The 57671-nt window shown below is 74.5% G+C and carries 41 protein-coding genes (2 of these 41 only partly in view); 25 read left to right on the top strand and 16 right to left on the bottom strand.

What is annotated here, in order from left to right; all coding sequences use genetic code 11:
• The 5 genes from WMF33_RS14560 to WMF33_RS14540 all read left to right on the top strand — a co-directional run.
• A protein-coding gene (locus tag WMF33_RS14560) for a hypothetical protein (RefSeq protein WP_437337697.1) crosses the window boundary here: on the top strand, positions 1–375 show its 3' portion. 693 nt of this gene lie to the left of the window's left edge; only the last 375 of its 1068 coding nucleotides appear in the window; its start codon lies off the left edge, out of view; its stop codon occupies positions 373–375.
• Positions 376–451: 76 nt separating this feature from the next.
• Positions 452–1840, top strand: coding sequence for an RNA polymerase sigma factor (locus WMF33_RS14555; protein WP_437337696.1), 1389 nt, complete (start codon positions 452–454; stop codon positions 1838–1840).
• Between the two features lie 389 nt (positions 1841–2229).
• Positions 2230–3081: an RNA polymerase sigma factor gene (locus WMF33_RS14550; RefSeq protein ID WP_437337695.1), complete on the top strand. Its 852-nt coding sequence runs from the start codon at positions 2230–2232 to the stop codon at positions 3079–3081.
• A 303-nt stretch (positions 3082–3384) separates the two neighbouring features.
• Entirely contained in the window at positions 3385–4452 is a 1068-nt protein-coding gene (locus WMF33_RS14545; RefSeq protein WP_437337694.1) for a 3-deoxy-7-phosphoheptulonate synthase, read from the top strand.
• Between the two features lie 134 nt (positions 4453–4586).
• Positions 4587–5996 carry a hemolysin family protein gene (locus WMF33_RS14540; RefSeq protein ID WP_437339483.1) on the top strand — a complete coding sequence of 470 codons (1410 nt, stop codon included), beginning with the start codon at positions 4587–4589 and terminating at the stop codon, positions 5994–5996.
• 61 nt (positions 5997–6057) lie between these two features.
• Here the strand turns inward: WMF33_RS14540 and WMF33_RS14535 are convergent, their stop codons facing one another.
• The gene (locus WMF33_RS14535) at positions 6058–7467 is read right to left on the bottom strand and encodes a POT family MFS transporter (protein WP_437337693.1); all 1410 of its coding nucleotides are present in this window, start codon (positions 7465–7467) and stop codon (positions 6058–6060) included.
• A gap of 435 nt (positions 7468–7902) precedes the next feature.
• Here WMF33_RS14535 and WMF33_RS14530 point away from each other — a divergent pair, with 435 nt between their 5' ends.
• From WMF33_RS14530 to WMF33_RS14520, 3 genes are all read left to right on the top strand, one after another.
• The gene (locus WMF33_RS14530) at positions 7903–9042 is read left to right on the top strand and encodes a site-2 protease family protein (protein ID WP_437337692.1); all 1140 of its coding nucleotides are present in this window, start codon (positions 7903–7905) and stop codon (positions 9040–9042) included.
• A gap of 181 nt (positions 9043–9223) precedes the next feature.
• Positions 9224–11011 carry an MXAN_6577-like cysteine-rich protein gene (locus tag WMF33_RS14525; protein WP_437337691.1) on the top strand — a complete coding sequence of 596 codons (1788 nt, stop codon included), beginning with the start codon at positions 9224–9226 and terminating at the stop codon, positions 11009–11011.
• A 50-nt stretch (positions 11012–11061) separates the two neighbouring features.
• Positions 11062–12018 (top strand): alpha/beta fold hydrolase, encoded by a 957-nt coding sequence (locus WMF33_RS14520; RefSeq protein ID WP_437337690.1) that lies wholly within the window; start codon positions 11062–11064, stop codon positions 12016–12018.
• A 46-nt stretch (positions 12019–12064) separates the two neighbouring features.
• On the opposite strand, the gene WMF33_RS14515 is transcribed toward WMF33_RS14520, so the two are convergent.
• A complete protein-coding gene (locus tag WMF33_RS14515) occupies positions 12065–12808 on the bottom strand; it encodes a YqjF family protein (protein ID WP_437337689.1) in 744 nt (247 codons plus the stop codon).
• 139 nt (positions 12809–12947) lie between these two features.
• Here WMF33_RS14515 and dhaK point away from each other — a divergent pair, with 139 nt between their 5' ends.
• Genes dhaK through ptsP form a run of 3 tightly spaced genes read left to right on the top strand, consistent with a single transcriptional unit; the run spans position 12948 to position 17038 of the window.
• Positions 12948–13949, top strand: a complete 1002-nt coding sequence (dhaK, locus tag WMF33_RS14510) for a dihydroxyacetone kinase subunit DhaK (protein ID WP_437337688.1) — start codon at positions 12948–12950, stop codon at positions 13947–13949.
• A gap of 3 nt (positions 13950–13952) precedes the next feature.
• Positions 13953–14603, top strand: a complete 651-nt coding sequence (gene dhaL / locus WMF33_RS14505) for a dihydroxyacetone kinase subunit DhaL (RefSeq protein WP_061622419.1) — start codon at positions 13953–13955, stop codon at positions 14601–14603.
• On the top strand, positions 14600–17038 hold the full coding sequence (ptsP, locus tag WMF33_RS14500) for a phosphoenolpyruvate--protein phosphotransferase (protein WP_437337687.1): 2439 nt from the start codon (positions 14600–14602) through the stop codon (positions 17036–17038). The genes dhaL and ptsP overlap by 4 nt, the downstream gene beginning before the upstream one ends.
• A gap of 426 nt (positions 17039–17464) precedes the next feature.
• Here ptsP and WMF33_RS14495 read toward each other — a convergent pair whose 3' ends face one another.
• The 3 genes from WMF33_RS14495 to wecB form a co-directional block, all read right to left on the bottom strand.
• Entirely contained in the window at positions 17465–19096 is a 1632-nt protein-coding gene (locus WMF33_RS14495; RefSeq protein ID WP_437337686.1) for a pentapeptide repeat-containing protein, read from the bottom strand.
• Between the two features lie 11 nt (positions 19097–19107).
• A complete protein-coding gene (locus tag WMF33_RS14490; RefSeq protein WP_061625124.1) occupies positions 19108–19650 on the bottom strand; it encodes a hypothetical protein in 543 nt (180 codons plus the stop codon).
• A gap of 378 nt (positions 19651–20028) precedes the next feature.
• A complete protein-coding gene (gene wecB, locus WMF33_RS14485; RefSeq protein ID WP_061625125.1) occupies positions 20029–21147 on the bottom strand; it encodes a non-hydrolyzing UDP-N-acetylglucosamine 2-epimerase in 1119 nt (372 codons plus the stop codon).
• 215 nt (positions 21148–21362) lie between these two features.
• Between wecB and WMF33_RS14480 the strand changes: the two genes are divergently transcribed.
• The 3 genes from WMF33_RS14480 to WMF33_RS14470 are packed head-to-tail and all read left to right on the top strand — an operon-like array spanning position 21363 to position 25572.
• Positions 21363–23165: a protein kinase domain-containing protein gene (locus tag WMF33_RS14480; protein WP_437337685.1), complete on the top strand. Its 1803-nt coding sequence runs from the start codon at positions 21363–21365 to the stop codon at positions 23163–23165.
• Entirely contained in the window at positions 23162–24196 is a 1035-nt protein-coding gene (locus WMF33_RS14475) for a hypothetical protein (RefSeq protein ID WP_437337684.1), read from the top strand. Before WMF33_RS14480 ends, WMF33_RS14475 begins: the two co-directional genes overlap by 4 nt.
• Complete coding sequence (locus WMF33_RS14470) at positions 24196–25572, top strand: hypothetical protein (RefSeq protein WP_437337683.1); 1377 nt, start codon at positions 24196–24198, stop codon at positions 25570–25572. Before WMF33_RS14475 ends, WMF33_RS14470 begins: the two co-directional genes overlap by 1 nt.
• 96 nt (positions 25573–25668) lie before the next feature.
• Here the strand turns inward: WMF33_RS14470 and WMF33_RS14465 are convergent, their stop codons facing one another.
• From WMF33_RS14465 to WMF33_RS14450, 4 genes are all read right to left on the bottom strand, one after another.
• Positions 25669–28515, bottom strand: coding sequence for a cation-translocating P-type ATPase (locus WMF33_RS14465; protein ID WP_437337682.1), 2847 nt, complete (start codon positions 28513–28515; stop codon positions 25669–25671).
• Positions 28516–28774: 259 nt separating this feature from the next.
• Positions 28775–29500, bottom strand: a complete 726-nt coding sequence (locus WMF33_RS14460; protein ID WP_437337681.1) for a class I SAM-dependent methyltransferase — start codon at positions 29498–29500, stop codon at positions 28775–28777.
• A gap of 44 nt (positions 29501–29544) precedes the next feature.
• The gene (locus WMF33_RS14455; protein ID WP_437337680.1) at positions 29545–30495 is read right to left on the bottom strand and encodes a glycosyltransferase family 2 protein; all 951 of its coding nucleotides are present in this window, start codon (positions 30493–30495) and stop codon (positions 29545–29547) included.
• Between the two features lie 139 nt (positions 30496–30634).
• Complete coding sequence (locus WMF33_RS14450; RefSeq protein WP_437337679.1) at positions 30635–31936, bottom strand: glycosyltransferase; 1302 nt, start codon at positions 31934–31936, stop codon at positions 30635–30637.
• 85 nt (positions 31937–32021) lie between these two features.
• Between WMF33_RS14450 and WMF33_RS14445 the strand changes: the two genes are divergently transcribed.
• Positions 32022–33638, top strand: a complete 1617-nt coding sequence (locus WMF33_RS14445) for an oligosaccharide flippase family protein (RefSeq protein ID WP_437337678.1) — start codon at positions 32022–32024, stop codon at positions 33636–33638.
• Positions 33639–34072: 434 nt separating this feature from the next.
• Positions 34073–35062 carry a DUF4123 domain-containing protein gene (locus tag WMF33_RS14440; RefSeq protein WP_437337677.1) on the top strand — a complete coding sequence of 330 codons (990 nt, stop codon included), beginning with the start codon at positions 34073–34075 and terminating at the stop codon, positions 35060–35062.
• Between the two features lie 22 nt (positions 35063–35084).
• Here the strand turns inward: WMF33_RS14440 and WMF33_RS14435 are convergent, their stop codons facing one another.
• The 3 genes from WMF33_RS14435 to xseA are packed head-to-tail and all read right to left on the bottom strand — an operon-like array spanning position 35085 to position 39956.
• Positions 35085–37259 carry an amylo-alpha-1,6-glucosidase gene (locus WMF33_RS14435; protein WP_437337676.1) on the bottom strand — a complete coding sequence of 725 codons (2175 nt, stop codon included), beginning with the start codon at positions 37257–37259 and terminating at the stop codon, positions 35085–35087.
• Complete coding sequence (locus tag WMF33_RS14430) at positions 37256–38242, bottom strand: shikimate dehydrogenase family protein (protein ID WP_437337675.1); 987 nt, start codon at positions 38240–38242, stop codon at positions 37256–37258. Before WMF33_RS14430 ends, WMF33_RS14435 begins: the two co-directional genes overlap by 4 nt.
• Positions 38229–39956 (bottom strand): exodeoxyribonuclease VII large subunit, encoded by a 1728-nt coding sequence (gene xseA, locus WMF33_RS14425; RefSeq protein WP_437337674.1) that lies wholly within the window; start codon positions 39954–39956, stop codon positions 38229–38231. Before xseA ends, WMF33_RS14430 begins: the two co-directional genes overlap by 14 nt.
• An 842-nt stretch (positions 39957–40798) precedes the next feature.
• Here xseA and WMF33_RS14420 point away from each other — a divergent pair.
• From WMF33_RS14420 to WMF33_RS14410, 3 genes are all read left to right on the top strand, one after another.
• A complete protein-coding gene (locus WMF33_RS14420) occupies positions 40799–41812 on the top strand; it encodes an IMP dehydrogenase (protein ID WP_437337673.1) in 1014 nt (337 codons plus the stop codon).
• A gap of 193 nt (positions 41813–42005) precedes the next feature.
• Positions 42006–42350 carry an SCP2 sterol-binding domain-containing protein gene (locus WMF33_RS14415; RefSeq protein ID WP_020734935.1) on the top strand — a complete coding sequence of 115 codons (345 nt, stop codon included), beginning with the start codon at positions 42006–42008 and terminating at the stop codon, positions 42348–42350.
• Between the two features lie 181 nt (positions 42351–42531).
• A complete protein-coding gene (locus WMF33_RS14410; RefSeq protein WP_437337672.1) occupies positions 42532–43734 on the top strand; it encodes a CaiB/BaiF CoA transferase family protein in 1203 nt (400 codons plus the stop codon).
• Positions 43735–43736: 2 nt separating this feature from the next.
• Here the strand turns inward: WMF33_RS14410 and WMF33_RS14405 are convergent, their stop codons facing one another.
• Complete coding sequence (locus WMF33_RS14405) at positions 43737–45296, bottom strand: hypothetical protein (RefSeq protein ID WP_437337671.1); 1560 nt, start codon at positions 45294–45296, stop codon at positions 43737–43739.
• 141 nt (positions 45297–45437) lie between these two features.
• Here WMF33_RS14405 and WMF33_RS14400 point away from each other — a divergent pair, with 141 nt between their 5' ends.
• Complete coding sequence (locus WMF33_RS14400; protein ID WP_437337670.1) at positions 45438–48290, top strand: protein kinase domain-containing protein; 2853 nt, start codon at positions 45438–45440, stop codon at positions 48288–48290.
• 70 nt (positions 48291–48360) lie between these two features.
• Positions 48361–49380 carry a hypothetical protein gene (locus tag WMF33_RS14395; protein ID WP_437337669.1) on the top strand — a complete coding sequence of 340 codons (1020 nt, stop codon included), beginning with the start codon at positions 48361–48363 and terminating at the stop codon, positions 49378–49380.
• An 8-nt stretch (positions 49381–49388) separates the two neighbouring features.
• Here WMF33_RS14395 and WMF33_RS14390 read toward each other — a convergent pair whose 3' ends face one another.
• Positions 49389–50204 carry a uracil phosphoribosyltransferase gene (locus WMF33_RS14390; RefSeq protein ID WP_061629544.1) on the bottom strand — a complete coding sequence of 272 codons (816 nt, stop codon included), beginning with the start codon at positions 50202–50204 and terminating at the stop codon, positions 49389–49391.
• Positions 50205–50443: 239 nt separating this feature from the next.
• Here WMF33_RS14390 and WMF33_RS14385 point away from each other — a divergent pair, with 239 nt between their 5' ends.
• Entirely contained in the window at positions 50444–50935 is a 492-nt protein-coding gene (locus WMF33_RS14385) for an SMI1/KNR4 family protein (RefSeq protein ID WP_437337668.1), read from the top strand.
• Between the two features lie 54 nt (positions 50936–50989).
• Positions 50990–52915 carry a protein kinase domain-containing protein gene (locus tag WMF33_RS14380; RefSeq protein ID WP_437337667.1) on the top strand — a complete coding sequence of 642 codons (1926 nt, stop codon included), beginning with the start codon at positions 50990–50992 and terminating at the stop codon, positions 52913–52915.
• 7 nt (positions 52916–52922) lie between these two features.
• Here the strand turns inward: WMF33_RS14380 and WMF33_RS14375 are convergent, their stop codons facing one another.
• Positions 52923–53915, bottom strand: a complete 993-nt coding sequence (locus tag WMF33_RS14375) for a hypothetical protein (protein ID WP_437337666.1) — start codon at positions 53913–53915, stop codon at positions 52923–52925.
• A gap of 198 nt (positions 53916–54113) precedes the next feature.
• On the opposite strand from WMF33_RS14375, the gene hisD reads away from it, so the two are divergent.
• A complete protein-coding gene (hisD, locus tag WMF33_RS14370) occupies positions 54114–55499 on the top strand; it encodes a histidinol dehydrogenase (protein WP_437337665.1) in 1386 nt (461 codons plus the stop codon).
• A gap of 231 nt (positions 55500–55730) precedes the next feature.
• Here hisD and WMF33_RS14365 read toward each other — a convergent pair whose 3' ends face one another.
• Positions 55731–56660, bottom strand: coding sequence for a DUF4388 domain-containing protein (locus WMF33_RS14365; protein WP_044985840.1), 930 nt, complete (start codon positions 56658–56660; stop codon positions 55731–55733).
• A gap of 375 nt (positions 56661–57035) precedes the next feature.
• On the opposite strand from WMF33_RS14365, the gene WMF33_RS14360 reads away from it, so the two are divergent.
• A protein-coding gene (locus WMF33_RS14360) for an L-erythro-3,5-diaminohexanoate dehydrogenase (RefSeq protein ID WP_437337664.1) crosses the window boundary here: on the top strand, positions 57036–57671 show its 5' portion. Its footprint extends 429 nt past the window's final position; only the first 636 of its 1065 coding nucleotides appear in the window; its start codon is at positions 57036–57038; the stop codon falls past the right edge of the window.

The following is a 57671-nucleotide window of genomic DNA, read 5'->3' as shown; positions in this document are numbered from 1 at the left end:
ACCTGGCTGGCGGCGGCGAGCGCGATCCCGTGCTCCCAGATCCGTCGCCTCTTCGCCTGTGCCTTCGTGTCGATCGGGGTCGTCGAGACATCCGGCTCCAACATCGAGCTCGTCGATACGCCGTCGCTCTGGCTCGCCACGGGGCCGCGCGCCGGCGTCGAGATGCCGTTCTCGGATCGGATCAGCGTGCAGCTCTATGGCGATCTCGTGCTCCGTCTCACGGAGTTCCGCATCGAGGGGCCGTCGGGTGTCCTCTGGGCCCCGCCCGCGTCCGGCGGGCTCGTCGGTTTCCGGGTGGATTTCCACCTGCATCCGCGGCGCGAGGCGCCCGCGCGGCGCGCTCCCGTGGCTCGGGGGGCGTGGGCGCCGCATTGACCAGCTTCGCGGCGGCGACGTCGCCGCGCTCCAGGGGGGAAAAGACATGGGGTCACCGTCACGCAAGAGCACGTCCGTGGAGCCTTCCCACGCCTTCATGGCGGCCATCGCCGGCGAGCACTTCTCGTTCATCGCCCGCTACCTCGCTCGCCTCGGGGTGCGCGCGCAGGACATCGAGGACGTCGCCCAGGAGGTGCTCGCCGGCGCCTACCGCGCGCTGCCGCGGTTCGATGCGAGCCGGGGCAGCGTGCGGTCGTGGCTCATGGGGATCGCGACCCACCAGGCGTCGAACCATTTCCGGCGGGCCCACCGCCGTCGCGAGCGGCTCCGGTCGCTCGACGATCTCGCGGAGCTGCCCGACGCCACGCCCGACTCCGAGCAGCGCGTCATCGCGCGGGACCGGCGCGGCGTGCTCGACCAGCTGCTCGCGGAGCTGCCGATGGAGCGCCGCTGCGTGTTCGTCGCCCACGAGCTCGAGGAGATCGACATGGCCGAGATCGCCCAGCAGCTCTCGATCCCCCTGAGCACCGCGTGGAGCCGGCACCGGCTCGCGTGGGTCGACATCGAGGCGGCGATGCGCCGCTGGCAGGCGCGGCAGCGCGGCCGCGCGCTCGCGTTCATCCCCGTCAGCGCCGGCGCGCTCGTCCAGGAGGCGCGCGCCGATCGCGAGATCGGGCGCTCGCTGCTCGCGCGGGTCGGCCGCGCGCTCTCGCCGCGGCGGCTCGCCGCCGCCTCGGCCTCGCGCTCCGCCGCGCTCCACGCCGTCGCGACCGCCGCGGCCCCGCTGGCCGCCGCCGCGGCGGTCGCGATCGCGATCGGCGCGCTGCGCGCGGACGCGTCGCTGGTCGCCGCCGATGCGCGCGCCTCGACCGCGCCGGCCGTGGCTGCCGTCGCCGCGCCAAAGGCGCAGGCCCCCACGCCGCAGGCCCATGCTGCGTCGCCGGCCCTGGCCGCCGTCGCGGCGCCACAGACGCAGGCTGCCGCGCCGCCGTCGCCCGCGGGCGCCGCGCCGCCGTCGCCCGCGGGCGCCGCGCCGCCGTCACCCGCGGGCGCCGCGCCGCCGCCGCACGCAGCTGCCGCGGCGGACGCTTCGCGGGATCGCGGAAGCGCGGTCGCCCCGGGCGCGGCCGCCGGGATCTCGCCAGCGGGCGGCGCGGCGCTCCCCGGCCGGAAGGCCGCGCTCCGTCCGGCCGCCGGCGCAGCCGCGCCCGCCGGCCGGCGTGCCGCCGCGTCGAACGACGAGGAGATCGCCGCCGAGCGCGCCCTCATCGACGGCGCGATCACGGCGCTCTCGAAGGGCCGCTACGCGGAGGCGAACAGCCGCCTCGCCGAGCACCGGCGGCGTTTCCCGGCGGGCCGCCTCACCGCCGAGAGGAACGCGGCGCTCCGCGCGCTCCGCGCCCGCGCGACAGCCGCTCCCCTCCCCTCTGCGCTCCACGCCGTTGGTCAGGCGAGCATGAATTGACCCGCCAAGCCACCAAGGACGCCGCGAGGGAAATCTCTGAATCCCCCCGTCCCCTCGGCGATTCCCCTCCACCGCATCACGCCGCCCCCTCTCTACCTCTCGACCCGCGCCGCCGAGCGGTGCTCTCCCGCACAGGAGACGGGCCCAGATCGGCGTTTTCGGCGCACAGGCGTGCTCCAGCACGCCGAGCACCGAAAACGCCGAGGTGGGCCCGTATCCGAAGCGGGAGAGCACCGCTCCCGTCCGTGGCGCTTTGGGGTGGGTCGCTCGGGGATCGCGCGCGCACAGAAGATCATTTTTGAGGGGCCATGGCTTTTTTGTGAGATGGGGGATCGGGTCCTCCTAACTAAGGGAGCATGGGACAACCGCACCGCACGCTCGCTCCATCGATGCCGCTGGATAGACAGCGCGCCTTTGTCCGGCTCTTTCGGGGGAAGACCTACGACTCCGTGTGGAACTGGCTGAAGCGGCTCGGGGTCCCACGCCGCGACCGGAGCGACATCCTTCAGGACGTCTTCCTCGCCGGATACCAGAGCTTCCCCACCTACGATCCGCTCCGCGCGCGGCCCGAGCGGTGGCTCAACCGGATCACGGTCCACGTGGCCGCGCACTACCGCGATCGGGCGCACCACCGGCGCGAGGAGCTCTCGTCTTGGCAGGCCCCGCGGCGCGTCGCCGACGAGCGCCCGAACGCCGAGGAGCAGATCGACGCGGAGCAGACGCGCTCGCTCATCCTGTCGCGGCTCGGGTCGCTGGTGACCGAGGAGCAGCGGATCCTCATCGAGCACGACATCGAGGGCCTGCCGATGGCGACGATCGCCGAGCAGCACGGGATCCCGCTGTCGACCGCGTACAAGTGGCGCACCCGCGCGATCGCCTCGCTGCGCGCGCTGATCGAGGAGCCCTGCGCCGAGCGCCAGCGAACGCGGCCACCGCAAACCGCGGGGGGCCACGCCGGGCGGCCTGCGCCGCGGCGGGCCGAAGCCGCGGGCGAACGGCAGCCCGCGCCGCGGCCCGCGAAGGCCGCGGGCGAACGGCCGCCAGCGCCGCGGCCGGCGGAGGCCGCGGGCGAGCGGCAGCCCGCGCCGCGGCCCGCAAAGGCCGCGCGACGGGCGCCGCCCGCGGCTTCCGCCCGCGCGAGCGCGAAGCGGCCGGCGGCGCCCTGCCGCACGCCCCCGAGCAGCGCCCCGCTCGCCCGCAGATCCGGCGCCGAGCAGGCTCACGCGCCCGCGGGCGCGTGAGCCGTGGAGACCGCCGGCCGCCCAGAGGTGCGCCCGCGCGAGCCCCCCGCCGTCCGCGACCGGGCGTTCCGGACGCCTGCGCCTCGACGGCGCGCGAGCACCAGCGAGGCAAATCTTCAGGCCGACCGGAATTATTCAAACCTGGCCAAACCTGGCTAGCCCTGGCCAGCCCTGGCCGGCGCCGCCCCGGACCGATCGGAACGGACCGGAAGGCGATCCGGAAGAAAAAATGCCTTCGTTTCACGCACGGGCAGTCGGGGCATATCGCAGCGCGCTGCGACGCGCTATGCTGGCATCCTCACGATGTACTACTCGACCGACGACCTTCGCATTGCAGGGCTCAGGCCCTTGATCCCCCCCGCGATCCTTATCGAAGAGATCCCCGTCAGCTCCGCCGCCTCGGAGACGGTGGCGTTCACGCGCCGGGCCGCCGAGCGCGTGGTCTCGGGCGACGACGACCGGATCATCGTGGTCGTGGGCCCCTGCTCCATCCACGACCCCAAGGCCGCGCTGGAGTACGCGGCGCGGCTCCGGGAGGCGCGCGACCGGCTGAGCGACGACCTGCTCGTGATCATGCGCGTGTACTTCGAGAAGCCGCGCACCACGGTCGGCTGGAAGGGGCTGATCAACGACCCCGACCTCGACGGGAGCTTCTCGATCAACAAGGGGCTCCGCGTCGCCCGCGGGCTGCTCCGCGACATCGCCGAGCTCGGCCTCGCGAGCGCGACCGAGTTTCTGGACACGATCTCGCCGCAGTTCATCGCAGATTTCATCTCCTGGGGCGCGATCGGCGCGCGCACGACCGAGAGCCAGATCCACCGCGAGCTCGCCTCGGGGCTCTCCTGTCCCGTCGGCTTCAAGAACAGCACCGAGGGCGACGTGCAGATCGCGGTCGACGCCGTGCGGGCCGCCCGCGAGGCGCACCATTTCCTGTCCGTCACCAAGCAGGGCATCTCGGCGATCGTGGCGACGCGCGGCAACTCGGCCTGCCACGTGATCCTGCGCGGCTCGCAGCGCGGGCCCAACTACGCGCCCGAGCACGTCCGCGAGGCGGCCGACCGCCTGACCAAGGCGGGCCTGCCGCGCCGCCTGATGGTCGACTGCAGCCACGGCAACAGCCAGAAGGACCCGGCGCGCCAGCGGATCGTGGCCGAGAGCCTGGCCGACCAGCTGCGCTCCGGCTCCCGCGACATCCTCGGTGTCATGATCGAGAGCCACCTCGTGGGCGGCCGGCAGGACCTCACGCCGGGCAAGCTCCCCATCTACGGCCAGAGCATCACCGACGCCTGCCTCGGCTGGAACGACACGGTGCCGGTCCTCGAGCTGCTCGCCCAGGCGGTGCGCGACCGGCGGGCCAGCAAGGCGGCCTGACCCCGCCGCCCGGCGCGGTGTGACCCCGCCGCCCAGCCCGCCACCCCGGCGCGCCAGCCCTTTCAGAAAATTCCATCACAGGCGCAACCACGGATCGCAGCGCGGGCGGCGACGATCGCTCGCCGGCCTTGTCCGTGCATGCTCCGCGTCGCTGCCGCGCCAGGGGCGACGCGCTATGTCCCCGGAGCGCCTCGGAGGAGACCATCATTTTATCGGAGATTCTCATCATCCTGGCGCTCGTGCTCGTGAACGGCATCTTCGCGGGCGCCGAGATCGCGGTCGTCACGGTCCGCAAGACGCGGCTCGACCAGCTCATTCAGTCGGGGAGCCGCCGGGCGCGCGCGGTGAAGCGCCTGCGGGGCAACCCGGAGCGCTTCCTCGCCACCGTGCAGATCGGCATCACCATCGTCGGCGCCACCGCGAGCGCCTTCGGCGGGTCGACCCTGGCGCAGGACCTCGCGCCCTTGCTCCGCGCCGTGCCGTGGATCGGGGACGCCGCGGACGAGCTCGCGCTCGCCGCGGTGGTCGCGCTCGTCTCGTTCCTCTCGCTCGTCCTCGGCGAGCTCGTCCCGAAGTCGCTCGCGCTCCGCTCCTCCGAGCGGTACGCGCTGCTCGTCGGCCCGCCGCTCCGCGGCCTGGCCTCGCTCGCCCGCCCGCTCGTCTGGCTGCTCACGGCGAGCTCGAACCTGGTGCTGAGGCTCTTCGGCGACCGCACGAACTTCGTCGAGGCGCGCATCTCGCCCGAGGAGATCCAGCAGATCGTCGACGACGCCGCCGAGGCGGGCTCGGTCGACCGGCGCGCCGGCGAGATCGCCTCCCGCGCCCTGGATTTCGCCGGGCTCACCGCGCTCCAGGTGATGCTCCCGCGCGTCCGCGTCGTGGCGGTCCCGCGCGAGGCGACCGCCGCGGAGGTCCAGCGCGCGGTGCTGGAGCACGGCCACACGCGGATGCCGGTCTACGAGGGGTCGAACGACAACGTGATCGGCTACGTCACGACGCCGGAGGTGCTCGCGCTCCTCTGGGGCGACGGGCCGTTCTCGCTGGAGAGCGTCCTGCGCCCGGCCTACTTCGTGGTCGCGTCGATGCCGGCCGTCGACCTCCTCGCCGAGATGAAGCGGCGGCGGCTCCAGCTCGCCATCGTCGTGGACGAGCAGGGCGGCATGATCGGCATCGTCACGATGGAGGACCTCGTCGAGGAGCTCGTCGGCGAGATCTTCGCCGAGAACGAGGCGCACGCGCTCCCCACCGAGGGGATCCGCCGCGAGCCGGACGGGTCGGCGCTCGTGCCCGGCGACATGCCGGTCCACGAGCTCAGCCGGCAGCTCGAGATCGAGCTGCCGGACGACGCGCGCTGGTCCACGGTCGCGGGCCTGTGCATGGGGCTCGCCCGGCGCATCCCCGCGCCCGGCGACGTCCTCAGGACCCCGGCCGGGGCGGAGCTCCACATCGTCGACGCGAGCCCTCGGCAGATCCGCACGGTGCGGGTGCGCGTCCCACCGGAGCCGGCCGAGCGCGAGGACGAGGAGCAGCGCGACGCGGGCTGAGCGCGCGGCGAGGGGCGAGCGCGCGCGGCGGGGGCCGAGCGCGCGGCGGGGGCCGCGCGCGTCACGCCGCCGGGACGGGCGGCGCGCCGGCGGGCCTCGGCTGGAAGTGGTCGACCACCACGTACCGCCGCGCGAGGAGGCCGAAGACGAGCGCGGCGAGCAGGATGAGCGCGGCGAAGAAGAGGTACTGCATCGCGCCCGAGAACACGTTGAGCGCCGCGACGCCGGCGGTGATCAGGTTGCCGACCGTCACCGTGAGGTTCCAGAAGCTCATGATGGTGCTCTTCATCTCGCGCGGCGCCTGGGAATAGGCGAACTCGAGGCCGGTGGTGGACACCAGCACCTCGGCGAGCGTGATGAGCAGGTAGGGCCCGGCCTGCCAGAGCACGCTGAGGCTGCCGCCCGAGCCCATCGCGAGCTCGATGGCGGCGACCGCGACGAACGAGACCCCGGCGATCGCCATGCCCGCCGTCATGCGGCCGAGCGCCGTCAGGCGGACCCCGCGCCGCTCGAGGGCGGGATAGAGGATCATCGTGTTGAAGGGGATGATCAGCATCACCATGAGCGGGTTCAGCGCCATGAGCTGCGATGGGGCGAGCTTGTGGCCGAGCACCTCGAGATCCATGCGGGTCGCCTGGACGATCCAGGTCGACCCCTTCTGGTCGAACAGCGCCCAGAACACCGGGATCGGCGCGAAGATCGTCATCACCCGCAAGACGGCCTTGGCGCCCTCGACGGCGCCCTCCGGGTGCCTCCCGCGCGCCGCGTCGAGGAAGTGCCCGCCCTCGGTGGCGCCGCGCGCGCCGCGCCCGCCCCGGACGGCATCCCAGAGGACGCGAAGGAAGGAGTGCGGGTTCTTGCCGGTCGGCGGCACATGCACGTACTTGTCGCGCCCCATCCAGAACACGACCGTCGCGATCAGCATGAGCGCGCCGGGGATCCCGAACGCCACCCTCGGCCCGAACCACTCGAGCGTCTTCGGGATCAGGGCCGATGCGAAGAAGGATCCGAAGTTGATGATCCAGTAGAAGAGCGCGAACACGTGCTTGACGAGGTGCTTGTTCTCCTCGGAGAACTGGTCGCCGACGTGCGCCGAGACACACGGCTTGATCCCGCCCGAGCCGAGGGCGATGAGCGCGAGCCCGGCGTAGAAGCCGCTCGGGCTGCTCTCGAAGATGGCGAGGCAGGCGTGCCCCGCGCAGTAGATGAGCGAGAGCCAGAGGATCGTCCGGTACTTCCCGAAGAAGCGATCGGACAGGAAGCCGCCGAGGAGCGGGAAGAAATAGCAGGCGCTCACGAACAGGTGGTAGTTGGCCTTGGCCACGTGCTCGTGGATCAGCATGTAGTTGATGAGGAAGAACGTCAGGATGTTCTTCATGCCGTAGAAGCTGAAGCGCTCGCACCCCTCGTTTCCGATGATGTATTTGATCTGCGGGGGGAATCGGTCGGTGCTCGAAGCGGTTTGCGTCATGGCAGGGCCCTCGCTCGCGCCTGCGCCGTCCTAGACCGCCTCCCGCGCCCGGGCAATCCGCGCGTCGCCCTCGCCTCCCCTCCTCCTCGCTCCTCGCTCCGCGCGCCGCGGCGCCCGCCGCCGGCGCCGCCGCCCCTCACCCGCCTCGGCCGGGCGCGCTCTGCCCCCTGTCCCCGCGCAAACACTCCGCCTCGAATGCCCGGTGCGAAATGCCCCGCTGCGGCGAGGCGCCGCGGGAGCGCGCCGCCCGCCCGGCCCGCCGCCGCCGCCGTGAAATCCGGTACGCGCATTGCTTTACAACCCCGAGGATCGTCGAGCAGGCATCGAGAGCTCTCATGACCAGGCCACCCGGCCGCACCGCCGGGCGCGCGCGGTCGTCGGCTTCTCCCGCGCCGTGACGCGCCGCTCGCGCGCATCCAGCAGGAGCCAGACACCATGAAATGGTCATTCAGGGTCGCCAGGATCGCCGGTATCGACGTCAACGTGCACGCGACCTTCGGGCTCATCGTCGCCCTCGGAGCGCTCCAGTGGAGCGGCCACCACGGCGCCCGGGGGGCGCTGTTCGGCGCCGCGCTGATGCTGGCGCTCTTCGCCTGCGTGGCCCTGCATGAGCTCGGTCACAGCCTGGTGGCCAGGCGCTTCGGGCTCACCGTGCGCGAGATCCTGCTCCTGCCCATCGGCGGCGTCGCGATGTTCGCGGGCCGCCCGCAGAAGCCGCTCCACGAGCTGCTCATCGCGCTCGCCGGCCCCGCCGTGAACGTGGTCCTCGCCGCCGTCCTCCTGGTCGTGACCGGCGCGCTCGGCTTGCTCTCGGAGCTCCCCTCGCTCGGGACGGGGGCGAGCCCGTCGCTGCCCACGGCGCTGCTCTGGCTCCTCGGCGCCAACGTGGCGCTCGCCGTCTTCAACATGATCCCGGCGCTGCCCCTCGACGGCGGGCGCGTGCTCCGGGCCGGCCTCTCGATGGCGATCGGCCCCGCGCGCGCGACCTCCGCGGCGGCCGCGATCGGGCAGGTCATCGCGGTGGCCCTGTTCGCCCTCGCCGTGCTCTCGGGCCACCTCGTGCTCGCCTTCATCTCGGTGCTCGTGTTCCTCGGCGCGACGCAGGAGCGGACCACGGAGCGCGCGCGGTCGATCCTCGGCGTCGTCCCCGTCGGCCGCGCCTACAACCGGCGCGCCATCGCGCTGTCGCCCTGCGATCGCGTGAGCGACGCCGCCGAGCACATCCTCACGACCTACCAGACCGACTTCGCGGTCCTGCTCGACGGGCAGCCGATCGGCGCCTTGACGCGGGGCGACGTGGTCCGCGCGCTCGCCGAGGGCGCGGGCGGCGCGTACGTCGCCGGGATCATGCGGCGCGACGTCCCCCGCGTGGACGCCGACCGCTCGCTCGACGACGTGATGCGGCTCATGTCCGAGAAGAGCGCCCCTGTGGCCGCGGTGTACGACGGTGAAAGGTACCTGGGCCTCATCAGCCAAGACGACATCGCCGAGGCGCTCGCGCTCCTGCAGTTCCTGCCGGCCTCGCGGCTCGGCGGCGCCCCGTCGCCGGCGGCGCCGCGCACGCAATGGACCTGACGACCTGACGCCGTGACGCAGGCCTCCAGACCGCAGCGGCGCCGACGCGGCGCGCGCCGGCACGATCTACGCGCAGGATCGGGCTGCAAGCATTGACAGCCCGGAAGGCCATCAGCGTATCCTCCCCGGTAGCTCTTCGTTACGACCCCCCGTCGCCGGCATCTCTGCCGAGGGAAGGCTCATGGAAAAGGTCAAATCGCGCTTCAGGCTTGCGCCGACGTACACCCTGCTCTGGCTCGCCGCGGCGGTGCTCGCCTCCGTGGCGTCGTGCTCGGATGGCGGTCCTACCACGAACGAGTGCATCGCTCCCGAGACGCAATGCGACGGCGTCTGCGTCGACACGAGCTCGAACTCCAGCCACTGCGGCGCGTGCGGCGCGACGTGCTCGAGCGGGCAGGTCTGCAGCGCGGGCGCTTGCGTGGCCGTGTGCGAGTCCGGGCAGACGCTGTGCGGCGACCGCTGCGTCGACGTCGACACCGACGAGGCGCACTGCGGCAGCTGTAACCACGCGTGCGAGGAGGGGCAGACCTGCCAGGGCGGCGACTGTCAGGGCGACTGCGCCGGGGGGCGCACCGAGTGCGGCGGCGCGTGCGTCGACACCGCGTCCGACCCGGCGAACTGCGGCGACTGCGGCGCCGCGTGCGAGGAGGGGCAGGTCTGCGAGGGCGGCGCCTGCCAGGAGGAAGGGTGCTCGAGCGGGCTCGCCGACTGCGGCGGCGCCTGCGTCAACCTCGCCAACAACGAGTCGCACTGCGGCAGCTGCGGGACCGAGTGCACCGACGGGCAGACGTGCGTGGCGGGCGAGTGCAGGGACGGCTGCGGCTCCGGGCTCACGGCGTGCGGCGAGGCCTGCGTCGACGTCCAGACCGACGCCGCGAACTGCGGCGGCTGCGGGACCGAGTGCAACGACGCGCAGGTCTGCCAGGCCGGCATGTGCGCGTGCACGGTGGGCCCGAACCAGGACCTCGGCAACGCCGTGCCGCAGACCGCGAGCGGCACGACGGTCGGCCTGCCGAACGCCTACGCCCCCACGTGCGTGTCCGCGAGCTCGAGCGAGCACATCTACGCGTTCACCGCGGCGACCGCGGGCGTCTACTCGTTCGACGCCAGCAGATCCGGGTACAACGTCGTCCTCGCCCTGCTCGACGCCACGGGCTGCGCCGAGATCGGCTGCGCCGCCGACTCGAGCGCGCCCCTCACGGCGGATCTGGCCACGGGCCAGACCGTCTACATCGTGGTCGACGGCGCGGACGGCGAGGCGGGCACGTTCGAGCTGGCGATCTCGCGGGCGAGCGAGCCGAGCTGCCCGGCGGGCGCGTTCACCGGCTTCGTGCCGCAGACGATCACCGGCAGCACGGTCGGCCGGCCCAGCAGCGTGCGGCCCACCGCGACGGAGGCCTGCCCCAGCGCCGCCAACGCCCCCGACGCGGGGTACTCGTTCACGGCGCAGGTCGCCGGCGACTACGTCTTCGATACGTACGGGTCCGCGTTCGACACGGTGGTCCACGTGCACGACGCCACGTGCCGGGGGACGCAGCTCGCGTGCAACGACGACACGCGGGTCGAGCAGTCGGAGGTCACCGTGACGCTCGCCGCGGGCCAGACGGTCGTGGTCGTGGTGGACGGGTCCCGCGACGCGAGCGACGGCGCGTTCAGCCTCACCGTCCGGCACGCCGTCCCGCCGCCGGTCTGCGACGACGCGGGCGTGTGCGGGGACGGCAGCTCGGGGTGCGTCCGGTGCGCGTTCGACGGCAACTGCCGCGACGAGCTCGCGGCCTGCAGCGAGCGCGATGCGTGCGTCAACTTCATCGACTGCTACGTCACGTGCGGACCGGACACCGACTGCAAGGAAGCCTGCGTCGCCCGCGATCCGGAGAGCGCCGCGATCTACAACGCGGCCATCCAGTGCGCCTACTGCGACGAGTGCGCGGACTCCTGCAGCGGCGCCTCCCCGGTCGTGTGCCGGTGAGCCGCGGCGCCAAATAGAACGAGCGCGGTGGCCGTGGTAGGAGCGCGTCGATGCGGCGCATCCTCCTCCACGGCCACTTCTGGACGATCGCTCCCTGGCTCAAGCATCAGCTCCGCGCGCCGTCGCTCCCCCCTTCCTCCCCGTTCTCGGTGAACGTCGATGAGTCGTCGGCCGGGCCCGTCCGGCTGCTCGGCCGGGTCCGCCACCGCGAAGGCGCGACGTCGATCCTCGTCGCGGTCCACGGCCTCGGCGGCACGCTGGAGAGCCACTACGTGGTCGAGGCCGCCGCGCAGGCCGAGCGCGCCGGGCTCTCGTGCTTGCGCGTCAACCTGCGCGGCGCCGGGGGCGACGGCGCCGATCTCTACCACGCTGGCCTGTTCTCCGATCTGCACGCCGCCATCGCCTCCCCCGAGCTCGACCGGTACGAGCGGGTGCTCGTCGTCGGCTACTCGCTCGGCGGGCACATCGCGCTCCGCTATGCCGCGTCCGGCGCGCTCGACCCGCGGGTCCGCGCCGTGGCCGCGATCTGCCCGCCGCTCGATCTCGAGCAGTCCGTCGCGGCGATCGATCAGCCGGAGCGCTGGGTGTACCGCTGGCACGTGCTGTCGGCGCTGAAGGAGATGTACAGCGCCGTGGCGTCCCGCCGCGCCATGCCCCTGCCCGTCCGGGAGGCGCTCGCGATCCGCACGATCCGCGAGTGGGACCGGCGCATCATGACGCCGCGGTTCGGTTATCCGAGCCCGGAGGCGTATTACTCGAGCGAGAGCGCCGCCCCGCGCCTCCGCGACCTCGCCGTTCCGTCGCTGATCGTCGCGACGGAGGCCGACCCCATGGTGCCGCTCGACACGGTGCGGCCGGCGCTCGAGGCCTACCCGCGCTCGCCGCTGCTCGACGTCCAGTGGCTCCGGTTCGGCGGGCACGTGGGCTTCCCGCAGACGCTGAGCCTCGGGTTCGGGGGCGCGCCGGGCCTCGAATCCGAGGTCATCCACTGGCTGCAGGGGCGCTGACGCGCCGGCGCGCGCGCCAGAGGCCGCGCCGCCGCGCGCGGCCGCTTCACGCCCGCGGCGCGGCGGGCTTCAGCGCGTAGACGTCGACGTCCACGCCCGGGCTGAAGAGCACGTGCGGGGCCCCCTGGGGGGCGGGCAAGCCGGCCGCGGCCACGACGCTCTCCTCGACGTGGCTCACCTCGGCGCGGTGCAGCGGATAGGGCGCGTGGTGCACCTGCCCGACCTCGAGCGCGCCCCGGCTCGACGCGAACAGCAGGTACCGCTCGGCCAGGAAGTGCTCGAGCGTCCCCGGCGCGGCGACGCCCCCGTCGATCGGCGCGCCGACGCGGTAGCGCGCCTCGAAGCGCGCGGGCAAGGGGCCGGGCCAGCGCCGCTCGCTGCGGTAGTGGACCTCGCCGCCCCGCGGCTCGAGCGCCATCGAGGCGTAGTGATACGGCAGGTGCCAGCCGGCGCGGGCCACGAGGACCGCGAGCGCCTTGGCCGCGTCCAGGCTGAAGAACCACACGCCCGGATCGCGCCCCGCCCGGTGCACGTAGGTGCGGACGTTGAGCTCGTGGAAGTTCGAGATCCCCGGGACGCTCGGCGACCACCACGGCGTGACGTCGCGCATGGTGAAGGCGACGACGCCGACGTAGGCCCTGCCCTCGAACGTGTCGAGCTCGAGCGCCGGCGGCACGACGGCGCGGAGCGCAGAGGCCGGCGTCTCCCAGTGGAGGAAGAGCAGATCTCTCCAGCGCTGGAAGCCCGCCGGGCGGCCCGGCGGGCGGAGCGTGGGGGCGAGTCGGTCCATGGCGCCCGGAGCGTAGGGCAGCGCGGCGGAAAGATCTCCTCTCGCGGCGGGCGACGCCATGGGGATATCCTGCGCGCGGAGAGCGGACGTAAGCGGGCGTAAACGGACGACACGCGGACGACGACGGAGCGGAGGCAGGATGAAGAAGCTCATCAATGCGCCGGACGATCTGGTCGGCGAGGCGCTCGAGGGCATGGCGCTGGCCCACGGCGAGCTCCTCCGGGTGAACGCCGCGCCGCTCTTCGTCACGCGGGCGGAGGCGAAGGCCAGGGGCAAGGTCGCCCTCCTCTCCGGCGGCGGCAGCGGGCACGAGCCGCTGCACGCGGGGTTCGTCGGGCGCGGCATGCTCGACGCCGCCTGCCCAGGCGCCGTGTTCACGAGCCCGACGCCCGACCAGATCTTCGAGGCGACGCGGGCCGTCGACGGCGGGGCCGGCGTGCTCCACATCATCAAGAACTACACCGGCGACGTCATGAACTTCGAGATGGCCGCCGAGCTCGCCGGCGAGGCGGGGATCGCGGTCGAGGGCGTGATCGTGAACGACGACGTGGCGGTCGAGGACAGCCTCTACACGGCGGGGCGGCGCGGCGTCGGGACGACCGTCCTCGCGGAGAAGATCTGCGGCGGCGCCGCCGAGGCCGGCCTGCCGCTCGGCGAGGTGGCGGCGCTGTGCCGGCGGGTCAACGCGCACGGCCGCAGCATGGGGGTCGCGCTCTCCGCCTGCACCGTGCCGCACGCCGGCAAGCCGTCGTTCGAGCTCGGCCCGGGCGAGATGGAGGTCGGCATCGGCATCCACGGCGAGCCCGGCCGGCGTCGAGCCCAGCTGGAGCCGGCGGATGGCGTGGCCGAGCTCCTGATGCAGCCGATCCTCGACGACCTGCCGTTCAAGCAGGGCGACGACGTGCTCCTGTTCGTCAACGGCATGGGCGGGACGCCGCTCATCGAGCTCTACGTCGTCTACCGCAAGGCCCACGCGATCGCGCGCGAGCGCGGCCTCAAGGTCGCGCGCAGCCTCGTCGGGTCGTACATCACGTCGCTCGAGATGGCCGGCGTGTCGGCGACCGTCCTCCGGCTCGACGACGAGATGATCCGCTTCTGGGACGCCCCGGTGCACACGCCGGCGCTCCGCTGGGGGGCCTGAGCGATGCAGACCCTGAGCGGCGAGCACATCGCGGCGTGGCTCGAGCGCGCGGCCGAGGTCCTGGAGCGCGAGAAGGCGTTCCTGACCGAGCTCGACGCGGCGATCGGCGACAGCGATCACGGGGTCAACATGGCGCGCGGCTTCGCGGCGGTGCGCGACCGGCTCGGCCGCCTCGATCGCGCGGACATCGGCGCGCTCCTCCGGGACGTGGGGATGACGCTGCTGTCGACCGTCGGCGGGGCGAGCGGGCCGCTGTACGGCACGCTCTTCCGCGACGCGGGCCAGCGCGTGGCCGGCGCCGCGGCGCTCGACCTCGCGGCCCTGGCGGGCTGCCTCGAGGCGGGCCTCGAGGGCGTGCGGCGCCGGGGCAAGGCGTCGCCCGGCGACAAGACGATGGTCGACGCGCTCGTCCCTGCCGTCGACGCGCTCAAGGCGGCGCTGAGCGCGCCCGGGGCCGCGGACGGCGCCGCGCTCCGGGACGCGCTCGGCCGCGCCGCCGATGCGGCGCGGGCCGGGGTGGAGGCGACCGTGCCGCTCATCGCCCGCAAGGGCCGTGCGAGCTACCTCGGAGAGCGCAGCGCTGGGCACCAGGACCCCGGCGCCACGTCGTGCTGGCTCTTGCTGCGGAGCCTGGCCGCGACGGCAGGCGCATGAGCGGGGCGGCGGGCCGCGTCGGGCTCGTCCTGGTCTCGCACAGCCGCGCGCTCGCCGAGGCCACCGAGGCGCTGGCCCGCCAGATGACCGGCGAGTCGGTCGCCATCGCGTGCGCGGCGGGCGCGGGCGACGGCGGCGCCGAGCTCGGCACCGATGCGACCGCCATCGCCGCGGCGATCGAGCGCGTCTGCGGGCCGGCCGGCGCCGTCGTGCTGATGGACCTCGGCAGCGCGATCCTGAGCGCCGAGACGGCGCTCGAGCTCGTGGATCCGGAGCTCGGCGCGCGCACGCGCCTCACGGGCGGGCCGATCGTGGAAGGCGCGGTCGCCGCCGCCGTGCGGGCGGCGGCGGGCGGCACGGTCGAGCAGGTGGCCGCGGAGGCGCGGCGGGCGCTCGAGCCGAAGGCCGCGCAGCTCGGCGAGGGCGAGCGCCCCGCGGCGGACGCGGCGGCCGCGGGCGCGCCGGCCGTGGCGGTCGACGTCGCGATCGCCGATCCGAGCGGCCTGCACGCGCGCCCGGCCGCGCAGCTCATCGCGCGCGCGGCGGCGTTCGACGCGGCGATCACCCTGGAGAACGTGACCGCCGGCCGCGGGCCGGTGGCGACGTCGAGCCTGATCGCGCTCGCCTCGCTCGGGGCGCGCCGCGGCGACGTGCTGCGCCTGCGCGCGACCGGCCGGCAGGCGGCCGAGGCGGTCGCGGCGCTCGCCGCGCTCGTGCAGCGCGAGGCGCCGGCGGGCGCGGCGGCGGCGCCCGCCACGTCGGGCCTCGCCACCCCGGTCGCGCCGGGCGTCGCGCTCGGGCCGCTCGTGCGGCTCGTGCGCGTGCTCCCGGACATCCCCGAGACCACGGTCGACGACCCCGCGGCCGAGGCCGCGCGGCTGCGGCGGGCGCTCGAGATCGCGGCGCTGGACCTCGGGAACGCGCTCCGCGGCAGCGACATCCTCGAGGCGCACCAGGCGCTGCTCTGCGACCCGGCCCTCGTCGACGAGGCCCTGTCGCGCATCGATCGGGAGCGCTGCAACGCCGCCTGGGCCTTCCGCCTGGCCATCGAGGCCGCGGCCACGATCTACCGGCAGCTCGACGACCCGTACCTGCGGGCGCGCGAGGCGGACGTCCACGACGTGGGCGACGCGGTGGTGCGCGCCCTGCTCGGCGGCGCCGCGGCCACGCTGCCCGAAGGGCCGCCGGCCGTCGTCGTGGTCGACGATCTCACGCCGTCGGAGGCCGCGCGGCTCGACGCGGCGCGCGTGCTCGGGGTCATCGACCGGCGCGGCGGCCCGACGTCGCACGCCGCCATCCTGCTGCGCGCCGCCGGCATCCCCGCGGTGGCGGGGGCCGCGGCGCTTGTGCCCGACGGCGGCGGCGCGCGCGCCGGCCTGGACGGCGCGACCGGCGAGGTGTGGCTCGACCCCGATCCCGAGACCGCGGCCGAGATCGAGCGGCGGCGGACGGCCCTTCGCGCGTCGCGGCGCCCGCCGGGCGCCCGCGACGGGCGCCTGCGCCTCGCGTGCGGGCGCGAGGTCGAGCTGTGGGCGAACGTGGCCGGGCCCGCGGACGCGCGGGCCGCGCGCGAGGCCGGCGCCCTCGGCGTCGGGCTGCTGCGCACCGAGATGCTGTTCCTGGGCCGCGTGGACGAGCCGGGCGAGGCCGAGCAGGCGGGGCTGCTCGCGGAGATCTTCGCGGCGTTCGCGGGCGCGCCGATCGTGGTCCGCACGCTCGACGCGGGCGGCGACAAGGCGCTGCCCTACCTCGAGCTCGACGCCGAGACGAACCCCAGCCTGGGCGTCCGCGGGGTCCGCCTCTCGCTGGCGCGGCCGGCGATGCTCGAGGCGCAGCTCCGCGCGATCCTCGTCGCCGGGCGCGGCCACGACGTCCGCGTGCTGATCCCGATGGTCTCGACCGCCGCGGAGGTGGTCGCGGTGCGCGCCGCGCTCGAGCGCGCGCACGAGGCGCTCGCGGCCGCGGGCCTGCCGCACCTCTGGCCGGTGGCCACGGGGATCATGGTCGAGGTGCCGTCGGCGGCGCTGATGGCCGAGCGCCTCGCGCGGCAGGCCGATTTCTTCAGCATCGGCACCAACGATCTGACGCAGCACACGCTGGCGGCCGAGCGCGGGCACCCGCGGCTGCACGCGCTCTCGGATCCGGCGCACCCGGCGGTGCTGCGGCTCGTGCGCGCGGTGGTGGAGGCGGGGCACGCCGTGGGGCGGCCCGTCTCGGTGTGCGGCGAGGCCGCCGGCGATCCCGGCGTCGCGCCGCTCCTGGTCGGCCTCGGCATCACGCGGCTCAGCATGTGCGCCTCCGCCTTCGACGCGGTGGAGGACGCGCTCGCCGGGGCCTCGTTCGCGGAGCTCGCCGCCGTGGCCGAGGAGGCGCTCGCGGTCGACGACGCGGCGGCGGCCCGCGCCGCCCGCGCGGCGGCGCGGCGTCCGGGCTGACGGCCCGGCGGCGCGGAGGAATTCAACAGCTTGCAACACTCGCCGGTTCCGCCGAGGGCGACCTGGAAGAGCACGGCATGCAGCAAGAGGAGAGACCGCCAGACGGTAAGGGGACAGCGGGGAGATGATATCTCTAGAGCGGGTCTCGGCTGGGACTGAGACACCGTCATCCGTCTCTCGTCCCCGTCTTTCGTTCTCCGTTCCCGTCTCCCCTCTCCCCTCTCCCTCTCCCCTCTCCCTCTCCCCTCTCCCCTCTCCCGTCTTCGTGCGCGTCCTTCGTGCGCGTGCGCGTGCGCGCTGATTCCGGGGAGTCGCGCACGCGCACGCGCACGAAAGAGCGAAGACGGAAGACGGAAGACGGAAGACGGAAGACGGAAGACGGAAGACGAGAGATGGCCGACGTGTCAGTCCCAGCCCATAACCACTCTACAGCGCCCCTGCCGGCCGCGCGTCCTCGTGCGCGGAGCGCGCGGTGGCGTCCTCCGCCGGCTGCGGACCGCGGACGGGGTGGCCGAGCAGGCACGTGCCCTCGCCGGGCAGCTCCGTCCCCGGATCGCACTCGGCGAGCTCCCAGCCGCGCGCCTGCTCGGCGTCCGTCCCGGAGAGGTCGGCGCCCCGGAGGTTCGCGGCGCTCAGATCGGCGCCCTCGAAGGTCGACTCGATCAGGGCGGCGCCCGAGAGGTCCGCCCCCACGAGGCGCGCATTCCGGAAGCTCGCCTGCGTGAGATCGGCGCGCGAGAGGTCGAGCCCTGACAGATCCAGCCCGTCGAAGCCGCGGTGGCCGCTCCGCGCGAGCAGGCGCACGGCCGCGGCCCGATGCGCGGCGTCGCCCGAGGAGAGCGTCGCGCGCAGCCGGAAGACGGCGAGGCGCGACGGGTCCAGGCCGTGGACGAGCGTCGCGGCGAGCGCGGCCAGCACGAGGCGGGCGCCGAGGGCGCGCGCGGCGCCGCGCTCGGCGCCGAAGGGCGGCAGCGCGAAGGTCAACAGCGCCGCGCCCAGCGCGCCGCCGGCGTGCGCCGCCCACAGGAGCCCGGGCGGCGGGACCTTCGCCAGCGCGACCGCAGCCGCCAGGGCGAGGAGCAGCGCGCCGCCGGCGAGCGCGAGGCGGACCTCGAGCGACCGCGCGAGCAGGGGCCCATCCGGCGCCGGGCGTGAGCCGGCGGCCACGGCGGCGCGCCGGGCCGGCAGCGGCTCGGCCGGCTCGCCGGCCCGGCGCGACGCCCCGGCGGCCGCGCCGGGCCGGCGCGCGTCAGGCGAACCGGTCAGCCGCTGCGATTCGGGCGGTGCCGACATCCGTTGGGAGGACGGTGCCGCGGACAGCCGCTGCGAGTCCGGCGCCGTCCCCAACCGCTGTGATTCGGGAGGCGCCGACACCCGCTGCGACGACGGTGCCGCGGACAGCCGCCGCGAGTCCGGCGCCGCCCCCAGCCGCTGCGAGTCCGGCGCCGCCCCCAGCCGCCGCGAGTCCGGCGCCGCCCCCAGCCGCTGCGAGTCCGGCGCCGCCCCCAGCCGCCGCGAGTCCGGCGGCACGGTGCGGCGGCTCCGCTCGGCGCTCGCCGGGGCCGCGTCCGCGCTCACGAGCGCCTCGCGCAGCGGCGACGCGAACGAAGCGACGTCGTCGAACGACGCGCCCGCGCTCGCGAGCGCCAGGATGGCCTCCTCGTCGAGGCCGGAGCGCGCGCACGCCGCCGAATCGACGCGCGCGCCCGCGAGCGAGCTCGCCGACGAGAACGAGCGCGGGAGCTTGGCCCCGCGCAGATCCGCGGCCGTGAGCAGCGCACCGCCGAGCAGCGCCCCCGAGAGATCGGCCCAGCGCAGGTCGGCGCCGGTGAGGTCGGCGTTCACGAGCGACGCCGTGTCCAGCCGCGCCCCCGCGAGGTTCGCGCCGGGGAGCTTGGCCCCGTCGAGGCGCGAGCCGGCGAGGTTCGCGCCCTGGAGATCGGCGCTCGGCAGGTGCGCGGCCGCGAGATCCGCGCCGGGGAGCTCGATCGCGGCGCTCTCACCGCCGCGGCGCGCCGAGAGGGCGCCGAACAGCCTGTGCAACGCTGAGGTATCCACGGGCGCGCCGCCTACTCGTCCGGGTCGATGGAGCCGACCGCGCTCGCGAACACCACCTGCCCGTCCTTCATGTAGCCGTCCAGCGCGAACCACGCGTGCGTGCCGTCCGCGTCGAGATCGCCTCGCGCGTAAGCGGCCCACCGCCTGTTCAGCGGCACGTCCTCCGGAAAGTGATTGACCGACACGGGCATGGGAGAGCCGCCGAGCCGATATCGATACTGGTACGACTGAGGGTGGCTGACCTCGAATCCTAGGCACAGCCAGCCCGCCGTCGGGCTCCCGGTGTTGTAGTCCACGCCCGGGCGGGGGTCGGGCCGGTATTTGACGCCCTGCACGCGATAAAACGCGTTGGGCACCGTGACCGCATCGCTGCACAGCGGCTCGGACGCGGCCCCGTCCGACCTCGCCTGGAGGCGGTCGGCCGACGCGACAACCGCCCTGGCGATGCCGCCGATCGTCTGCTTGGCCTCGGCCGACGTGGCGAACACCAGGTATTTCGACACCCCCTGGGTGGCGAGCGCGGCCAGGAGCGCCACGAGCCCGCCCGCGAGCATCACTTCGACGAGGGTGAAACCCCGTCGTCCCCGCCCCCGAGATGCCTTATCGACTTCAGCTCGGAAATTCCTTACCACGATACACCTATAACCGGAGCCTTGCTCGCTGAACAGGCAGATCCCTGGGGGATGGGCCACAGCAAACGCCGTTTGGTCGGGTGTTGTGGGGAGCGCGGCCGTTGAGGCGGCGCGTCTCCCACGTCAGCCACAGCGAACGACGTTGGGTCGCGGGCCGTAGCGAGCGCGGCAGTTCCAGCGGCGCGCTCCCAGGGAGCCTGTGTTGTGTGGAGAGGCGGGGCCGGGGCGCGCGCGGCGCGCTGCGGCGGGGCGCGGCGAGCCGCTCGGAACGGCCGCGAGCGCTGCGGACGGGACGTCGGCTCAGGCGCGCGGGCCGGCGGTCTTCGGCGGCGGGTCGCCTGCGAGGAAGGCCTCGAGCGCGTCGGCGATGCGCTCGCCCGTCTTGCCGTCCCACCCCTCGGGCACCGTGCCTCGCTTGCCGCGGCCGTCGAGGATGGCGTCGACCTCGCGCGCGATGAGCGCGGCGTCGAGCGCGACGACGGTGTTGGTGCCCTGCGTCACGGTGATCGGCCGTTCGGTGCCCTGGCGCATCGTGAGGCAGGGGATCCCGAGCGCGGTCGTCTCCTCCTGGATGCCGCCGGAGTCGGTGGCGACGAGCAGCGCATTGCCCATCACGGTCACGAAATCGTCGTACCCGAGCGGCTCCATGATCCGGAGCCCCTTCGTCTCCCGGAGGCGCGACGACAGCCCGAACGACTCGGCGCGCGCGACCGTGCGCGGGTGGACGGGGAACACGGTGGGCAGGCGCTCGGCGATCGCGGTGAGCGCGTCGAGCGTCTCGGCGAGCCGCTCGGCGCTGTCGACGTTGGCGGGGCGGTGGAGCGTCGCGATGGCGTACTTCTTCGGCTGGAGGCCGAAGCGCGAGAGCGCGTCGGTCTGCCGCTTCAGCGCGTAGTGGACCGAGTCGATCATCACGTTGCCGACGAACCGGATCCGCTCCGGGGCGATGCCCTCGGCGAGCAGGTTGGGGTGGGCGTCGTGAGAGGGCGTGAGCAGGAGATCGGAGAGCTGGTCGGTGAGGACGCGGTTGATCTCCTCGGGCATGGTCCAGTCGCGCGAGCGGAGGCCGGACTCCACGTGGACGACCGGGATGCCGAGCTTCGACGCCGCGAGCGCGGCGGCCAGGGTGCTCGTGACGTCGCCGACCACGACAACCACCTTGGGCCGGTGCTCGATCAGGTCGGCCTCGGTGCCGACGAGGACCGCGGCCGTCTGCTGGGCGTGCGAGCCGCCGCCCGCCTTGAGCGTGTGATCCGGCGTCGGCAGGCCGAGGTCGCGGAAGAACACGTCGCTCATCGTCGTGTCGAAGTGCTGGCCTGTGTGGAGCAGCCGCATCGGGAGGCCGCGCGCCTTGAGGGCGCGGCAGATGGGGGCGAGCTTCATGAAGTTCGGGCGCGTCGCGGCGACGAGGTAGATCATGTCGACCGAGGAGCATGCCGCGGTATGCGGCGCGGCACCAGCGTTTTGAGGGAGCCGGGAGGGAGGCTGCGCGCGCCGAGATCGCTCCGCCTCGCTCCGCGCCGCCTCGCACGTCTCGCACGTCTCGCGCGTCCTCCGCGCCCTGCGCGCCTTGCGCCCCCGCCGCCGCGCCGATAGCCTGGCCGTGCCGAGCCCGTCGCCGACAAGGCAGCGCCATGAGCATGCCAGATGATCTCCCGCTCCAGACAGGCGACGTCCTCAAGGGGAAGTACCGTGTCGTGCGGGTGATCGGGGCGGGCGGCATGGGCGCCGTCCTCGAGGCGCACCACCTCGTCCTCAACCAGCGTGTCGCGATCAAGCTCGTGCTCCCCGACGCGGCGAAGCGCGACGGGAGCGTGCAGCGCTTCCTGCGGGAGGCGCGCGCGGCGAGCAGCCTGCGGAGCGAGCACGTGGCCCGGGTGCTCGACGTCGACACGCTCGACGGGGGCCTGCCCTACCTCGTGATGGATCTCCTGGAGGGCGCCGATCTCTCGGCCCGGCTCCGGTCGGAGGGGCGGCTGCCGATCGAGGAGGCGTGCGAGATCGGCGTGCAGATCTGCGAGGCGCTGTCCGAGGCGCACGCGCGCGGGATCGTGCACCGGGACATCAAGCCGGGGAACCTCTTCGTCACGCGGCGCGCCGACGGCAGCCCGCTCGTCAAGGTGCTCGACTTCGGCATCGCCAAGCACCTCGGGCCGGCGGAGGCGATGGGCGCGGAGAGCCTGACGAGCCAGAACGCCCTCGTGGGCTCGCCGCTCTACATGTCGCCCGAGCAGATGCGCTCGTCCCGCGGCGTGGACACGCGCAGCGATCTCTGGTCGCTCGGCGTGGCGCTGTACCAGGCGCTGTCCGGCAAGCTGCCGTTCGAGGCCGAGACGTTCGGGGAGCTGATCCTCTGCGTGATGCAGGAGCGCCCCGCGCCGCTGTCGTCCCTGCGCGGGGAGCTGCCCGAGGCGCTGAGCCGGGCGGTGATGCGGTGCCTGGAGCGCAGCCCGGACGACCGGTGGCAGGACGTCGCGGCGCTCGCGGCCGCGCTCGCGCCGTTCGCCCCGGCGCGGTGCCGGCCGCTGGTCGACCGCGCCCAGGCGACGCTCGCCGCGAGCGAGCGCGGCTCGCGCCCGGCGCTGCCGGACGGGCAACCGCCGGCGGTCGACCTCGCCCCCGCCGCGGGCACGCCGTTCGGGTCGGCCACGACGCTGCCGGCGGCGTCCGCGCTGCCGGTGTCCTCTACCCTGCCGGCGAGCCCCTTCGTCTGCGCTGCGGCCACGCCGCCGGCCGACTCCAGCCAGCGGCGCTCGGCCGCGGCGGACGCGGGAGCGGAGGACCCGGGTCAGCCCGCCGAGCGGCCTGGCGAGACCGAGCTCGCGGCCGAGCCCGGGATGAAGGGCGCGTCCGCGCCGATGACGCAGACCGCCGACCCGTGGTCGGACAGCCGGCGCCCGCCGGAAGGGCGAGCGCACCCGCGCTGGTTGCAGCGGGCCGGCGCCGCCTCCGCGATCGCGGGGCTGGCCGTGGCGGCGCTGCTCTGGGCGCGACAGCAGCCGGCCGCGGAGACCGCGGACACGGCCGCGGCCGAGCCCTCGCCGCCTCCAGCGCAGGCTGCGCCCGAGCCGATCGAGGCGCGCTCCGGGCCCGAGCCGGTTCGCGCGCAGGCTGCGCCCGACCCGCGCCCGCCGCTGGACGACATCGCGACGGCGTCGCCCGCCCCAGCGCTCGCGGCGTCGATCGCGCCCGCTCCAGCCGCCCTCACGGCCGCGCCGGGCCCCGCTGCCGCCCCGCCGGCCCGCAGCGCCCCGGTCCGCGCTGGCGCTTCCCCTCCCGACGCGCGCCCTGCCACGCCGCGCGCCGCCGCCCCCGCACCCACTGCCGCCGCGCCGCGCCCCGCCGCGCCCCTCCCGGACGCCTCCGCATCCACCGCCGCCTCTGCGGCCGGCGCGCCGGCCGGCGACGGCGTCCCCAACTACGGTGGCCGTAAATGAGCCGGCGCCGCGCGGCGAGGCGGGGCTCCGCCGCGCTCGCGCTCGCGGCCGCGCTCGCAGCTGGCCCCCGGTCGTCGCGCGCACAGGCGGGCGGCGACGCGGCCGCTGCAGAGGTCCTCTTCGAGCAGGCGATCGCGCTGATGAGGCAGGGCGACTACGCGCAGGCGTGCCCGCGGCTCGCCGAGAGCCAGCGGCTCGACGCCGGCGTGGGCACGCTCCTGTACCTCGCCGCCTGTTACGAGCGGCTCGGCAAGACCGCCAGCGCGTGGGCCACCTACCGCGAGGCGGCCGACGCGGCCCGCCGCCAGGGCCAGGCCGATCGCGAGCAGCAGGCCCGCGAGGGCGCCGCGGCGCTCGAGGCGCGGCTCTCGCGGCTGCTCGTCGAGGTCCCCGCGGGCAGCGCCGCGCCGGGGCTGTCCGTGCGGCGCAACGGCCAGGAGCTCGCCCCGGTGCTCTGGGGGACCGCGACGCCGGTCGATCCGGGCGCCTACACGGTGGAGGCGAGCGCGCCGGGCAGGCTCCCGTGGTCGACAACGGCGGCGGTCGACCCGGCCGGCGGGACCGCGACCGTCACCGTACCGCCCCTCGCAGCCGCACCGCCTCCGCCGGGCGCGCGGCCCGTCGCGCCTGCGGGCGCGACCGCAGCGCGGGCAGCGCCGCCCGCGCGCCCCGCGCCCCGCGAGGCGGCCGGCATGCCCGCGCAGCGGCTCGCCGCGATCATCGCGGCCGGCGCCGGCGTGGTCGGCATCGGGGTGTCGGTCGGCCTGGGGTTCGGGGCACGCGCGCGCTTCGAGGAGGCGGCGCCGTACTGCGATGGCGACACCTGCGACGACGAAGGGATCGAGCTCCGCGGCGACGCCGTCGATCTGGCCCAGGCCGGCACCGTCGTCTTCCTCGTGGGCGCGGCCGCGGTGGCAGCGGGCGGGATCCTCTGGCTCACCACCCCATCGCCGGCGGCGAGCGCCGCGGGCCGCCCGGCGGTCCACGTCGGCCTGGGCCCGACCGGCCTCTCGCTCGGAGGACGGTTCTGATGCGCCCTGCCGGCCCGGTGCGCTTGCTCGCGCTGGCCGCGGCCCTCCTCGGCGCTGCGGGGTGCGACGTGGTCTTCGGCATCCGGCCTGGACAACCTCGGCCCTCCAGCGATGGGGGCAGCGGCGGCACCGGCGACGGCGGCACCGGCGGCCAGGGCGAGCTCGAGGTCGAGGGCCCCATCGTGTCGGACACCACCTGGACGCGCAGCCGTCCTCCCCGGCTGCGCGCGCCCGTCGTGGTGGAGGCCGGCGCGACCCTCACCATCGAGCCGGGCACGACGGTCATCGCCGACGCGGGCAGCCTCCTCGCCGTCAAGCCCGGCGCGCGCATCGTGGCGAACGGCACCCTCAAGGCGCCGATCGTGCTCACGAGCTCGACCTCGCCGCGGAGCCCCGGCGACTGGGGCGGCCTCGTGCTCTGCGGCAAGGCCCGCATCAACGCGCCGGAGGGCAAGGCCATGTCCGACTCGTCGCCCCGCTCCCTCGGCCTGCTCTGCGGAGGAGAGGACGACGACGACGACAGCGGCCAGCTGAGCTACCTGCGCATCGAGTTCGCCGGCGAGGACGTCCGCGAGGGCGAGCCCAGCGCCGGGCTCGAGCTCATCGGGGTCGGGCGCCGCACGTCCATCCATCACGTCCAGATGGTCAACATCATGGACGACGGCGTCTACGTGCTCGGCGGCACCGCGGAGATGAAGCACGTCCTCGTGGTCGGCGGGGACGACGACAGCTTCGACTGGGACGGGGGCTGGCGCGGCAAGGGGCAGTTCCTCGCCGGGCTCAGGACGGCAGTCGACTTTCACGGCAGCGGGATCGAGGCGGACAACAGGGGCGAAGAGCCGGAGTTCGATCCGGCGCTCGCGTCGAGCCCGACGCTGTACAACGTCACCCTCCTCGGCAACCCCGACGCCAGCTCCGATGGAGCCGGCGTCAAGCTCGAGAGCGGAACGCGCGGACAGCTGCACAACGTGCTCGTGGCCGATTTCAGCAACGTGGGCATCAAGATCGTCGATCGGGAGACCGCCGCGAACATCGGGTCGGGCGCGCTCGACATGACCCATTCGATCCTCGCCAACGAGACCGATTTCGCCGAGGTGAGCGCCGATCCCGAGGAGTACGATTACGACGAGGAGGCGTGGATCATGTCCGAGGATCCCGATCGGTCGAACCAGCGGGTGCCCTCGTCGGACCTCGGCATCCGGTCGCGCTGGTGGCTCGCCCTCGACCTCTCGCTCGAGCCGGGCTCGCCGGGGCTGCAGGGCGCCGCGCAGCCCCCGGAGGACGACCCGTTCTTCGACGCCACCGCGACCTTCATCGGCGCCTGCGGCGAGCGCTGTCCGGACTTCGAGGGCTGGACCGCGTTCCCCGTCCGCTGACGGGCGCGCGGCCCCCAGGCCCTCGCGCGCAGCCGTGATCACCGCGCCGCGGCGCAGCGGCGCCGGCCGCGCCTCGCGCAGCCGGCGCCTCCGGCCCTAGGCGCCGCGGTTCGCCACGGCGCCGTGGTTCGCCACCGCGCTCGCCACGCCGCCGACCTCGGACGCGGGCGTCTTGCGCTCGCGCTCCGCCGCCGACAGCCGCGCCCTTCGGGTGCGCCACCACCGCTCCGCGGTCATCACGGGCAGGATCGACATCGCCACCAGCGTCGACTTGACCCACGCGTCGAGCGAGAGCGGCGCCGAGCCGAACAGCGTGTGCATGAACGGCGCGTAGACGAAGCAGAGCTGCAGCGCGAGGAGCGCGCCGATGCCCACGTAGACCCAGGGGTTCGTGAAGAGCCCGATCTTCAGCATCGAGTCGCGCAGCGTTCGGCAGTTGAGCACGTAGAAGATCTGGAACAGCACCACCGTCGTGACCGCCGCGGTCTGCGCCTCGCGGTAGGCGACGTCCGAGACGACCCCGCCGCGCACCTCGGTGGAGTACTCGTAGAAGAACAGCCCGATCGCGCCCGCCGTCATGAGCACCGCGACGATCGCCGTGCGCACGAGGACGAACCGGCTCAGGATCGGCTCGCTCGGATCGCGGGGCGGGCGGCCCATGACGTCCTTCTCCATCGCCTCGAACGCGAGCGGCAGGGACAGCGCCACCGTGGCCACCAGGTTGACCCAGAGGATCTGGACGGCCGTGATCGGCATGAGCGGCGCGCCCCCGAGGATCGGGAACGTCATCACCGCCACGAGCAGGATCAGCGCCTCGCCCAGGTTCGTCGGCAGCACGAACGCGAGCGCCTTGACCAGGTTGTCGTAGACGCGGCGCCCCTCCTCGACGGCCGCCCGGATGCTCGCGAAGTTGTCGTCCGTCAGCACGACGTCGGCGGACTCCTTCGACACCGCCGTCCCGGTGATCCCCATCGCCACGCCGATGTTCGCCTGCTTCAGCGCCGGCGCGTCGTTCACGCCGTCGCCCGTCATGGCGACGACCTTCCCCTGCGCCTGCAGCGCCCTCACCAGGCGGAGCTTGTGCTCCGGCGCCACGCGGGCGAACACGTTCGTCGACGCCGCCGCCGCGCGCAGCTCGTCGTCCGACAGCCGCGCGAGCTCCGTGCCGTTCATCGCCCGCCCGCCCTCGCTCACGAGCCCGAGCTGCTGGCCGATCGCCCGCGCGGTCGCCAGGTGATCGCCCGTGATCATCTTCACCGTGATCCCGGCCTCATGGCACGCCTTGATCGCGTCGATCGCCTCCGGGCGCGGCGGGTCGATCATCCCCTCGAGGCCGAGGAGCGCGAACCCCTCCGCGAGGTGCGCCTCGTCGAGCGACGCCGCGCCGCGCTCCGCGGGCCGCGACGCGACCGCGAGCACCCGCATGCCCTGCGCCGCCATCCGCTCGACCTGCGCCATCGCCTGGGCCCGCTCCGCCTCGCCGATCGCGGCGCAGCCGAGCACCGCCTCGGGCGCGCCCTTCATGAAGATCACCCGCTCTCCGCCGGGCGCCTCGTGGAGCGTCGCCATGAGCTGCCGCTCGGACGAGAACGGCACGGCGTCGATGCGGGGGTATTCCCGCCGCGTCGCGTCGACGTCCACGCCGAGCTTCTGCGCCGCGACCACGAGCGCACCCTCGGTCGGATCGCCCTCGATGCCGCACGCCTCGCCGTCGCGCGTCATGCGCGCGTCGTTGCAGAGCAGCCCCGCGCGGAGCAGCGCGCGCGCCGCCTCGGGCACCTCGCCGGCCGACGCGCCGCCGCGGCGGAGCTCGCCGGCCGGCGCGTAGCCGACGCCTGTCACCTCGAGCGCCTCGTCGGCGCCCTCGCCGGACGCTCCGGCGGACGGCGTCCACAGGGCGCGGACCGTCATCTCGTTGCGGGTCAGCGTCCCGGTCTTGTCGGAGCAGATGACGCCCGTGCTGCCCAGCGTCTCGACCGCGGGCAGCTTCCGGATCACCGCCCGGCGCCGCGCCATCCGCTGCACGCCGATGGCGAGCGAGATGGTGATGATCGCGGGCAGCCCCTCCGGGATCGCGGCGACCGCCAGCGAGATGCCGGCGAGCATCGCGTCGACCGGCGGGTAACCCCGGAGCAGCGCGACCCCGACGATGAGCAGCGCGACCGCCACGATCGCGATCGTCAGCACGCGGCCCACCTTGGCCATCGAGCGCGTGAGCGGCGTCTCGATCTCGGTCGCCTCGTGGAGCATCGACGAGATGCGCCCGAGCTCGGTCGCGGCGCCGGTGGAGATGACGACGGCGGTGCCCGTGCCGCTCGTCACGAGCGTCCCGCCGAAGGCGAGGTTCTTGCGGTCGCCGACGCCGGCGTCCTCGGGGACGACCGCGACGTGCTTGTCGGAAGGGACCGACTCGCCGGTGAGCGCCGACTCGTCCACGTGGAGGTTCTTCACCGAGAGCAGCCGCGCGTCGGCGGGGACCTTGTCGCCGGCCTCGAGCACCACCACGTCCCCGGGGACCACGTTCGCCGCGGGGATCACGCTCCGCTGGCCGCCGCGCACGACCGTGGCCGTCTGCGGCACCATGTCGACGAGCGCCTCGATCGCCTTGCCCGCGCGGAGCTCCTGCACGAAGCCGATGGCCGTGTTGAGCACCACGACGGCCAGCACGACCGCGCCGTCGATCGCCTCGCCCATCGCCATCGCGAGGGCCGCCGACGCGAGCAGCACGTAGATGAGCGGGTCGTTGATCTGACGGAAGAGCAGCTTGAGCGCGCTGTCGCCCTTGGCGCGCTGGATCACGTTGGGCCCGACCTCCTCGAGCCGCCGCGCGGCCTCGTCGTCTGCGAGGCCCGCCTCGGCGCTCTCGATCTTGGAGAGCGCATCGCCGGCAGACAGGTTGTGCCAGGCGATCGCGGCCGATGGGGGGAGGACGCGTTGGGACATGGAGTCATCTCCTGCGGTGTGCAGCCGCGCTGTGCGCGCTGCGCTCACCGGCTATGGCAGCCTCATGTCACGTGGTTCGCACGTGATTGCGGCGTTGTCGGCACGTCCCATGCCAGCGCCGCGCCGGGCTGTTCAGCATCCCGGCCAGCTTCAACCGGGCGTCGAGCAGGACCTTTTCTCCCCGGTGGGGAATTTTGCCTCGCACCGGAACCCGCGTTTTCCCGCGTCCGCTCCGGGTCGGAGCTCGTTGTTCCCGGGGCTAGCCGCGCGCGTAGGCGAAGGTCCCGTCGATGTTGAGCAGCCCCGTGGCCTGGACGAGCTCGGCCACGGTCACCCCGAAGCGCTGGACGAGCCGGTCGGCGACCTCGCGGCGGAGGATGTCCCTGCGGAAGACGCGCAGCGGGCGCGGGGCGAAGTACCCCTCCAGCTCCGCGAACGTCAGGCGCTGGTACGCGGCGGTGCCGGGGATGGGGCGCCGCGAGACGACGTCGTAAAAGAAGAAGATGCCGCCCGGCCGGAGCAGGCGGAGCGCCTTGTCCATGAGCCCGCGCTTGAGCTCCGCGTTCGTGACCGACGACAGGACGGCGAACATCATCACCATGTCGAACGGGCCGCCGACGTCGGCCTGCAGAAAGTCGCCCGCGACGAAGCGCATGCCGGCGAAGCGCGAGCGCGCGAGCTCGGTCCGCTGCGCGACGAGGTCGATGCCGGTGAGGCGCGACGGATCCGCGCCGAGCTCGACCAGCCACGCCAGGTTGGAGCCCGACCCGCAGCCCACGTCGAGCACCGACATCCCGCGCAGGGCCTCGGGCGTGCGCACGCCGCACTCGACAAGCGCCTCGCGCACGCGGCGCTGCCGCTGCCGCGCGACGAGGTACGGGTGGGCGTTGAGCAGGCTCGCCCACGGGTTCGCGGGCAGGAAGCGCTCGGTGTAGTGCCTGCTGATCGCCTCGAGATCCCGCTCGAAACCGCTATCCTCGCCCATCGGCCCGCCTCCCTCTCCCGCCCGCGCGGTGCCGGCCTGCGCCGTCATGGCTGCCCCACCGCCCACCCCGGCAGGCGCAGGACCCCCCAGCGCACCGCCTTGAGCAGCCCGAGCGCCACCGTCTGCTCCACCGTGAGCGGGCGCTGCGGCTTCCGCCGCGCGAGGTAGTCGTCGAGGTAGCGCAGGAACTCGGGATCCGGCTCCATGCCGCCGACCTCGCGCCGGATGCGCCGGTACTTGCGCGTCTTCCAGATGAAGTTCTCCCAGCTGTCGAAGTAGTCGTGCCGCATCAGGAGATCCGGCACGTAGACGACCCGCATGTCGGGGAACGCCTTGGCGATGCGGTAGACGAGGTAGACCCCCTCGGCGCCGTAGAACTGATCCGGAAAGCCCCCGGTCTCGAGGTAGACGCCGCGCCGGATCGCCATGTGCCCCTCGGTCGCGAGGACGTCGTCGATCATGTCGTCGCCGCGGTCGTAGTGCCCCGCGAGCGTGCAGAAGTAAGGGTGCTCCTTGGGGATGATCCGGCCGCGCATCGCCGCGATGCGCGGGTCCTCGAAGACGCGGCGGACGACCTCGACGAACGTCGGCGCGATCAGGCCGTCGTCGTCGATGAAGGCGACGTGCTCGCCCCGCGCCCAGGCGATGGCAGCGTTGCGCGCGGCGTTCAGCGGGATGCCGTCGGTCAGGCGGAGCTCGACGTCGACGAGCGGCGCGGAGCGCGGCCTGAGGTGCTCGATGCCGCCGCTGTCGGCGAGCAGGATCTCGTACGGCACGTCGAGCGCCGCCGTCTGGCCGCGCGCGTGCTGGAGGCACTCGATGAGGTAGTCCTTCGCCTTGTACGAGATGACGATCAGCGTGAGCTTCGGCGACGGGACCTCGCGCCGCACGATGAGCTCCTTCACCTCGGGCGCGTACTTCGCGCGCCACGCCTCCTGGAGGGCGCGCTCGCCCTCGGGGAGCCCCGCTCGATCCTTGGGAAGATGGTCAGGCATCGCGGCTCGCATGCCACGGCGGCCGCCGCGCAGGCAAGGACGTCGAGCGGGCGCCGCGCGAGAAAGGCCGGCGCGGGTTGGTGCCGCGCGCGGCGGCAACGCGAGGACGGACGGCGCGGCGCCCGCGCCGCGCGCGGCGTCAACCCGCGCCGCGCGCCGCGACCTCCTCGAAGAGGCGCGCGAGCGCGCCCGCCGCTGCGCGCGCGCTCAGCCCGGCGAGCGCCGCGCCGTCGGGCTCGACGAGCGGCCGCCCGGCCGCGCGCGCGTCGACGGCGTCCTCGATGCGGCGCTCGATCGCCGCGGCGTCGCCGGCCGCGTGCGTCCAGCCGAGGCGCGTCGCCTCGAGGATGCGCGCGACCTCGGGGGACGGCGAGACCGCGAGCACCGGCGCGCGCGCGAGGAGGTAATCGTAGAGCTTGCCGGGCAGGAGGTACGGCTCGTCGCCGAAGCCGGTGAGCAGCGCGAGGTCGGCGCCCGCGACGAGGCCGAGCCCCTCGGCGTACGGCAGGACCGCGCGGTGCTCGAAGAGCCGCGACACGCCGAGCTCCTCGGCGAGGCGGAGATCGCTCCCCGCGACGCGCCCCAGGTTGAGCAGCCGGATCGCGCCCGGGCCGAGCGACCGCCGGCGCGCGACGGCCGCGAGCGCGCGGACGAACGGCGCGAGCGTGCGCTCGCTGTAGCAGTTGCCGAAGTGCACGAGCGTCACCGCCCCGTCGCGCCGCGGCGCGACCGCCGCGTCCGGGTCGAAGCCGGTCCGGATCGACGCGACGCGGCGCGCGATGCCCCGCGCGGCGTACGCGTCGCGGGTCATCTCGGACGTCACCGTGAGCGCCGCGGCCGCGCCCACCGCGGCCCGCTCGACGAGCGCCACCGCGGCGCGGACCCACGCGGGCCGCGTCGCCATCACCGGACCGAACGACCACGGATCGCGGAAGTCGACGACGACCGGCCGGCCGACGGCCCTGCCGGCGAGCAGCCCCGCGAGCACCGTCTCCCACGGCGCCCCGCTCGCGAAGATCACCTCGGCAGAGGCCTCGCGGGCGAGGCGCGCGATGCGGGCCGCGAGGGCCGGGATGCGGCCCGCGTCCGGGCCGATCACCCGGACGTAGCGGAGCTCGGCGGCGACGCGCGCGAGCCCCCTCCGGCGCGCGACCGGCAGCGGCGCCTCGGTCGGCGCCTCCACGGTGCCGTCGGAGCCGAGCGCGCGGCGCGGCATGCGCGCGAGCTCGGCGTCCGTGAGGTAGTCGCGGCGCACGTCGCACGCCGGCAGGTCGGCCTCCGCGAACGACGGATCCAGCCGCTCGCCGGGAGGCGGCCTCGCCGTGAGCACCGTCGCCGCCCAGCCGTGCTCCGGCAGAAATTTCGCGAAGCGGTACGCGCGCTTACCGCCGACGCTGAACCGTGGGGGAAAGTAGTAGCTCACGAGGAGCGCGCGCCTCATCGCCGCGCCTATATCACGGCCGAGCGGGGCCCCGCGCGCCCGCCGCGGGAGGCCGCTCCGCCCGCGCATGTGCTACCGAGCCGCCATGCGGGACGAGCAGCCCACCCCGGTCGAGCCGAGCGCGCCCCCGCGTGCGCCCGAGGCCGCGGGGGCCGCGCGGGTGGCCGACGGCGCGCCGCCCCCCGCCGAGGCGCAGGGCGCGTCGCTCGCCGACCGGATCGGGATGATCGTCGGCGGGCAGTTCGTGAACACGCTCATCGTCCTCGTGCAGGGCGTCGTCGTGGTGCGGCTGCTCGGCAAGGCCGAGTACGGCGCGCTCGCCTTCGCGACGATGCTGTTCATGACGGGGCGCGATCTCGCGCAGCTCTACCTGCCGGAGTCGTTCCTCTATTTCGCGCCCAAGGTGACCCGCCCCGAGCTCAAGGGGCTGGTGCGGCAGAGCCTGCTGCTCCTGCTCGGCCTCGGGGCCCTCTCGGCGCTCGCCTTCGCGGGCTTCGCCCTCGTCCCCGGCGTCTTCCTCGACGTCCGCGAGGGCGCGACGCCGCTCCTCCTGCTCATCGGCCTGATGAGCGTGATCGCCTACCCCGCGAGCGTCTTCGGCCCGCTCTTCATCGCCACGAACAACCACCGCAAGTCGGCGGGCGTCGCGCTGGTCGTCACGCTCTCGACCGCGGCGGGCGCGATCGTCCCCGCCGCGCTCGGCTGCTCGGTGGCGTGGATCCTGGCCGCCCAGTGCGCGGCGCAGGCGCTCCGGCTCGGGCTCTCGTACCGGCTGTACGCGCGGCTGTTCGGGGACGTCGCGGCGGCCCCTTTCCCCGGCGGCGTCCGGGCCCAGCTCGCGTACGCGCTCCCGCTCTCGGTGACCCGCTTCGCCGGCCTCTTCAACCAGAAGCTCGACAAGTTCGTCATCGGCCTCTTCTTCAGCGCGGGGCTCTACGCCGAGTTCGCCGTCGGCTCGCAGGAGCTCCCGCTCGTCGGCGTCCTCGCCTACTCCGTCGCCTCCACGATGCTCCCGGACCTCGTCGCCCGCTTCGAGGGCGGGGCGACGCCCGCGCAGGGCGCGCGGGCCGCGGTCGCGCTGTGGCACTCGGGGATCCGCAAGACGACGCTGATCATGCTCCCGGTGGCGGCGTTCCTCCTCCTGTTCGCCGAGCCGCTCATGCGCACCGTCTACGGCGACGCGTACGCCGGCGCCGCGGTCCCGTTCCGCATCTACTCCGCGCTCCTGCCGCTGCGCGTGACGGCGTACGCCATCGTGCTGATGGCGTTCGGGAAGACGTCGATGATCCTGCGGATCCAGGTGCTGTCCATGGTGTTCAACACCGCGGCGAACCTGGTCCTCCTCCCGACGCTCGGCATGGTCGGCGCGCCGCTCTCGGCCGTCCTGACCCAGGCGCTCGGGATCGTCGTCATGGTCGCGACCATCGCGCGCCTCTCCGGGGTCGGCCTGCGCGGCGTCTTCCCGTGGCGCCACTACGGGCGCGTCGCGGCCACCGCGCTCGTCGCCGCGGCGCCGCTGACCGCGTTCCTCGTCACGGGCGCGGTCGACGAGCGCCCCGCGCTCTGCCTCGCGCTCGGCGCCCCCCTCTACGCGGGGCTCTACCTCGTGGCCGCGTGGGTCACCGGCGTGCTCGCCCCCGAGGACCGCGCGTTCGTCGCGCGCTGGCTCCGCCTCGAGCCGCTGCGCAGCCGCCATGGCTGACGCGCCCGCGAGCGCGGCGCCGTCCCCGCGCGGCGGGCTTGAGGTCGGCGACCGCCGCCACCATCCATCCACGATGCTTCCCGCAGGGCGAACATGGCGAACATGACCGGCGCCGCCGCAACCAGCCTCTGCCACATCCCCTCGAGGCGCTCGGCGCGCGCGCGACGACCACCGCTGCAGGCCTCGACGACGAGGCTCGGGCGATCGACCTGGCCGCTCGAACCACGATTCCCCACGTTCGCTGTCTCGGGCGGCAAACAGCGGATCCGGACGTGGGATCCGCGCAGGCTGCCAGGATATGTGGGCAGCCTGGAAAGGCTGGCAGTCGTCCGATGGCCCCTCTCGTGGCTCCCGGCTTCGTGTGGATTTCCCGTCGATCGGTGTTCTAGGCTTACTCGCCGGCCTCATCGGCGCCTTGTGCGATGGAGACGACCATGAGCGAAGACCAGGAAGCCGGATTCGTCCTCCGGGTCATCTCGGGCCCCCTGGCCGGACAGACCGCGCACATCCCTGGCGACCGTCCGCTGCTCGTCGGCCGCGCGCCCGAATCGGATCTCTCCATCTCGAGCGACGGCGAGCTCTCTGCCCTGCATTTCTCGGTGGAGCAGATCGACGGCAGCTACCTGCTCCGCGACCTGGGGAGCCGCAACGGCACGCAGGTCAACCGCGAGCGCGCGCGCGAGGTGTCGCTCCGGGACGGCGACGAGATCCGCGCGGGGGCGACCCTGTTCGCGGTGGTTCGCCACGAGCCGAGCCGCCGCTATGCGCCGACCGAGCCGGCCCCGCCCTCGCGGCGGGCGCGGACCGAGCCGGTCCCGTCCTCGCGGCGGGCGCGGACCGAGCCGGTCCCGTCCTCGCGGCGGGCGCGGAGGACCGGGATCCCCACGACCGGCTCGCCGTTCACCGCGTCGGCGCGGGCGCGGCTGCGGGAGGAGCGCTCGCCGCTCTTCGCGGTGGTCGACGCCGCCCGCGATCCGCGCATCCGGCTGCTCCTCGGCGAGGCGGGCGAGCAGACCGCCTCGCTCTACACCGGCTTCCAGGGCGAGATCCTCGCGGACGTCGGCCCCACGCTCGTGCACCTCCCGCCGGGGTCGACCCTGCTCGACGCGCTCGTCGACTGCGGCTGGGGCGACAGCTGGGGCGTCTTCCTGACGAGCAACCGCCCGTTCGGCGACGTGCGGAAGCACCTCCGCCGCTTCCTCCTGGTCGAGAGCGGCACGGGCAAGCAGCAGTACTTCCGGTTCTACGACCCGCGCGTGCTCCGCGGCTTCTTGCCCACGTGCGGTCCGCGCAAGATCGAGGCGCTGTTCGAGGAGATCGAGGCCTTCGCGATGGAGGCCGAGGATCCGGGCAAGCTGCTGCGCTTCACCGCGCAGGGCGGTAAGGCGATCCGCGAGGAGGCGGCGCTCGAGCGAGGGAGCTGAGGGCGGCGGAGGCGCCGGGCGTTCAGCGCGGCGCGCCCCCGTCCTGAGCGGGCAGGTCCCAGGCGATCACGCGCAGGAGCTCCGCCACGCTGAACGCTTGAGCGAAGCTGCCGCCGGGGTGGTGCGGCGCCTCCCCGGACGCGACCTCGGGCACCTGGCCGAGCGCGATCTCGTTCGCGGCCGCCGACGTCACCAGCCTGTGGAGCAGCGGGATGACGTGCTCCCCGAGCGTGGAGAAGTGCCGGGCGGCGCGCGCGTAGAACCCGAGCAGAAACGGCCAGACCGTGCCCTGGTGATAGGCGGCGTCCCGCGCCTCGGGGCCCCCCTGGTACCGGGGCGCGTAGGCCGGATCGGCGGGCGAGAGCGTCCGCACGCCGGCGGGGGTCACGAGCTCCAGGCGGGCCCGCTCGAGCAGCGCCGAGGCCTGCTCCGGCGTGAAGCAGGCGGGATCCACGGCCACGGCGATCACCGCGTTGGGGCGGATCGACGCGTCGCGGAACGCGCCCTCCCCCTCCGCGTCCTCCGAGATGACGTCGTACGGGTAGCTGGTCTCCTCGCACCAGAAGCGGGCGGCGAAGCCCCGGCGCGCCGCGCTCGCGGCCGCCTCCGCGCGCTCCGCGAGGCGATCGTCGCCGGCGGCCCGCGCGAGGCGCGCGAGCGTCTCCGAGCCCTTCGCCCACAGCGCCGTGAGCTCGACCGGGCAGCCCGCGCGCGGGGTGACCGCGCGGCCCGCGACGCGCGCGTCCATCCACGTGAGCCCGTCGATCGCGCCCTCGCCGCGGCGGCCCGCGGCGAAGAGGCCGTCGGCCGTGACGTGGATGCCGTTGCGGGTCCCGCGCAGGGCGGCCTCGAAGGCGTCGCGGAGCGCGGCGAGCAGCTCGCCCGTGACGAACGGGTGCGCGTCGCCGATCGCGTCGGCGAGCAGGCGGGCCGCCTCGAACAGCCAGAGCGTGGCGTCCGCCGCGTGGAAATCCGGGGGCTCGCCCGCGTCGGGGAGCCGGTTCGGCACGAGGCCGTCCTGCATGGAGTCGATGATGGCGCGGAGGACGCGGATCGCCCCCTCGGTCTTGCGCGGCACGAGGTAGAGGCCGGGCAGGGAGATGAGCGCGTCGCGGCCCCACACCTCGAACCACGGGTAGCCCGCGATGACGCCGGGCCGCGCGGCCGCGTCGGCGCGGAACGCCTCGGCGGCGATGCAGAGCCGCCGCTCCAGGAGCGGCCGCCGGGGGCCCGGGTCCTCGGCGCGGATCGCCGCGCTCGCCGCGGCGAGCAGGTTCTCCGGCTCGTCCTCGGGCAGCGCGCCCACCGCCACGAGCAGGTGCACGGGCTCGGGGCCGATCACCGTCTCGAAGTGGCCCGGCGTCCAGAGGTCCTCGAGGAAATCGAGGCCGCGATCCTGCTCGCCGAGGTACTCGAAGCGGCGCCACCAGTCCTGCGAGCCGACGAACGTGCCCTGGTAGCGGAAGCAGATCCGCGGCAGCGCGCGGTTCGGCTGCACCCGGACCTCGCCGATCGAGGGGCTGTGTCGCCCCGCGCCGGCCTCGCCGCGCGCGGCGCCGGCGCGCAGCTCGACCTTCTGGGAGATGCCGCCGTTCTCGCGGAGCAGCTGGTGCATGTGGCGCGCGGCGAGGAGCGGGCGCAGCGTCAGCATCACCGGATCCGCCCCGCTCCAGGCGTAGCGCAGGACGGCGGCGTTCTCGCCGCGCACGAGGCCGAGCGTCACCTCGAGCTCGCCGCCCGGGAGGGCGTACGCCCAGCGCGGGAGCGGATCTTGATCGAAGCGCTCGAGGTAGAACGAGCCGTTCTCCGGGTCGATGCCCGGGAACTGGTGCTTGGCGAGGTCCCACCGCGGCCACGCCGCACGGCGCTCGGTCGGGGCGCCCTGCTGCCGGATCGGGCGGACGCTGGCGTCGACGTGCGAGAGCATCACATGCCGGCGCCGCGGCGGGTCGAGCGCCGCGACGAGCAGCCCGTGGTAGCGGCGCGTGTGCATGCCGGCGATCGTCGAGCTCGCGTAGGCGCCCGCCCCGTTCGTGTGCAGCCACTCCTTGCGCGCGATCGAGAGCTGGCCGCGCACCTCGACGTGGGGCCAGGGCGACGCGTGCTCCAGCGCGGCGCCGTGGGCGCGCGAGGCCGCGGGCGCGGACGAGAAGGCTTCGTGAGGCGGAGCGTACCTCCGGGATCCGTCAGAGCTCATCGACCGCCGGTGGCCTTCCTGAGCGAGTCCTCGGCGGCGGCGCGCATCACCTCGACCGGCGCCGGGAGGCCGGTCCAGAGCGTGAAGGACTGCGCCGCCTGGCCGACCAGCATGCCGAGCCCGTCGGACGCGCGGAGCCCTCGCTCGCGCGCCATGCGGAGGAACGGCGTCACCGGCGGGTTGTAGACGACGTCGTAGAGGCAGGCGCTCGGCGAGAGCGAGTCCCACGGGATGATGCGGGTGACCTCGTCGCCCGGCGGCCCCCCGAGCATGCCGGCGCTCGTGGCCTGGATGATCAGGTCGGCGGCGACGGCGAACTCGCTCCAGTTGAGCCGCAGCGCCACCGAGGACTTGCTGCTGATCGACCGCTCGGTCGGGATCGGCCAGGGCGCCGTGAGCGCGCCGAGCTCGGACGCGCGCTGCCCCGCGGGCGACTCCAGCATCTCCTCGGTGCTCGTCCACGACCGGGTGGTCACGCTGATGAGGTGGTAGCCGAGCATCTTGCAGGCGGCGATCGCCGCGAACGCCGCGCCGCCCGCCCCGATGATCAGCGCGCGCTGGCGCGGGCTCGAGAGCGCGCCGCCTCGCCCCGCCGGATCGTCGCCCTGGGGCGGGGCGGATCGCAGGAGCAGGTCGAGCTCGTCGCGGAGCGCGATCACGTCGGTGTTGTGCGCGGCCACGCGCCGCGGCTCGGCCGCGCAGAGGACGTTCGCGACGCCGACGTCGGCCGCGCTCGAGTCCACGTCGTCGACCATCGACATGATCGCGCGCTTGTGCGGGATGGTGACGTTCGCGCCCGCGATGAGGCCGCTCCGGATGTCGCTGACGAAGCGCGCGAGCTCCGCGCCGGTGGGCACGTCGAACGCGCTGTAGATGTGGGGCAGCTGGTGGGCCCGAAACGCGGCCGAGTGCATGGCCGGCGAGACCGAGTGGCCCACCGGGTGCCCGACCAGACCGAACATTCGCCGCTCAGGGTTCGACATGACGCCTCTCCTCCGGGCCGGCCTCCGCTCCGCCCTGCCCCGCCGAGACCTGGCCCGAGGCGCCCGCGCGACCGAAGGCCGGGGCGCGCTCGTCGGCCGCGAAGCCGAGCCCGAGCTGCTCGCACGCGGGCGCGCCGGGCTGCGCCCTGCGCCTCGGCGCGCGGCCGGCCGCCGGGGCGCGCGGCCCGCCGCTCTGGCGCGCGGGCGGGGCGGGCGCCGCCGCCTCGGCCGGCGCGGGCGCCGCCGGCGCCGGGGGCGCGCCGCGCTCGACGAGCGGCTCGTCCGGCCCCGCGGTGGCCACGACCCGCGCGAGCAGCGCGCCGTGGTGCACGCGCACCGTAATGGGATCGCCCGGCGCGACCTCGCGGTGATCGCGGACCGCGCGGCCCGACGGGTCGGTCGCGATGGCGTAGCCGCGCGCGAGCACGCGGAGCGGCGACATCGCCTCGAGCCGGGCGACGTCGCTCGCGAAGCCCTCCCGGAGCAGGGCGACGTGGCGGCGCGCGGCGGCGGACAGGCGCACCGACAGCGGCCTGAGCGCGCCGCGCGCGCCGGCGAGCACCGCGCGCGGGTGGCGCGCGGCGAGCCTGCGCTCGAGGCGCTGGAGCCCGGCGCGGTCCTCCACGAGGATCCGCTCCATCCGGCGCCGGAGCCTCGCGACGGCGTCGTCGATCCGCTGCTGCGGCTCGGCCAGGATCTGCGCGGGCGAGCCGAGGCGGGCGCGCTGCCGGTCGACGTCGGCCCGCGCTGCCCTGAGCCGGTGGGCGATCGCGCGGCGCATGCGGGCCTCGAGGTGCTCCAGCGCCGCGCGGCGCGCGGCCGCGTCCGCGACGAGCATCTCCGCCGCCTGCGACGGGGTGGCGGCGCGCGCGTCGGCGGCGAGGTCGGTCAGCGCGACGTCGATCTCGTGCCCGACCGCGCTCACGATCGGCACGCGCGCTGCCGCCACCTTCCGGACGACGATCTCCTCGTTGAACGCGCTGAGGTCGTCGGCCGAGCCGCCCCCGCGCCCCACGATGATCACCTCGATGCCCGGGAACTCCTCGAGCAGCGCGATCGCGCGGACGATCCGCTGCCCCGCGCCGGCGCCCTGCACCGGCGTGCGCGCGAGGATCAGCCGGGCGCCGCCGCGGCGGAACGCGACGGTCACGATGTCGTGGATCGCCGCCCCGTCGCCGCTCGTGACGACGCCGATGATCTGCGGATCGACCGGCAGCTTGCGCTTGCGCTCCGGCGCGAAGAGCCCCTCGGCGGCGAGCTTCTCCTTGAGGCGGAAGAGCGCCTCGAGGAGCGCGCCGCGGCCGGCGAGGCGCGCGTCGTCCGCGCAGAACTGGAGCCGGCCGCGCGGCACGTAGACCGTGGCGCGGCCCGTGAGCACGACGCGGGCGCCGTCGGCGAGCAGCTTGCGCGCGCGCGGCGCGGCGGTCCGGTACATCACGCAGTCGATCGCCGCCTCCTCGCTCTCGTCCTTGAGCGTGAAGTAGGCGTGGCCGCTGCCCACGACGCGCAGGCCCGAGATCTCGCCCTCGACGCGCACGTCGGCCGTCGAGCCCTCGAGGATCCGCTTCAGCCGGCGATCCAGCTCCGCGACCGAGACCACCTCCGGCTCGGCGCCCCTCTGCCGGCGCGAGGTCGGCGGGCTCGTGAGCTCGCGAGGCTCGGCGGCGGGAGGGGCCGCAAACGAGAGCTCGGGCGGGATATCGCGGCGCTGCACAGGGCAGACCTACCCTTTTGCTCGGCCTGGGGAAAGACTCTCGCGGGCCTGATCCCGCGTCGGGCCGCGACGAAGAACGCGCGGCTCCAGGTGGAGCACCCCACCGCCGAGTGGACGACCGGCGTCTGGATCGCGCGGCGTCATCCCGCGCGTACGGCCGGCTGCTGCCGAGCACGCCGTCGCGGGCATCCGGAAGAGCCTCGCCTTTGGCGGGATCTCCTCTCGCGCCCTGAGTTCCAGGCCGCGCCGGCGACGCGGTCTCCGCCGACGAGCCCCCGCGGAGCGCTGCGGCGACCGCCGCGGAGCGCTGCGGCGACCACCGCCGTACCGTGAGGACGAGGCCTCGCTCGTCGCCGCGCTCGCCGTCGGGGCTGCAGGCCGAGCCCCCGCCTGCTCGCCCAGCGGCCCTCGATCTGCTTCACCGCGAGCGTCGCGGCCTGCTTCACCGCGACGCTCGCGGCGCGTCGCCCATCACGTTCAGGCGAAGCCCGCGCGGGAGCCCTGCGATGCCTCCCGCCCGTCAGGCGGGGCCGGGGCCCTGCGACCGGAGCGCAGCCTGCGGCGCCTTCCCGGCGCCGCCCCGCGCCGGTGCCCCCGGCCGACGCGCCGCCTACGCGGCGCGTCGCACCAAAGTCTCTCTCGCTCCGGCCCCGCTCGATGCTATTCTACGCCGAACTTTCGGCTGGGGTGGAGGTGCGATGGGACGCGAGGCGAAGGGCCAGAAGGACCCTCTTGGGTCCGTCGCCACGCTCCCACCGATCGAGGCCCGCGCGCAAGAGCCTCCGCCTGCCACGGGCTGGCCGTCCGCTCCGCTCGCGGGCCAGCCAGCAAGCGATGAGGCCGTGACGCCTCCCCCCGAGCCGCGGTGGTTCGACGCCACCGCCCCCGAGCTCTCGCCGGCGCGGGGCGCAGGCGCACGACGGCTCTGGTCGATCCCGCTCCTCGTGGCCGCGCTCGTGCTGGTCGCGACCGCGCGCAGCGTGACGGTCCGCGCGCTCCTGCCGGTCGCGCTCGTCGCGGCGGCGGGCGCGTTGCTCGCGCGGGGGCGACGGCACCTCCTGCCGGCGGCGCAGGCGAGCCGGCGCGGGCTGAGCCTCGACGGCGACCGGCTGCTCCTCCGCGGCAAGGGCGGCGCCGGGGAGCACGTGCTGCTCACGACCCGCGAGCGGTTCGGCGTGACGCTCCTCGCGACGCCGCGCCGCGATCGCATCGTCGCCCTGCTCACCTCCAGCGCCGGGATGTCCTCCGTCGGGGCCAGCTTCGACGGCCCCGCGCGCCGCGCCTTCGCCGCGCTGCTCGACCGCGCGTCCGTCGTGGGCTCCGACGAGGTCGGGCTCGAGGCGATCGGCCCGGACGGCGAGCCGATCTCGCTCGGCCCCGCGGTGCTCGCCGCGCTCCTCGAGGAGCTCACGGAGCGCTCGCCCGGGTGCCTCGATCGCTTCCTCCTGACCGACGCGCGCGGCGCGGCGCTCAGCCTCGACAGCCGGGAGCTCCGCGCCGGCGGCCGCGTCTTCGATCTGACCGCGCCGCTCGAGTGGCGCGCGTTCGTCTTCCAGGAGGCGCTCGGCCAAGCGGTCGCGGTGTACCAGGGGACGTGGGTGCGCCAGGGCACGAGCGAGATCTTCCTCGTCTGCTTGCTCCCTGCCATGACGCCGTCGCTCGACGGGCTGGGCGCGTCGCCCGGCCCGCTCGATCGCGGCGCGCTCCGCGATCTCCGGCTCATGCAGGGCGCCCCGGAGAGCCCGCCGCCCGCCGAGCAGCGCGTCGCCATCGATCGCCTGCTGATGGTCCCGATCCGCTCCGCGCTGGACAAAGCGCCCCGGCCCGCCGCGCAGACGCACCGCGCGCGCGCATGAGAGCGGCGCCAGGCGCGCCCTGACGGCGCGTACGGCGCGATGGACACGGCGTGCGTGCCGCGTCCCAACGTCCCGATGCGAGCGCGCCAGAGCGTCGGCCTTCGCTTGACGCGCGCGTGCGGGCACGGGTAAACCGCGCACGGTACCTAGACGTTCACGTCACCACGTCCCCTACGAGATCCGGAGGCGATCCATGGCCGTCGATATCCAGAGACTGTTCAACGAAGAGCTCCCTGCTGCCCTGGCGAAGCATTCCGACGCGGCCAAGCAGATCGGCGGGAAGTACCAGATCAACGTGACCGGCGAGGGCGGCGGCGAGTGGCTGATCGACCTGTCCGACACCGGGCCGAAGCTCGCTTCGGGCAACCCGGGCGGCGCGGACGTCACGATCTCGCTCACCAGCGAGGACTTCCAGAAGCTGTACGAGAACCCGCAGGCCAACTCGATGCAGCTCTACTTCGCGGGCAAGCTGAAGGTCGCGGGCAACCAGATGCTCGCGATGAAGCTCCCGAAGCTGTTCCAGCTCAGCGCCGGCTGATCCCGGCGCCGGAGGCGCCCCGACTCCCCGGCGCCGCCGACGAGCCTCTCTCGGATCGCAGCCCTGCGATCACCTCTCTGATCTCTCGGAGCCCGCTTCACGCCGCGCGCGCACGCGACCGGCGTCCCTTCTCTTCCCCCTCGATCGTCGACCCGCCTCGCGCAACGACAGGGAGGCCCCCATGCGCCCGCTCACCGATACGCGCATCCTCGATCTCTCGAGGCTCCTGCCGGGCCCCTTCGCGACCCTGGTCCTGGCGGATCTCGGGGCGACGGTGGACAAGATCGAGGACGTCGCCGGCGGCGACCTCCTGCGCGGGCTCCCCCCGCAGATCGCCGGTGAATCCGCGGCGTTCCAGCTCTTGAACCGCGGCAAGCGCAGCGCCCTGCTCGATCTGAAGAAGCCCGAGGGGCGCGACGCCTTCCGCCGGCTCGCCGCCACGTACGACGTGCTCTTCGATCAGTTCCGCCCGGGCGTGCTCGAGCGGCTCGGGCTCGGCCACGCGGCGCTCCGCGCGGACAACCCGCGGCTCATCGTCTGCGCGCTGACCGGCTACGGCCAGACGGGCAGCCTGTCGGCGCGCGCGGGGCACGATCTGAACTACGTCGCGCGCGCGGGCGTCCTCGGCGCCCAGGGGCCCGCCGAGGGTCCGCCGCAGGTGCCGGGCTCCCAGGTCGCCGACGTGAGCGGCGGGATGTGGTGCGCGATCGCCATCCTCGCCGCGCTGCGTGAGCGGGACCGGACCGGGCGGGGCGCGGTGCTGGACATCGCCATGACCGACGGCGTGCTCGGCTTCGCCCTCCCCACGCTCGCCGCGGCGCTCGCGGGCGGCGACCCGGCGCTCCGCGGGCAGGACGCCGCGGAGGGCGCGCGCGCGGCGGGCGACGCGCCGCTCACCGGGGGGCTCGCGCCGTACAACACCTACCTCTCGAAGGACGGTCACGCGATGGCGCTCGCCGCGCTGGAGCCGAAGTTCTGGCGCGCGTTCTGCGAGGGCGCCGGGATCGAGCCCGATCCGAGCGCCCTCGTCCCCGGACCGCACCAGGCCGGGCTCAAGCGCGAGCTCGCCGCGGTCTTCCGGCAGAGGACGCGCGCGGAGTGGGAGGCGCTCGCCGCCGAGCGCGACTGCTGCCTCGAGCCGGTGCTCGATCCGCGGAGCGCCCCGTCCGATCCCCACCTCGCGTCGCGCGATCTCCTGTTCGAGATCGCCTCGCCGCGCGGCCCTGTCCCGCAGCTCAGGACGCCCGTCACGCCGGCGGGCGCCGCGTTCGCGCCGGCGCCTCGCGCCGGGGAGCACACGCGCGCCGTGCTGCGCGACGCGGGCTTCTCGGACGGGGAGATCGACGCGCTGGTCCGCGCCGGCGCGGCGCGCGAGGCGGGCTGACGTCAGATCTTCTTCAGCTCGTCCACGAACTCCCAGTCGGCGATGAGGTGCTTCTTCAGCAGCAGCGACAGGAGCGCGGCGAACATCGCCTCCCAGCGCACGTTGTTGCCGAGGATCTCGCTCGCGTCGGCGCCGTGCGAGACGGCGCGGAGCGCGGAGACGAGATCGCGCGCGGTGAGGCCCGGATCGTCCGCGGCGGGCGCCGGCGGCGGCTCGGACTGGGCCGCCGCCCGCGCCGGGGCCGGCTGCTGCCGCTGCTGCTGCTGCTGCTGGGACTTGGTCCCGCGCGCGGGGAGCGTGATCGTCGTCCCGTCGAGGAGCGTGAGCGACACCATCCGCCGGCGACCGCGGCCTTGCGGCGCGGGGATGTTGCGCACCTCGCGCTCGCTCGGGGGCTCGTCGCCGTAGTCCGGGGCGCTCTCCGCGGCGGTGCGCGCGGCGCTCTCTGGAGCGCTGCGCGCGGCGGTCTCCGCGGCGGCGCGCGCGGCGCTGGCGCGCCCGAGCACGGCGCCGAGGAGCGCGGCGGCCGGCGTGCTCGACGTGGGCGGCGCCTCCGTGCTGGGCGCGGCCTCACTGGCGGGCGGCGTCAGCGGCCCCGGCGCCGAGCTCGGGCGCAGCGTCTTCCGGCGCTCCGACGGCGCGGCCTGCGCCGGCTGCGCCGGCTGCGCGGATTGCGCTGATTGCGCGGCCTGCGCCGCCGCGAGCAGCTCGGGCGACGGCGCGACCTTCAGCGTCGGACGCGAGCGCTGCTCGTCAGGACGCCCGCGGATCTGCCGCTCCTCCGGCCGCCCGCGCGCCTCCCGCTCCGCCGGCCGCGCCGCGGGGCGCGGCGCCTCCCAGGCGAGCTCGTCGTCGATGACGCCCATGTCGCTGGCGTCGACCTCGGAGGTCTCGATCGCCGGCACCGCGTCGTCGACCAGCCGGGCGCCGGAGCGGAGCGCAGGCCGCGTCAGCAGCAAGGGCTCCGGCGTCGACGAGACCTCCTCCGAGTGCCTGGCGGTCTCCGGCGCGCCGAGCTCGGAGGACGGCGGCGGATCGACCGGGCGCGCCCGCGACTGCGGCTCGGTCGCCTGGGCCCGCTGCGCGGGCGCCGGCGGCGGCGCGGAGCGAGCGCGCGCCCCGTAATAGACCCGGATCGCGTTCCGGATGTCGCTCGGCGGCGCGATCATCGCGCGCACCGGCAAGCCCGAGAACGCCATGCACTCCTTCATGCCGTCCTCGTTCGTCGGATCGTCCATCGCGACGTAGAGCGTCTCGCCCTGGTTGCGGACGTGGCGGACGTAGATCGGCACGAGGCAGTAACGCTCGGCCACGTCGTGCGGGACGAGGTTGAGCAGCTGCCGCGAGAACTCGATGTGCAGCAGCGACACCCAGGGAACAGCGAGCTGGTGCGATAGGATCTGCGTCAGCTGGGTTTCGTTGATGAGACCTTGCTCGACGAGGAGCGTCCCCAACCGCCGGCCGTCCGTGCGCTGCAGCTCCAGGGTCCTCTCGAGGGCGTCCTGGGTGATCATCCGCGCGTCGACCAGGAGCTGACCGAGACGTAGGCGAGGCGTAACCATCGCGCCCGAGGTTACCCCAAGTGGGATCCAGGACCTAACAGACGGCAGGACGAGCCCCCCTGCCCCCCTCCGGCCGAGGCCCCGGGGGCCCAGGGAGACCTCGACTCCAATCGCTATCCCGAACGTGGTAAGGTCCCGCGCGTGTCCACAGTGGTCTGCCCGCAATGCGCGAATCCGTGCGAGCAGGCGCACAAATTCTGCCCGGTGTGCGGTTTCCCCATCTCGGAGTTCAACCGGACCTCCGACGACCCGCTGATCGGGACGACGCTCCCGGGCAACTACGTGATCCTGGAGCTCGTCGGCGTGGGCGGCATGGGCCGCGTGTACAGGGCCGAGCAGAAGGCCCTGGGGCGCACCGTGGCCGTCAAGATCATCCACCCCCACCTGCTCGGGGACGAGAGCGCGTCGGTCCGGTTCATCACCGAGGCGCGCGCCGCGAGCCGCCTGAACCACCCGAACTCGGTCGGGGTCATCGACTTCGGCAAGAACGGCGGGCAACTCTACCTCGTCATGGAGTTCCTGCGCGGGCGCGACCTCGCCCGCGTCGTCTACGAGGACGGCCCGCTCCCCTTCCGCCGCATCGTCGACATCCTCTGCCAGGTGCTCGCGGCGCTCGCCGAGGCGCACCACCTCGGCATCATCCACCGCGATCTCAAGCCCGAGAACATCGTGCTCGAGCCGATGCGCTCGGGCGGCGACTTCGTGAAGGTCGTCGACTTCGGCCTCGCGAAGATGAAGGCGGAGGTCGCGACGACGAACATCACGAGCCCCGGCATCGTCTGCGGGACCCCGGACTACATGGCCCCCGAGCAGGGGCGCGGCGATCCGATCGACGCGCGGAGCGACCTCTACGCGTGCGGCGTCATCCTGTTCCAGCTGCTCACCGGCCGGCTCCCCTTCGAGGCCGAGTCGCCGACGCAGGTCGTGCTGATGCACCTCTCCTTGCCGCCGCCCGACCCGGCCCTGGTCGCGCCGGAGCGCGAGATCCCCGAGCCGCTCGTCGAGGTCACGCTGCGGGCGCTCGAGAAGGACGCGGCGCGGCGCTACCAGACCGCCGACGAGTTCTCGGCCGCGCTGCGCGCGGCGGTCGGGACGTTCGACACGCCCTCCGGCCGCTTCTCGTTCGCCGAGGCGACCGTCATCTGCGCCTCGTGCCGCGCGATCGTGCCGCGCGGCCAGAAGTTCTGCGGCGAGTGCGGCGCCAGGATCGCGCAGGCCCACGCGCCCGCTCCGGCGCCGCGCGCCGCGCCGGGCGCGGCGCCCCAGGCCGCGCGGCGCGATCGCGCGACGTCGGCCCCCCCGCTCCCGCTGCCGTTCGCGGCGCGCGAGGAGGACCTCGCGTGGCTCGACGCCTGCCTCGCCGAGGTCGAGGGCTCGGTCGTCGCCGCGCGCATCGTCGGCGAGCACGGCGTCGGCAAGACCCGGCTCCTCCGCGAGTTCCTCGACGTCGCCGCGAGCCGGGGCGACATCGTGATACAGACCGGCCCGGACCCGTGGGGCGCCGAGGTCGGCTACTACGCGCTCCGCTGGGCGATCGCCGGGCTCGCCGAGCTGCCGCACGACGGCGGCAACGCGTCGAACTGGAACGGCGCGACGCCGGAGGCGCGGCGCGGGCTGCTCGAGATCTTCGGCAAGGGCGACCGCGCGGCCGACGTGCGCAGGCACGCCTGGAACAAGCCGGCCGCGGGCGGCCTGTCGCCCGACGATCGGCGCTTCATCGCCGCGGAGGCGCTGCGCTGGGCGCTCTCGCGCGCGCAGCAGTCCGCCTTCCCGCACCGGGTCCTGCTCGCGATCGACGACCTGCACGCCGTCGACGGCGCGAGCCGGAACGCGTTCGCCGACGTGATCGCGGAGCCGCCGCTCGCGGCGCTGCTCATCGTCGCGAGCCACACCCCCGGCTTCGAGCCGGGGTGGGGCGGGGCCGTGCGCGCGCTCGGCGGCCTGCCGAAGGACATCGCGCTCTCGCTCCTCCGGAGCAGCGTGAGCCTCGATCACCGCGCCGCCCGCAAGACGCCGCAGAGCACGGGCGGGGCGCGGCTGTCGCCGCGGCGCGATCCCTCGGACGGCGCCACCGCCGATCACGTCGCGCTGGGCCTGCCGCCGAGCGCGGCGACCCCGGCCGGCCTCGGCGGCGACGCCGCGACGGTGCCGCCGCTCTACATCGACCAGCTGGTCCGCTACACCCTCGAGGGCGGCAGCGATCCGCCCGCGCGCATGGCCGACCTGGTCGCCGCGCGCATCGAGCGGCTGCAGCAGGACGCGCGCCGCACGCTGCAGGCGCTCGCGGTCATCGGGGACGCGGCGGACCGGGCCACGCTGCAGCGCCTCTTGCCGGACATCCGCGCCTTCGACGAGCTGCTCAACAAGCTCGCGGCGGCGGGCATGATCGAGGAGCACTCGAGCGGCATCCGCACCGCGCACCCGCTGCTCCGCGACGTGACGCTCGCGACGATCCCGGCCGGCGTCCGGCGCGACCTGCACGCCAAGGCGACGTTCGACAGCGCGGGCGATCCGCTCGCGCTGCCGCTCGAGGTGCAGGCGATCCACGCCTACCACGCGCAGAACGCGTTCGTCGCGCTGATGCTGCTCGAGCAGGCGGCGGATCGGTCGGCCGCGCGCGGGGACACGGCCGGCAGCGTGCTCGCGCTGCGCCGCGGCCTCGACCTGGCGCGGCGCGAGATCTTCCGCGGCGAGCTCGACGATCCGGTGCGCGCCGTCCTCATCTTCAGCCGCAAGCTCGGCGAGGCGCTCGCGCGCGCCGGCGATCTCACCGACGCCGACGGCGTGCTGCGCGAGGCGCTCGACCTCGCCGGCCCCGGCGGCCCCGACCGCGCGCTCGTCCTGGGCGCGCTCGCGCACGTGGCGCACCAGCGCGAGCGCACCAGCGAGGCGTCGATGTACCTCCGCGAGGCGATGGACCTCGCCCGGCAGAGCGCCGACAGCGACGTGGTGCAGTCGCTCGACAAGATGCGCCGCGAGTGGATGGCGCGCTGAGCGAGAGATGGTGAGCGGCGAGGAGCGAGCGCAAGGGCCCCGGACTCCGGCGAACGCAGCGGCGCCTGCGGTGCGCGCGCCGTTCATCGCGCGGTGGGACCTCGACAAGACCTACCTCAGGACGGACTTCGACACGCTGCGCGATCTCGTGCGGACCGCGATCGAGCGGCCCGACCAGAAGCGCACCGTGCCGGGGGCCGGGTCGCTCCTGCGCGAGCTCGGCCGCGCGGGCGTCGAGACGCACATCCTCTCGGGCAGCCCGGAGCAGCTCCGCTCCCGCATCGAGCAGAAGCTGCGGCTCGACGGCGCGCGGTGGGCGTCGCTCACGCTGAAGCCCAACCTGCAGAACATCCTCCGGCTGCGCTTCCGCGCGCTGCGCGGCCAGCTCGGCTACAAGCTGCCCGCGCTGCTCCAGCGGCGCTGCGAGCTCCCGACCCAGCGCGACGCGAGCGGCGCGCTGATCCGCGAGGTGCTCCTCGGCGACGACGCCGAGGCCGACGCGTTCGTCTACTCGCTGTACGCCGACGTCTGCGAGGGGCGGGTCACCCCGCTGGAGCTCGGCGAGGTGATGCGGCTCGGCCACGCCTACGACGACACCATCCTCGACGCGCTCCGGTTCGCGAGCTACGTCGAGAAGGGCCCCGTCGTCGAGCGCATCCTGATCCACCTCGATCGGCAGTCATCTCCGTCGGATTTCCGGATCTTCGGCGACCGGGTCGTCCCCTTCTACAACTACCTGCAGGCGGCCTTCGTGCTCCACGAGGACGGGCGGATCGCCGCGCACGCCGTGCTCCGCGTCGCGCAGGACCTGGTCGTCGCGCACAACTTCGACAGCGTCGCGCTCGCGCGGAGCTACGTCGACCTGTCCCGCCGCGGGCACGTCTCGGGCAAGGGCATCGCGTCCCTCGAGGCCGCCTACGGCGAGCTCGCGCAGCGCAGGGCCGCGGGCGCGAGCGACCTCGGCGCGATGATCGCGGAGCTCACGCGGCTCTGCAGCGACCTGCGCCCCGCCGTGAGCCGGCCGCACGCGGCCATCGACTACCGCGCGCTCGCCGCCGGCCACAACCGCCGCTCGAAGCGCGGCCGCTGACCGCTCGCTCACACCCAGGCGTTGTTGAGGATCTCACCGACGCCGCCGGCGCCCGGGACGATGTACTGGATCGCGTTCAGGCCGCGCTCCTCGTCCCAGTGCGTGCCCGGCTCGGTCTTGAGGACGCGCGCCGGCGAGAGGCCGCGATCGAGCCGGAGCGCGTAGATGATCGCGTCCGGGTGGGCCTCGGTGACGCGGCGGATGTACTCGGGGGTCACGATGAGGTGCATGGCGATGCACTTGGCCGGCCGCCCCTCGAGCGCGGTCTTGTAGTACGTCATGGCGCTGACCATCGACGAGCCGGTGGCGCCCATCGGATCGGGGAAGAGCACGTGGCGCCCCCCGACGTCGCGCCCGATCTTGGCGTCGTGCCAGGTGGCGCCGACCACCTCGCCGTGCTCGTTCGTCTGCCGGCTCATGAACAGGTGATCCTGCCGCACCAGCGCCGGGTCGAGGACCTCGTTCATGAGCTCGTAGACGACCTGGGAGGGCATCGTCCCGGCGCGGGCGATGCCCACGGTGACGACCTTTGTGGCGCGGGAGAGCGCGGTGCCGCGATAGACGGCCTCCGGGTGGGACGAGATCATCCGGGTCGGGACGTCGACGCGGGTGCGCTCCAGCTCGGCGGCGAGCACGGCGCGCGCCAGGGTCTGGTAGAGGAAGCCGACGAGGCGCCCCACGTCGGGCTGACCGGTCTCCGGGGAGCAGGCGCGGGCCAGCAGAGTCCACGCGAGCGGATCGTCGAGGAGGTGCACGCCCGGACCGTATCGGTGCGCAATTTCGGGGGGCCGGAATCGGCTCTCAGCGTACGCAACGTCGACCATCGTTTTTCTGTTACACTACCTGGCCCGGCGCGGGGTATTCCTCCGGGTGCGCGCCGGTGCTCTCCCCGGGAGCGAAGCGGTTTCGAAGCGATGAGGGCGCCCGCCCAGCGGGCTGTCCGGTGGACTTGCAAAGGAAGGGATGTTCGGTGGATAGCGACCTTGCCGAGTCGGTTACGGCGCTCAAGGATGCCTTTGCCCGAAGAGGCATCCCCGCGAGGTTCGGAAAGGCGGCTCCAGCGGTGGTGGAAGAGCTGCGCAGGACGCTGCGGGTGCCCGCCAGGTACCGCGCTTTCCTGCAGGAAGCCGACCCGCTCGACGTCGAGACGGTGACGCCGGTCGAGCGCGTACGCCTCATCCCCTCCGAGAAGCTCGCGGCCGAGCAGCAGGCGAACGGCGGCGACAGCTCCCTCCCAGGCTGGCGCAAGAGCTGGATCCTCATCGCGCGCAGCGCTCTCCTGGGAGACCCTTACTTCCTCGACATCTCGAAGCTCGACGCCGAGGGCGACTGTCCCGTGTTCACCTGCATGACGGGGACCGACTCGCTCAAGCCGGAGCTCTGCGCGTCGAGCTTCCAGCAGTTCCTTCGCATCCTCGCGACCTCGATGGAGGTCGCGTCCGGCTTCGGCGAGAGCGGCCTCGACGACGAGGACGAGGCCATCTTCCGCGAGGCGCTGGCGCCGAAGATCAAGACGATCGACTCCGCGGCCCTCCGCGCGGGTCACTGGACGTGACGCAGCGCCCGCGGCGCGCCGCGCGCGGCCGCCGTGGGTCGAGCTGACCGTGCCATGGCCAGGTGCCCGGTTTGCAACGCAGAGGCCCCGGGCTCTGCGCGGTTCTGTGTGGCGTGCGGCGCGCCGATCGCCGCGAAGGACGCCGTCGCCGCCCCCTCGGCGCCTCCGCCCGGCCCGCGGGCGACCGTCCCCGGGAAGCCGCTGCTCGAGGCGCTGCTGCCCGAGGATCCGTCGCGCCGGGTCAGCGCGCCGGCCTTCGGGGCCGGCGGCGCGAACGGGCCCGCGGCGGCGCCGCACGTCGTCCCGGCGCCGCTGGCGGGCTCTCTCCCGCGGCGCGCGCCGGGGGGTCACCTGCCGGCGGGGACGCTCGTCGACCAGAAGTACGTGGTCGAGCGGGTGCTCGGCGAGGGCGGCATGGGGGTCGTCTACCTCGCCCGGGACGTCCACACCGGCCTGCACGTCGTCCTGAAGGCGGTGCGGCAGGAGCTCGGGCATCGGCCCGACGTGCGCGCGCGGACGCTCGCCGAGGGCCGCGCGCTCGCGCAGATCGATCATCCGAACGTCGTCCACCTGAAGGCGGTGGTCGCGGAGCGGGACGATCTCTGGCTCGTCATGCAGTACATCGACGGCGAGAGCCTGGAGCAGGCGCTCGCCAGGTACGCCGACGAGCGCCGGCCGATGCCGCTGCCCGAGGCGCTCTCGATCTTCCGGCAGATCGCCTCCGGCATCGCCGCCGCGCACCGCGAGGGGGTGATCCACCGCGATCTCAAGCCGGCCAACGTGCTCCTCCGCGGCAAGGACGGCGTCGCGAAGGTCACCGACTTCGGCATCGCGAAGGCCGAGGCGGACGCGCTCGCGGGGCGCGGGATGACCAAGGGGATCATCGGCTCGCTCTATTACATGTCGCCGGAGCAGGTCCTCGGGCGCCGCGATCTCGACAAGCGGGTGGACATCTACGCGCTCGGCGTCGTGCTCTACGAGATGCTGGTCGGGCGGGTGCCGTTCGACGCCGAGAGCGACATCGAGATCATGCGGCAGCACGCGGAGGCGCCGCTCCCCAGGGTCAGCGCCGCGCGCCACGACGTCCCTCCGGAGCTCGACGCGTTCCTCCAGAAGGCGTGCGCGAAGGATAGGGCGGATCGCTTCGCCAGCTGCGAGGAGATGCTCGCGGCGCTCGACGCGATCGCCCGCCCTCCGGCGCAAGCGACCTCGGCGCCGCTCGGCGCGTCGAGCCGCCCGCCGCCGCCCGCCGCCACGACGGTCGATGAGGTCCGCGACGCGGCGCGCTCGCCGGGCGGCGCGGCGCTGGCGAGCCGGCCGGCGCCGCGTCGTCCGGCGAGCGCGCGCGGCTCGTGGCTCGCGATCGGCGCGGGGGCGCTCGTGATGTTCGGCGGGGCTGCCGCGCTGCTCGCGCTGGGCGTGCTCGACAGGCCGCGCGACGTCCGCCGGAGGGGCGCCGCGGCGCAGTCGCGCCCGGCGGCCAGCGCGAGCAGCGCCGCAGCCCCGGACGCGAGCGTGGAGCCGACGCACACGTCGCCGCTCGCCGGCCTGACGGGCCTGTGGGTCGGCAACGGGCGCGAGCTCGAGGCCGTGCTGGCCGGCGAGGCGCTCGAGTTCCGGGTCCGCCGCCCGGAGCAGTTCGCCCCGCAGGACTACGAGGAGGGCGAGGCCCGCTTCTCGCTGCGCGAGATCCCCGGCGAGAGCGGCGTGTTCGCCGTGGAGGACCGGCTCCGCTTCATCGCGCCCGAGTCGCGCCAGTTCGACCCGACCCGCTCGCGCGGCACCTGCCAGGACGTCCGCAGCGACGTGGAGGGCCGCCCCCTGCGCGCGAGCTTCGACGGCGCGCGCCTGAGCGTCGAGTTCGCGAAGATCGAGCCGACCACGAGCAACTTCGTGATCGAGCGCAACAAGGTCGTGAGCTGCGTCGGCCTCAGCACCCTCCCCGCCACGCTCGTCGTGAGCACGCTGTCGAGGATGTGAGCCCCGCTCAGAGCCCGCCGACGGCGGGGACGGGCTGCGGCTTTCCGGCGTGGATGACCGCGCACCGGACGGTGGTCGACGACGTCGGCGCGCTCGACCGCCCGCCCCCGAGGACGAGCGTGTTGAAGACGTTGCGCGCCGCCGCGTCGACCTCCGCGGCGCCGCGCGGCGGAACCGGGTTCCCGCTCGCGTCGAACACCGTCACGGCCTGCACGACGCCGCGGGCGATCTCGCTGTCCGGGAAGGACATCATCACCGCGATGCGGACGTAGGCCGACGCGCCTTCGACGATCCCGAAGCTGTGCGGCTTCTTCGCGAACGATCCGCAGAAGCCGCTCGTGCCCATGCCGCCGTTCGGGCCGTAGTTCGCCGACGCCCACTGCCCCACGTTGACCGTGAGCCCGCTGTCGCCCGAGCCCTGCGCGTACTGGACGCACTGGGCGAGCGCGGGGTCCCAGATCGCGCCCGTCGGGCACTGCCCCACCTTGGCGCAGGCCTGGCCGGTCCAGACCTCGTCGCGCGCGCAGGTCTGCGAGAGCGGGACGCACGCGGCGGTCGGGCCGTCGACGATGAGCTGCTGGCCGGGCGGGCATCCGAGCTTCTGCCCGGCGCCGATGGCGACCCCGGCGTTGGTCGCCACCTGCTCGCGCGACACGCAGAGGCCCGTGCTCTGGTCGATCTCGTCGCCCGGCCGGCAGCGGTCGGGGGCGCACCCGCCGGCCTCGTAGTGGCGCCCCACGCCGCAGAAGGCGTTCGCCGCTTGCGGCGTGAGGCACTGGCCCGCGATCGAGAGGTAGCCCTTGAGGCAGCGGCAGCGGTTCTGCTTGGTGTCGAAGCCGGCCCCGTCGCTGCACGACGAGATCGAGCAGCGGCAGCTGCTGCCCTGGCAGATCTTGAGGAAGCAGGAGTTCTCCGGGCACCCGACGAGGACCAGAGGCGCGAGCGCGAGCAGCGCGATCGAGAGCGCGGCGGGGGCGAGGCCGAACGAGCCGGACCGCATGGGGCGACCCTACTCGATCCGCTCGGGCCGGCAAACTCGCGGAGCGACGCGCGCCCGGAGCGCGGCGCCGCGGACGCAGCGCGCGGCCGTGCAGGCACGGCCCGTCGTGCGCGGCCGACGTACCGGCGGCCGGGGTGGTGTGGTACGGGGTGTCGCCGTCCGCGCGGAGATCCCGCCGCGGCGGTCCACCATCAAGCCATGCTGCCCATCTACATCGAAGGTTCGCCTGAGTTCGAGTCCACCCTGTCTGCCCTGCGCACCCGCGGCACGGGCGATCTCGCGAACGTCACGCCGGCGGTGACCGAGATCATCGACAACGTGCGCCGCGGGGGTACGTCCGCCGTCCTCGGCTACATCGAGAAGTTCGAGCGGAGGACGTCGAAGGCGCTCGTCCGCCACGCGGGCCCCGAGGCGGAGGGCGGCTTCGGCGGGGCCGAGGCGCTCGCGCGGCTCCCGCAGGAGGTCCGCGCCTCGCTCGAGACCGCGGCCGCGAGGATCGCGCGCTACCACGAGCGGCAGCGCGACGCGGGCGACCTCGGGCCCGCCGAGGCGGCGGCGAGCGGGCCCCCGCTGCAGGCCGGCTTCAGCTACGAGGACGAGGGCGTCCTCCTCGGCATGCGCGTGCGCCCCCTGCGCCGGGTCGGCGTCTACGCGCCGGGCGGCAAGGCCCGCTACCCGTCGAGCGTGCTGATGTCCGCCATCCCCGCCCGCGTCGCCGGCGTGCGCGACATCGTCCTCGCGAGCCCGTCGGCCGACGACGTCACGCTCGCCGCGGCGCACCTCTCGGGCGTGACGACCCTGCTCGATTCTGGTGGAGCGCAGGCGATCGCGGCCATGGCCTACGGGCTCCCCGAGCTCGCGCCGGTCGACAAGATCGTGGGGCCCGGCAACGCCTACGTCGCCTGCGCGAAGAAGCTCGTCTTCGGCGACGTGTCGATCGACGGCATCACCGGGCCGAGCGAGATCCTGGTGCTCGCCGACGACGCCGCGGATCCGCGGCTCGTCGCGGCCGATCTGCTCTCGCAGGCCGAGCACGACGAGGCGTCCTACGCGCTCCTCGCGACGACCTCGGCCAAGCTGGCGGAGGCGGTCGCGCGCGAGCTCGACGCCGCGCTCCCCGAGCTCACGCGGCGCGCCATCGTGCAGGCGTCGCTCTCGACGCACGCCGCCGCGCTCGTCGTCGGCTCGCGCGCTCGCCTCGCCGAGGTCGCCGATCAGCTCGCGGTCGAGCACGTCGCGTTCCACGTCGCCGACGCCGAGGGGCTGTTCTCGGAGATCGGCACGCTCGGCGCCGCGCTCCTCGGCAGCCTCACCCCGGTGGCCGCGGGCGACTACCTCGCGGGGCCGTCGCACGTGCTCCCGACCGGGGGCTCGGCCCGCTTCGGGGCGCCGCTCGGCGTCTACGACTTCGTGACGCGCGCGAGCCTCATCCGGTACTCCGGCGCGGCGCTGCGGGCGCAGGGCCCGATCATCGAGAAGCTGGCGCTGGCGGAGGGCCTGCAGGCGCACGCCCGCGCCGTGTCGCTCCGCCTCTCGAGCCCGGCGGCCGATCCGGCAGCGAAGCGCGGCGCGTCGCAGTCCTGACGCCCCGCTCCGCCGCCCGCGCGCCGCGCCCTCGGGGGCGCGGCGCCGGGACGTGGCGCGGCGCGGCGCGGCGCGTATCGAGCGCGCCCCGGCCCGCGCCTGTCCGGGCGCCCGTCTCCCGTGGCAGCGGGTTGAGCGCGCTCGCCCGCCGTCAGCCCGGGTAGGGCGCGCGGACGCCGAGCGATCGAGCCGCATCACGCGGCCTCGCGGCGCCTCGCGCGTGGGCCCGGCTCACTCGACGCGGAGGTAGCCCGCGTTGATCATCTTCAGCACGGACTGCGCGGTCTCGAGATCCGTCGCGGGGCTCTTGTTGAGGACCATCGCGAGGTGCCCGTGGTTGTAGACGACCTGGAGGACGTCCAGATCGACGGGCGAGAGATCGCGGAGCGACGGCTTGAGCGGCTGGGGGATGACCAGGCGCGCCGACAGGTCCGGGAGCTGGTGGCGGATGTTGTTCAGCTCGTCGATCTGCCGGAGCCCCTCCATGAGGAGCTCCTGCACCGTCGCGCTGATCTCGCCGGTCATGACCCGCTCCTCCGCCGGCTCCAGGTCGAACGTCCCGCCGGCCCACGTGAGGATCCGGTAGACGCTCTTGAGCGGCGGGACGTCGGTCAGATCGTTGATCGTCGCAAAGGTCACGATGCCCTTGCGCAGGTAGATCTTGCCGACGTCGTCGTCGGAACGGACGACGAGGACTCCGCTCTTCTTCGATGTGCCGAAGAGCTGAAGCAGATCGGGGAGCGGGATCTCGTCGATCGACCCGGACATCGACCGGGTCTGACCGCTCCTGAGCGAGGGCTCGTCCATCCGGCGGCGCGCCGGGGGCGCGCTCGGATCGGTGGAGACGACCTTGAGGATGCTGGTGCCGATGAGCACCCGGTCACCCTCCTTCAGGGTCGTCTTCTTGATCTTCTCGCCGTTGACGAACGTGCCGTTCGTCGAGCCGAGATCCTCGATCACGATCTGCTGTTCGGTACAGGCAATCCGGGCGTGGCGCCGGGAGACCATGTCCTCGACGAGGACCATGTCGAGGTCGCTGGAGCGACCCACGACGATCTCCTGCTGCTCCCCGAGGGGGAATTCGCCGCCTTGGTACTTCCCGGAGATGAAGCGCAACGCCAGTTGCCGCGTTGCCGACACCTTGGGAGCGTGGTTATCCATCGCAGGGAGTAAAAACCTTCGAGCGCTACGCGAGCGCCAGCAGGGGGCAAAGTCTAGTTTCACCGAGCAAAGCTGGTCAAGAGATCCGGGCGGTTCTTTCAAATGAGTTGGCTCGTTCGTCCTGACGCAGCGCGCCGCGCCCCGCCCTCGCCCCTCGTTCCCGTCCCCGACCCCCTTCCTCTAGCCCTTCCCTGACGCCGCCCTCCGGTCGGCGCAAGTGCGTCCAATCCGCGGGAAAAATGCCGATCGGCGCCGGCCGGGCGGACGGCTCCGGGCCCCTCCGGGCGGCGCGCCGGGCCGCCTCAGCGGTGCAGACCGCCGCCGCTCCGGCTCATTGCCCTTGCTTTCGGGCGCGGCATGTTCAACGGCCTCGGCGTGAGCTCCGAAGCGACGCAACGCACCCTCGCCGCAGGCGATCCGCTGGGCACGCACCGCGTGCTCGATCCACCGGGGGCCCTGCCGCAGCCCGCAGCGCGGCTGGACGCTGACGCCTCGCGCAGCTTCGAGACCGAGATCGTCGTCGAGGTGCAGACGCTGAACATCGACGCCGCGAGCTTCCGCCAGATGGAGGAGGCCTCCTTCGGCAGCCCGGACGGCGTGGCGCGGCTCGTCCTCGAGACCGTCGCGCGCCGGGGCAAGCAGCACAACCCGGTCACCGGCTCGGGCGGCATGCTGCTCGGCGTCGTGCGCCGGGTCGGCTCGCTGGCGGAGCACCGCGGCGTCGCCGTCGGCGATCGCGTCGCGACGCTCGCCTCGCTGTCGCTGACGCCGCTGTCGCTCCGCCGGATCGTCGCCGTGCGCCCCGCGTCCGCGCAGGTCGACGTCGAGGGCACCGCGATCGTCTTCGCGTCGGCGCCGCTCGCGCGGATGCCGACCGACATGCCCGAGCGGCTCGCCCTCGCGCTGCTCGACGTCGCGGGCGCGGCGCCCCAGGTGGCGCGCCTCGCCGGCCCGGGCGACACCGTGGCGGTGCTCGGCGCGGGCGGGAAGTCGGGCCTCCTCTGCGCGGCC

The organism is Sorangium sp. So ce394 (assembly GCF_051474665.1).
In the GTDB taxonomy this organism is placed as follows: domain Bacteria; phylum Myxococcota_A; class Polyangia; order Polyangiales; family Polyangiaceae; genus Sorangium; species Sorangium cellulosum_D.
Note: the sequence above shows the minus strand (reverse complement) of the source record. Positions and strands in the feature narration are given on the sequence as shown.

Bases quoted from the DNA above. Each gene is read 5' to 3' on its own strand.
- WMF33_RS14445 (WP_437337678.1), top strand. From the start codon at position 32,022: ATGCGGGACGAGCAGCCCACCCCGGTCGAGCCGAGCGCGCCCCCGCGT.
- hisD (WP_437337665.1), top strand. From the start codon at position 54,114: ATGCTGCCCATCTACATCGAAGGTTCGCCTGAGTTCGAGTCCACCCTG.
- WMF33_RS14380 (WP_437337667.1), top strand. From the start codon at position 50,990: ATGGCCAGGTGCCCGGTTTGCAACGCAGAGGCCCCGGGCTCTGCGCGG.
- WMF33_RS14440 (WP_437337677.1), top strand. From the start codon at position 34,073: ATGAGCGAAGACCAGGAAGCCGGATTCGTCCTCCGGGTCATCTCGGGC.
- WMF33_RS14435 (WP_437337676.1), bottom strand. From the start codon at position 37,259: ATGAGCTCTGACGGATCCCGGAGGTACGCTCCGCCTCACGAAGCCTTC.
- WMF33_RS14515 (WP_437337689.1), bottom strand. From the start codon at position 12,808: ATGGACCGACTCGCCCCCACGCTCCGCCCGCCGGGCCGCCCGGCGGGC.
- WMF33_RS14490 (WP_061625124.1), bottom strand. From the start codon at position 19,650: ATGCTCGCGGGCGGGCTCGTGGCGCTCCTGGCCGCGCTCGCCACCCAG.
- WMF33_RS14415 (WP_020734935.1), top strand. From the start codon at position 42,006: ATGGCCGTCGATATCCAGAGACTGTTCAACGAAGAGCTCCCTGCTGCC.
- WMF33_RS14455 (WP_437337680.1), bottom strand. From the start codon at position 30,495: ATGCCTGACCATCTTCCCAAGGATCGAGCGGGGCTCCCCGAGGGCGAG.
- WMF33_RS14525 (WP_437337691.1), top strand. From the start codon at position 9,224: ATGGAAAAGGTCAAATCGCGCTTCAGGCTTGCGCCGACGTACACCCTG.
- WMF33_RS14480 (WP_437337685.1), top strand. From the start codon at position 21,363: ATGAGCATGCCAGATGATCTCCCGCTCCAGACAGGCGACGTCCTCAAG.
- WMF33_RS14410 (WP_437337672.1), top strand. From the start codon at position 42,532: ATGCGCCCGCTCACCGATACGCGCATCCTCGATCTCTCGAGGCTCCTG.
- WMF33_RS14550 (WP_437337695.1), top strand. From the start codon at position 2,230: ATGCCGCTGGATAGACAGCGCGCCTTTGTCCGGCTCTTTCGGGGGAAG.
- wecB (WP_061625125.1), bottom strand. From the start codon at position 21,147: ATGATCTACCTCGTCGCCGCGACGCGCCCGAACTTCATGAAGCTCGCC.
- WMF33_RS14470 (WP_437337683.1), top strand. From the start codon at position 24,196: ATGCGCCCTGCCGGCCCGGTGCGCTTGCTCGCGCTGGCCGCGGCCCTC.
- dhaK (WP_437337688.1), top strand. From the start codon at position 12,948: ATGAAGAAGCTCATCAATGCGCCGGACGATCTGGTCGGCGAGGCGCTC.
- WMF33_RS14365 (WP_044985840.1), bottom strand. From the start codon at position 56,660: ATGGATAACCACGCTCCCAAGGTGTCGGCAACGCGGCAACTGGCGTTG.
- WMF33_RS14475 (WP_437337684.1), top strand. From the start codon at position 23,162: ATGAGCCGGCGCCGCGCGGCGAGGCGGGGCTCCGCCGCGCTCGCGCTC.
- WMF33_RS14535 (WP_437337693.1), bottom strand. From the start codon at position 7,467: ATGACGCAAACCGCTTCGAGCACCGACCGATTCCCCCCGCAGATCAAA.
- WMF33_RS14405 (WP_437337671.1), bottom strand. From the start codon at position 45,296: ATGGTTACGCCTCGCCTACGTCTCGGTCAGCTCCTGGTCGACGCGCGG.
- WMF33_RS14460 (WP_437337681.1), bottom strand. From the start codon at position 29,500: ATGGGCGAGGATAGCGGTTTCGAGCGGGATCTCGAGGCGATCAGCAGG.
- dhaL (WP_061622419.1), top strand. From the start codon at position 13,953: ATGCAGACCCTGAGCGGCGAGCACATCGCGGCGTGGCTCGAGCGCGCG.
- WMF33_RS14375 (WP_437337666.1), bottom strand. From the start codon at position 53,915: ATGCGGTCCGGCTCGTTCGGCCTCGCCCCCGCCGCGCTCTCGATCGCG.
- WMF33_RS14390 (WP_061629544.1), bottom strand. From the start codon at position 50,204: ATGGTCGACGTTGCGTACGCTGAGAGCCGATTCCGGCCCCCCGAAATT.
- ptsP (WP_437337687.1), top strand. From the start codon at position 14,600: ATGAGCGGGGCGGCGGGCCGCGTCGGGCTCGTCCTGGTCTCGCACAGC.
- WMF33_RS14520 (WP_437337690.1), top strand. From the start codon at position 11,062: ATGCGGCGCATCCTCCTCCACGGCCACTTCTGGACGATCGCTCCCTGG.
- WMF33_RS14430 (WP_437337675.1), bottom strand. From the start codon at position 38,242: ATGTCGAACCCTGAGCGGCGAATGTTCGGTCTGGTCGGGCACCCGGTG.
- WMF33_RS14530 (WP_437337692.1), top strand. From the start codon at position 7,903: ATGAAATGGTCATTCAGGGTCGCCAGGATCGCCGGTATCGACGTCAAC.
- WMF33_RS14450 (WP_437337679.1), bottom strand. From the start codon at position 31,936: ATGAGGCGCGCGCTCCTCGTGAGCTACTACTTTCCCCCACGGTTCAGC.
- WMF33_RS14465 (WP_437337682.1), bottom strand. From the start codon at position 28,515: ATGTCCCAACGCGTCCTCCCCCCATCGGCCGCGATCGCCTGGCACAAC.
- WMF33_RS14545 (WP_437337694.1), top strand. From the start codon at position 3,385: ATGTACTACTCGACCGACGACCTTCGCATTGCAGGGCTCAGGCCCTTG.